General features: G+C 39.5%; 45 protein-coding genes and 2 tRNA genes. 15 read left to right on the forward strand and 32 right to left on the reverse strand.

The features are described from left to right. The 4 genes from BLS33_RS23285 to BLS33_RS23300 form a co-directional block, all read left to right on the forward strand. The coding region (locus BLS33_RS23285) for a T9SS type B sorting domain-containing protein (protein ID WP_143017677.1) at positions 1 to 3,937 on the forward strand (3,937 nt) is incomplete at its 5' end. Between the two features lie 19 nt (positions 3,938 to 3,956). Beyond that, positions 3,957 to 4,913, forward strand: a complete 957-nt coding sequence (locus BLS33_RS23290) for a PorP/SprF family type IX secretion system membrane protein (protein WP_089895597.1) — start codon at positions 3,957 to 3,959, stop codon at positions 4,911 to 4,913. Between the two features lie 97 nt (positions 4,914 to 5,010). After that, entirely contained in the window at positions 5,011 to 5,373 is a 363-nt protein-coding gene (gene folB / locus BLS33_RS23295) for a dihydroneopterin aldolase (RefSeq protein WP_089895523.1), read from the forward strand. Between the two features lie 65 nt (positions 5,374 to 5,438). After that, a tRNA-Cys gene (locus BLS33_RS23300) sits at positions 5,439 to 5,509 on the forward strand. 39 nt (positions 5,510 to 5,548) lie between these two features. Here the strand turns inward: BLS33_RS23300 and BLS33_RS23305 are convergent. Genes BLS33_RS23305 through rnr form a run of 3 tightly spaced genes read right to left on the reverse strand, consistent with a single transcriptional unit; the run spans position 5,549 to position 9,220 of the window. Then, a complete protein-coding gene (locus tag BLS33_RS23305) occupies positions 5,549 to 6,232 on the reverse strand; it encodes a LysE family translocator (protein WP_089895525.1) in 684 nt (227 codons plus the stop codon). 57 nt (positions 6,233 to 6,289) lie between these two features. After that, positions 6,290 to 6,973 carry a head GIN domain-containing protein gene (locus tag BLS33_RS23310; protein ID WP_089895527.1) on the reverse strand — a complete coding sequence of 228 codons (684 nt, stop codon included), beginning with the start codon at positions 6,971 to 6,973 and terminating at the stop codon, positions 6,290 to 6,292. Positions 6,974 to 7,030: 57 nt separating this feature from the next. After that, positions 7,031 to 9,220: a ribonuclease R gene (rnr, locus tag BLS33_RS23315; protein ID WP_089895529.1), complete on the reverse strand. Its 2,190-nt coding sequence runs from the start codon at positions 9,218 to 9,220 to the stop codon at positions 7,031 to 7,033. Positions 9,221 to 9,825: 605 nt separating this feature from the next. Between rnr and rpiB the strand changes: the two genes are divergently transcribed. Both rpiB and BLS33_RS23325 read left to right on the forward strand, forming a co-directional pair. Next, the gene (rpiB, locus tag BLS33_RS23320; protein WP_089895531.1) at positions 9,826 to 10,257 is read left to right on the forward strand and encodes a ribose 5-phosphate isomerase B; all 432 of its coding nucleotides are present in this window, start codon (positions 9,826 to 9,828) and stop codon (positions 10,255 to 10,257) included. Between the two features lie 374 nt (positions 10,258 to 10,631). After that, complete coding sequence (locus BLS33_RS23325; protein WP_089895599.1) at positions 10,632 to 11,084, forward strand: GNAT family N-acetyltransferase; 453 nt, start codon at positions 10,632 to 10,634, stop codon at positions 11,082 to 11,084. Between the two features lie 28 nt (positions 11,085 to 11,112). Here the strand turns inward: BLS33_RS23325 and BLS33_RS23330 are convergent, their stop codons facing one another. The 3 genes from BLS33_RS23330 to dcm all read right to left on the reverse strand — a co-directional run bounded on the left by BLS33_RS23330 (position 11,113) and on the right by dcm (position 14,855). Next, positions 11,113 to 11,487, reverse strand: a complete 375-nt coding sequence (locus tag BLS33_RS23330) for a hypothetical protein (RefSeq protein WP_089895533.1) — start codon at positions 11,485 to 11,487, stop codon at positions 11,113 to 11,115. 133 nt (positions 11,488 to 11,620) lie between these two features. Continuing rightward, a complete protein-coding gene (locus BLS33_RS23335; RefSeq protein WP_089895534.1) occupies positions 11,621 to 13,255 on the reverse strand; it encodes a M28 family metallopeptidase in 1,635 nt (544 codons plus the stop codon). Positions 13,256 to 13,622: 367 nt separating this feature from the next. Then, entirely contained in the window at positions 13,623 to 14,855 is a 1,233-nt protein-coding gene (gene dcm / locus BLS33_RS23340) for a DNA (cytosine-5-)-methyltransferase (protein WP_089895536.1), read from the reverse strand. A gap of 103 nt (positions 14,856 to 14,958) precedes the next feature. On the opposite strand from dcm, the gene BLS33_RS23345 reads away from it, so the two are divergent. Beyond that, the gene (locus BLS33_RS23345) at positions 14,959 to 16,152 is read left to right on the forward strand and encodes a C40 family peptidase (RefSeq protein ID WP_089895538.1); all 1,194 of its coding nucleotides are present in this window, start codon (positions 14,959 to 14,961) and stop codon (positions 16,150 to 16,152) included. A gap of 2 nt (positions 16,153 to 16,154) precedes the next feature. Here BLS33_RS23345 and BLS33_RS23350 read toward each other — a convergent pair whose 3' ends face one another. The 4 genes from BLS33_RS23350 to BLS33_RS23365 all read right to left on the reverse strand — a co-directional run bounded on the left by BLS33_RS23350 (position 16,155) and on the right by BLS33_RS23365 (position 22,801). Continuing rightward, a complete protein-coding gene (locus BLS33_RS23350; RefSeq protein ID WP_089895540.1) occupies positions 16,155 to 17,216 on the reverse strand; it encodes a Gfo/Idh/MocA family protein in 1,062 nt (353 codons plus the stop codon). Between the two features lie 12 nt (positions 17,217 to 17,228). Continuing rightward, entirely contained in the window at positions 17,229 to 19,370 is a 2,142-nt protein-coding gene (locus tag BLS33_RS23355; protein ID WP_089895542.1) for an outer membrane protein assembly factor BamB family protein, read from the reverse strand. Between the two features lie 89 nt (positions 19,371 to 19,459). Continuing rightward, positions 19,460 to 20,320, reverse strand: a complete 861-nt coding sequence (locus BLS33_RS23360; protein WP_089895543.1) for a fructosamine kinase family protein — start codon at positions 20,318 to 20,320, stop codon at positions 19,460 to 19,462. Between the two features lie 378 nt (positions 20,321 to 20,698). Continuing rightward, entirely contained in the window at positions 20,699 to 22,801 is a 2,103-nt protein-coding gene (locus tag BLS33_RS23365) for a glycoside hydrolase family 20 zincin-like fold domain-containing protein (protein WP_089895546.1), read from the reverse strand. A gap of 116 nt (positions 22,802 to 22,917) precedes the next feature. On the opposite strand from BLS33_RS23365, the gene BLS33_RS23370 reads away from it, so the two are divergent. Next, positions 22,918 to 23,808 carry a 3-keto-disaccharide hydrolase gene (locus tag BLS33_RS23370; protein WP_089895548.1) on the forward strand — a complete coding sequence of 297 codons (891 nt, stop codon included), beginning with the start codon at positions 22,918 to 22,920 and terminating at the stop codon, positions 23,806 to 23,808. An 85-nt stretch (positions 23,809 to 23,893) separates the two neighbouring features. Then, a complete protein-coding gene (locus tag BLS33_RS23375) occupies positions 23,894 to 25,141 on the forward strand; it encodes an alginate lyase family protein (RefSeq protein ID WP_089895550.1) in 1,248 nt (415 codons plus the stop codon). 57 nt (positions 25,142 to 25,198) lie between these two features. Here the strand turns inward: BLS33_RS23375 and gloA2 are convergent, their stop codons facing one another. From gloA2 to BLS33_RS23440, 14 genes are all read right to left on the reverse strand, one after another. Further along, positions 25,199 to 25,585 carry an SMU1112c/YaeR family gloxylase I-like metalloprotein gene (gloA2, locus tag BLS33_RS23380; protein ID WP_089895552.1) on the reverse strand — a complete coding sequence of 129 codons (387 nt, stop codon included), beginning with the start codon at positions 25,583 to 25,585 and terminating at the stop codon, positions 25,199 to 25,201. A gap of 14 nt (positions 25,586 to 25,599) precedes the next feature. After that, positions 25,600 to 26,382, reverse strand: coding sequence for an SDR family NAD(P)-dependent oxidoreductase (locus BLS33_RS23385; protein ID WP_089895555.1), 783 nt, complete (start codon positions 26,380 to 26,382; stop codon positions 25,600 to 25,602). Then, positions 26,382 to 27,269, reverse strand: a complete 888-nt coding sequence (locus tag BLS33_RS23390) for an SMP-30/gluconolactonase/LRE family protein (protein ID WP_089895557.1) — start codon at positions 27,267 to 27,269, stop codon at positions 26,382 to 26,384. The genes BLS33_RS23385 and BLS33_RS23390 overlap by 1 nt, the downstream gene beginning before the upstream one ends. Before the next feature lie 32 nt (positions 27,270 to 27,301). Continuing rightward, the gene (locus BLS33_RS23395) at positions 27,302 to 29,155 is read right to left on the reverse strand and encodes a right-handed parallel beta-helix repeat-containing protein (protein WP_089895559.1); all 1,854 of its coding nucleotides are present in this window, start codon (positions 29,153 to 29,155) and stop codon (positions 27,302 to 27,304) included. 91 nt (positions 29,156 to 29,246) lie between these two features. Then, complete coding sequence (locus tag BLS33_RS23400) at positions 29,247 to 30,500, reverse strand: purple acid phosphatase family protein (protein WP_245731626.1); 1,254 nt, start codon at positions 30,498 to 30,500, stop codon at positions 29,247 to 29,249. 3 nt (positions 30,501 to 30,503) lie between these two features. Next, positions 30,504 to 30,644 carry a hypothetical protein gene (locus BLS33_RS25250; RefSeq protein ID WP_245731628.1) on the reverse strand — a complete coding sequence of 47 codons (141 nt, stop codon included), beginning with the start codon at positions 30,642 to 30,644 and terminating at the stop codon, positions 30,504 to 30,506. Positions 30,645 to 31,045: 401 nt separating this feature from the next. Beyond that, complete coding sequence (locus BLS33_RS23405) at positions 31,046 to 32,674, reverse strand: S41 family peptidase (protein ID WP_089895561.1); 1,629 nt, start codon at positions 32,672 to 32,674, stop codon at positions 31,046 to 31,048. Then, entirely contained in the window at positions 32,667 to 33,056 is a 390-nt protein-coding gene (rnpA, locus tag BLS33_RS23410) for a ribonuclease P protein component (protein ID WP_089895564.1), read from the reverse strand. Before rnpA ends, BLS33_RS23405 begins: the two co-directional genes overlap by 8 nt. Positions 33,057 to 33,294: 238 nt before the next feature. Next, positions 33,295 to 35,097, reverse strand: coding sequence for a M1 family metallopeptidase (locus BLS33_RS23415; RefSeq protein WP_245731630.1), 1,803 nt, complete (start codon positions 35,095 to 35,097; stop codon positions 33,295 to 33,297). A 71-nt stretch (positions 35,098 to 35,168) separates the two neighbouring features. Next, the gene (locus BLS33_RS23420; RefSeq protein WP_089895566.1) at positions 35,169 to 36,800 is read right to left on the reverse strand and encodes a S8 family peptidase; all 1,632 of its coding nucleotides are present in this window, start codon (positions 36,798 to 36,800) and stop codon (positions 35,169 to 35,171) included. Positions 36,801 to 36,815: 15 nt separating this feature from the next. Further along, a complete protein-coding gene (locus BLS33_RS23425) occupies positions 36,816 to 37,469 on the reverse strand; it encodes a hypothetical protein (RefSeq protein ID WP_089895568.1) in 654 nt (217 codons plus the stop codon). Continuing rightward, a complete protein-coding gene (locus tag BLS33_RS23430; protein WP_089895570.1) occupies positions 37,453 to 38,313 on the reverse strand; it encodes an MBL fold metallo-hydrolase in 861 nt (286 codons plus the stop codon). Before BLS33_RS23430 ends, BLS33_RS23425 begins: the two co-directional genes overlap by 17 nt. A gap of 119 nt (positions 38,314 to 38,432) precedes the next feature. After that, positions 38,433 to 40,640 (reverse strand): SulP family inorganic anion transporter, encoded by a 2,208-nt coding sequence (locus BLS33_RS23435; protein ID WP_089895571.1) that lies wholly within the window; start codon positions 40,638 to 40,640, stop codon positions 38,433 to 38,435. A 1-nt stretch (position 40,641) separates the two neighbouring features. Next, on the reverse strand, positions 40,642 to 41,499 hold the full coding sequence (locus BLS33_RS23440; RefSeq protein WP_089895573.1) for a universal stress protein: 858 nt from the start codon (positions 41,497 to 41,499) through the stop codon (positions 40,642 to 40,644). Between the two features lie 129 nt (positions 41,500 to 41,628). Between BLS33_RS23440 and BLS33_RS23445 the strand changes: the two genes are divergently transcribed. Next, positions 41,629 to 43,497: a cation:proton antiporter gene (locus BLS33_RS23445; protein WP_089895574.1), complete on the forward strand. Its 1,869-nt coding sequence runs from the start codon at positions 41,629 to 41,631 to the stop codon at positions 43,495 to 43,497. 4 nt (positions 43,498 to 43,501) lie between these two features. Here the strand turns inward: BLS33_RS23445 and BLS33_RS23450 are convergent, their stop codons facing one another. The 4 genes from BLS33_RS23450 to lepA all read right to left on the reverse strand — a co-directional run bounded on the left by BLS33_RS23450 (position 43,502) and on the right by lepA (position 48,511). Continuing rightward, entirely contained in the window at positions 43,502 to 45,142 is a 1,641-nt protein-coding gene (locus BLS33_RS23450; RefSeq protein ID WP_089895576.1) for a glycoside hydrolase family 140 protein, read from the reverse strand. A gap of 9 nt (positions 45,143 to 45,151) precedes the next feature. Next, positions 45,152 to 46,222 (reverse strand): sugar phosphate isomerase/epimerase family protein, encoded by a 1,071-nt coding sequence (locus BLS33_RS23455; protein WP_218129635.1) that lies wholly within the window; start codon positions 46,220 to 46,222, stop codon positions 45,152 to 45,154. Between the two features lie 120 nt (positions 46,223 to 46,342). Continuing rightward, a complete protein-coding gene (locus BLS33_RS23460; RefSeq protein WP_089895580.1) occupies positions 46,343 to 46,576 on the reverse strand; it encodes a GTP-binding protein LepA in 234 nt (77 codons plus the stop codon). Between the two features lie 138 nt (positions 46,577 to 46,714). Then, complete coding sequence (gene lepA / locus BLS33_RS23465; protein WP_089895603.1) at positions 46,715 to 48,511, reverse strand: translation elongation factor 4; 1,797 nt, start codon at positions 48,509 to 48,511, stop codon at positions 46,715 to 46,717. Positions 48,512 to 48,691: 180 nt separating this feature from the next. Between lepA and BLS33_RS23470 the strand changes: the two genes are divergently transcribed. Continuing rightward, positions 48,692 to 51,100, forward strand: coding sequence for an outer membrane beta-barrel family protein (locus tag BLS33_RS23470; protein WP_089895582.1), 2,409 nt, complete (start codon positions 48,692 to 48,694; stop codon positions 51,098 to 51,100). 118 nt (positions 51,101 to 51,218) lie between these two features. Beyond that, a complete protein-coding gene (gene dusB / locus BLS33_RS23475) occupies positions 51,219 to 52,217 on the forward strand; it encodes a tRNA dihydrouridine synthase DusB (protein ID WP_089895584.1) in 999 nt (332 codons plus the stop codon). Here the strand turns inward: dusB and BLS33_RS23480 are convergent. Continuing rightward, on the reverse strand, positions 52,214 to 53,407 hold the full coding sequence (locus BLS33_RS23480; protein ID WP_089895586.1) for an ABC transporter permease: 1,194 nt from the start codon (positions 53,405 to 53,407) through the stop codon (positions 52,214 to 52,216). The genes dusB and BLS33_RS23480 overlap by 4 nt on opposite strands. Positions 53,408 to 53,409: 2 nt before the next feature. Continuing rightward, on the reverse strand, positions 53,410 to 53,802 hold the full coding sequence (gene rbfA, locus BLS33_RS23485; protein ID WP_089895588.1) for a 30S ribosome-binding factor RbfA: 393 nt from the start codon (positions 53,800 to 53,802) through the stop codon (positions 53,410 to 53,412). Positions 53,803 to 53,866: 64 nt separating this feature from the next. Here rbfA and mce point away from each other — a divergent pair, with 64 nt between their 5' ends. Together mce and BLS33_RS23495 are read left to right on the forward strand one after the other, a co-directional pair. Next, positions 53,867 to 54,301: a methylmalonyl-CoA epimerase gene (gene mce / locus BLS33_RS23490; protein WP_089895590.1), complete on the forward strand. Its 435-nt coding sequence runs from the start codon at positions 53,867 to 53,869 to the stop codon at positions 54,299 to 54,301. A 63-nt stretch (positions 54,302 to 54,364) separates the two neighbouring features. Next, positions 54,365 to 54,438: transfer RNA gene (locus BLS33_RS23495), tRNA-Ile, on the forward strand. A 322-nt stretch (positions 54,439 to 54,760) separates the two neighbouring features. On the opposite strand, the gene BLS33_RS23500 is transcribed toward BLS33_RS23495, so the two are convergent. Next, positions 54,761 to 55,366, reverse strand: a complete 606-nt coding sequence (locus tag BLS33_RS23500) for a hypothetical protein (RefSeq protein WP_143017679.1) — start codon at positions 55,364 to 55,366, stop codon at positions 54,761 to 54,763. A 5-nt stretch (positions 55,367 to 55,371) separates the two neighbouring features. Continuing rightward, positions 55,372 to 55,956, reverse strand: coding sequence for a hypothetical protein (locus tag BLS33_RS23505; RefSeq protein WP_089895595.1), 585 nt, complete (start codon positions 55,954 to 55,956; stop codon positions 55,372 to 55,374). A gap of 747 nt (positions 55,957 to 56,703) precedes the next feature. Between BLS33_RS23505 and BLS33_RS23510 the strand changes: the two genes are divergently transcribed. Then, positions 56,704 to 56,997, forward strand: coding sequence for a helix-turn-helix transcriptional regulator (locus tag BLS33_RS23510; RefSeq protein WP_176801492.1), 294 nt, complete (start codon positions 56,704 to 56,706; stop codon positions 56,995 to 56,997). The last annotated feature ends 88 nt before the right edge of the window (positions 56,998 to 57,085 follow it).

The raw sequence follows: 57,085 nt of genomic DNA on the forward strand, positions 1-57,085 counted from the left end.
GACATACCATGCTTGGGTACGCGATGCTCAAGGCTGTGAGAGATTAATTCGGGACAACATTGTCCTTGATGTTCCAGAAGCCATAGTGGCCGCCATTCAAGTGACCCGGGACAACTGTACGAACCTACAGGGTGAAATCACCGTAGATTTACCAATGGGCGGACAGGGAAGCAACTATACCTATCAATTGATCAAGGACGGTGTTAATCTGCGTGCGCCACAGAACACCCGCGTATTCTCGGGACTTGGCGCCGGTGAGTATGAAGTGTTGATTACGGACCAGTGGGGCTGTAGCCTAAATACCCCTTCAGAATTCTTGTACGAGCAATTGGATGTTTCTACTTCAGTTGTAAAATCTATTGATTGTACAGTTACACCAGAGGGTGAGATTACGGTAAATGTAAACGGAGGTTCAACCAACCTAGAATTTATAATGACTACTCCTTTAGGAAATGTCATTACACAAATAACAGGTGTATTTACAAACTTAACAGAGGCAGGAACATATTCTATCATTGTTAGAGATAATGATACGACCAATCCTGTTTGTGAAAGAACGGTAACACAGGAACTGGACGCACCGATAGACCCAGTTCTAATAGATGCTACTATTAATAACGTAAGCTGCTTCAGCGGCAACAACGGCAGTATTAGGGTAAATATAGACCCAGCAACCGATACAAATCCTCTTTACCAATATGAACTCTATGACATTGTCAATTTAGTAACACCAATCGCAGGACCGCAAACTGACCCTTTATTTACAAATTTGAATGCTGGAGATTATCAAATAAAAGTAATTTCTGGTAGGGGTTGTGTTGGATTTAGAAACGAAACAATAACGGAACCCACAGAATTATTGATAGACGCCACTGCTACAACTTTCGCTTGTGATGGAGACAATGGTGTAACCACATCTACCATTACCATAGCTATTTTGGACGGTGTTACAACTCCGGGAAATCCTTCCGGAACACCACAATACTTATACAGTATTAATAATGTGAATTTTCAAAGTTCCAATACGTTCGAAATACTTGACAACGGCCTGACGAGAAATATTATCGTATACGTTACGGATGGACAAAGTTGTCCCGCAACAACCTCAGTTACAATTGAACCCCTAAATAAGTTTAGTGCAACTGTTAGTCAGATATCGGCCATTTCTTGTACAAATGAAGAAGTCGTAACAGTAGCTGTAACGGATGATGGAAATCCTCATAACTATTCATTTGAGTTGTTGCCACTTGGGAATCCAAATGGTGCTCAAACGGCCTTTACGTCGACAACAGCGACCTTCGACCTATCGTCAGTAGGAAACTATACCTTTAGAGTAACGGATATGGACACAGGATGCTATGTTGATACAACTTCCTATGAAATAGCACCTTATAATTTCATTGATGTTATGGCCGTAGCAATAACCCCAGTTACTTGTTTTGGAGACGGAAATGGGGCTTTGGAAATATCTATTACAGGATACGCCGGGAACTATGACTATCAATTGTTTGATGGATTAGGAAATACAGTAGGTGGATTAGTAAGCACAGATACAAGTGTAAACCCAAGACCTATAACCGGTCTTGCAGGAGGGAATTATTATGTGCGAGTTACAGAAACAGGAGTGCCTTCTTGTATTGAAGATTCCAATATTGTAAATATAATATCTCCTGATACGGCACTAACGGCAATAGTCGACGCTTTAGCGGTTCCCACATGTACAAATGATCAAGGTGAGATTCTAATAGATCCAAGTGGTGGATATGCCCCTTACGATATTGTTTTGACCAATACAACAACTTCACAGGTATATTCTGTAATGGATGTCCATGCCATAACGTTTGCGGGGCTTTCTGCAGGTAGTTTCACTATATCGGTCACAGATGATTTGGGTTGTGTTTATACGGATACCGAGATGTTAAATGCCGCTATTCCTATAGTAGCTAATGCTACTCCGTTGATAACTGATTTGGCTTGCTCTGGAGATACTGGTGTAACAATTTCAGCAAACGTGACCAGCGGCGGAAGTGGAACATATGAATATCAATTGAACCGTTATAACTCGGCAGGAACCGCCATCATCTATACCACAGGAGAACAATTAAGTCCTGATTTTAATGATATGGGAGCGGGCATTTATAGTATTACCGTAACGGATGGATGGAACTGTGATATTGAGACAAACAGAGTCGAAATTAGACAGCCAACCTTGGTTGAGGCCTTGCTAATAAGAACAGATCCCTTAACCTGCGCCACTGGTGTTGAATTTGAGTTATCAGCCGCGGGCGGTAGCGGTTCATATGAGTATAGTGTTGACAACCTCACATTCGTGCCAATGAGCAGTAATCCAATGGCTTTGCCGTCGATAGGAACTTTCGCTTCGGGAACCTATCAATATTATGTTAGGGATGCAGTCAATGTTTGTGAGGCAATTTTGTCGAATGCAATAACTGAAGACGCGATAGACCCGTTGATTCTTTTAGTGGACGAAACTGCTGCCACAATTAACTGTAATGGGGAAAGTACGGCAATTATTTTCGCAGACGCCTACGGTGGTTTGGGTAACTACCAATATGAATTGTTCACAGACGCCTCTTTATCTATTGCCTCACGAATTGCAGGGCCACAGGCCAGAGGAGAATTCAGAGATTTACCAGCTGGGAATTATTATGTATCGGTGACCAGTTTCGACTGTACAACGGCCCCGGAAGAAGTAACGATAACTGACCCCGAGCCATTAAGTTATAGTGAGGTGGTATCGGATGCCTCTTGTTTCGGTGAAGAAAATGGAAGCATTACGGTTACCCTTTCTGGAGGATCTGGAGACTATCTATATTCCATATCACCAAACCTGGCCCAGTTCGATTCCATAAATACATTTACAAATCTTGCTCCAGGTGATTATGTAGTGATAGCACAGGATCGAAATGGATGTTTCGAATATATCGAATATACCATATCCCAGCCCACGATGATCAATGTAAGCGCTACTACCTCCCCTGAGATTTGTGCTGGTAGTAATGACGGTTCAATATCATTGGCCATTTCTGGAGGAACTGCACCATACAGCACTGCCGTAAATTCTAATGTTGACGCCGATTTTGTACAAGGAAGAACAGAACTTACAGATTTAGCTGAAGGAAATTATATTCTTTTTGTTAGAGATAACAATGGCTGTGAAACCAATTTGACGGTAACCATTGACCCGGGAGTAAATTTAAACGCGGAGGTGATTCCAGTATATGAATGTACCGGCAACATGCCGACAAATTATATAGATGTCGTTTTGGAAGATTCCGAAAACAGCAGTGAAGTACTATATGCATTGGATTCTAGTAATACAAATGACATGTTGCTAAACCCTGATTTCAGGAATTTAGCCCCCGGCCCGCATTACATAACTATAGCCCATGCAAACGGATGCGTAAACATCATTGATTTTGAAATTGAAAACTTTGAACCATTGAACCTGACGCTTCAACAAAACAATATCAATGAAATTACTGCTGTAGCGACAGGAGGAAGAAAAGATTATACCTTTTATTTTGATGATACGAATAATGGTACCGACAATACTTTTTACATTACTAGAACCGATAATTATACAGTAACGGTCGTAGATGAAAACGGTTGTGAATCAACGGCCAGTATTTTTGTTGAATTTATAGACATCGAAATCACTAATTTCTTTACTCCTGACGGGGATGGTCAGAACGATCGTTGGAAGCCAAAAAATATTGATCAATTTCCAGAGATACTAATCAAAATATTTGACCGTTATGGTAGAGAGGTTTCGCGTGTGTCGGTAGATGTTCAGGGATGGGACGGAACCTACAAAAAAGCAGAGTTGCCAACGGGCGATTACTGGTATGTTATACAACTTAACGGTGAAGATGATGACCGTGAATTTGTTGGACATTTTACCCTATATCGATAAAAACTTAACCTACAGAACCATGCGTAAAATATTATTGGCTTTACTTCTGCTTTTCGCAGTCTTGAACTCCAATGGTCAAGAACTTAATTCGCCCCAGCTATCACAATACCTAGCAGATAATCCCTTTGTTTTGTCACCTACCTATGCGGGTATTGGAGACCATATAAAAATAAGGTTGAACGGTCTGGCCCAATGGGTAGGTATCAAAGATGCTCCCAGAACCCAATCATTGGCAGCCGATATGCGGTTGGGAGAAAAATCAGGAGTCGGATTATTTTTATACAATGACAAAAATGGATATACCAAACAACAGGGAGCAAGGGTTTCCTTTGCACATCATTTGACACTCGACAGATATGATGATGAATTCCTTTCTTTTGGTCTGTCGTATAACTTTAATCAGTTTCGAATAGATACCGAACAATTCAATCTTTTAGATTTTCCCGATAATGGAGTGGTGAATAACCGTCAGACTGCCAATCATAATTTTGATGTTGGTGTACTATACCGTTTTGATAAATTTTATTTTAACCTGAATGCCTCAAACCTTATCAATAAAGATCCAAGAAACTTGACCTTTAACATTGATGAGCCCAACGAACTACGGAATTATTATGCGTATACAGGATATCGCTATACCAAGAACAAGAATAGCCGACTAGAGATAGAACCTTCTATACTATTCAAACTTTTTGAAAGTGATGGACGCTCTGAGACGGATTTGAACCTGAAATTCAGATGGTATGATTTTGAAGATTATTACTACGCTGGACTTAATTATCGTTTCTTAAATGATCAAATTGGTAAACCTCTATACGTGGCCCCTTTCGTAGGATTGAAGAAAAGCAATTTCTATTTCGGATATTCCTATCAGATAATACTCAACGAAATTTTAGGATATAGTACAGGTACCCATGTTATTACCATTGGTGTAGATTTATTTCAGGGCATCAGCAACTGTCGATGTACTTATTAAAATTGTACATTATTTCCCCATTTAATAATTTTCAACGGCTTTTTGTGGTTGTTCTTTATCACATATCATATAATTTTGTAAAAAATTAAGCTAAGCTGTGGGGAAAATAAAAATTAAAAATATCAGGGTTTTCGCCCATCACGGATGTTTGAAAGAAGAAACTGCCATCGGTAGCGAATATTCGGTAGATGTTGGTATTCGATCTAATTTGTCAAAGGCTTCTTTTTCGGATAAACTTGCTGATACGGTAGATTACGTACATATCAACAGAATTGTTAAAGAAGAAATGAAGCTTCCTTCTAAGCTTTTAGAACACGTAGCCCGCAGAATACTGGAAAGAATGCTGTCAGAACTTACAAATATAATCGAAGCCGAAGTTTCAGTATCAAAGCTAAATCCGCCTATAAACGGTGATGTGGAGATGGTATCGGTAATTTTAAATACAAAAGATTTGGAATAAAAAACCAAACTTTTGCATATCTTTTTGATAGCTAAGAATAACATCTTACATTTGCAGCTTGAAATGGCATCGTGGCCGAGTGGCTAGGCGCAGCTCTGCAAAAGCTTGTACAGCGGTTCGAATCCGCTCGATGCCTCTCTTATCCAAAATCCCTTCCTTTAACGGAGGGGATTTTTTATTCTCCCATATGTTCAATGTGTTGGATGCCTTTTTCTATATTGAATTGATCTTTAGGCAAAAATCCCTTGACAATTAAAACGATACCGCAGATTACTAAAATAATCCCTAGACTTTTCTTGATCAGACGTATTCGAGTTTTTGTAAGCTTTTTTTTCAACCGTTTTGCTAATAATATTTTGAAAATATCGGTTACGACATAAGCCCCGATCATTGCTGAAAAGAAAATCGTAATACGATTGGAATCATTGTTCAGACTAGGTCCTACAACAATGATGACCCCGAGCCAAAAAACCAATACCCCTATATTAATGAAATTGAGTAAAAACCCTTTCATCAATAATCCGACATATCCCTTGCTGGAGGTTAGACCCGCATCCTCCTTCTTTGTAACTTTTTTTGTTTCTTTTTTAAAAAAAGTAATTACTCCGTAAATTAAGAGAATAAAACCTCCAAAAACATATAATCCAGGTTGATTGCTTAAATTTTCGAGAAGCTGAAAACTACTAAAATAGGCCAAGATTATAAAAAGAATATCGGCAAGTACTACACCTAAATCAAAAACAATAGCCGCCCTGAAACCCTTTATTGCACTGGTTTCTAAAAGCACAAAAAAAACAGGCCCGATCATAAAGCTTAAAAAAAAGCCTAATGGTATCGCCGCCTGAACATCTTCCCACATACTGTAATTCTGATTTCTAAATTATCGAACGGATAAAAATAGCGTGGAAATTAAAAATCACATTTTAGTAATTCTTCCACCAAATACCGTTTTTTCCTCCATTTTTACCGGATTACCATAAACAAGCACTTCACCCCCTGCTTTTACAGAAGCATTGACATAGTTGGTGGCATTTATTTCGGCTTTGGAACCGGCGTTCACATTAATCGTTGAAAATTTGGTTTTTAGGTTTTTACCTTCGTATATACCTCCGGTGTTTATGGCAACATCTTGTAAATCTGAAGATCCGCTGGCAATAACAACGCCCCCAGTGACCGCTTTAATCAATATTTGCTCAACTTCTGCTTTCACCGATAGCTCACCTCCTTCTTGCGCTTTTAATTCAAGAATATCTTGACTTATAACATCTTCAGAAGATATTCGCGCATCTTCATTCACATCAATAATTACAATCTTTTCACTGTAGTACAAATCTACAAAAGTTCTATAACCACTAAAAATCTTACCGATCTGCATTCGAAGTTTTAAAACGCCATCGTTATTGATAATGGTTACTCGAGAAGTATTGGCACCGGAAATCACCGCCCTATTTACGTCAGATTTAATAAGGTTTACAGAAAGTCCGTCAAAGGCCTTTACTTCTGTAAAACTATCAAGTTCTTGAGTTACTTTTTCGTCTTGACCACTGCTTGACTGAAGTCCTATAAGCAACACTATAAAAAATAGAATCTTTTGCTTCATATCAGTTTCTAAGAAGGTTTCTTACTTACAGAACAACTTTCATTCCAAAAAATTGCTTCATTTATGCTTTCCGATTAATGAGAAATCTAAATGACGTTTTACCAAATCGGTATTTTTTACCATCACCACAACCTCATCACCCAATTGGTAGGTTTGTTTTGTACGTTCGCCCACCAAAGCGTATTGTTTTTCATCAAAGATATAATAATCACCTTTTATGTCTCGAATACGAACCATTCCTTCACATTTATTTTCAATGATTTCGACATAGATACCCCATTCGGTAACACCACTGATAACCCCAATAAACTCTTGATCCTGGTGGTCTTGCATAAACTTTATTTGCATATATTTTACAGAATCCCTTTCAGCATTCGCCGATAAGATTTCCATATCTGTAGAATGTTTGCATTTTTCTTCATAAACTTCCGATTTTGGTGATTTTCCGCCATCTAGATAGTGTTGGAGTAAACGATGGACCATAATATCGGGATAACGTCTTATCGGCGAGGTAAAATGGGTATAATAATCGAAGGCCAAGCCATAATGGCCAATATTATTTGTTGTGTAAATCGCCTTGCTCATACTTCGAATAGCCAAGGTATCTACCAAATTCTGTTCCTTTTTACCCTTTACATCCTCCAAAAGCTTATTTAAAGAAGCGCTAATAGACTTTTTATCTTTAAAGTTAAGACTATGACCAAAACGTGAAATTATCCCGTTAAGTGCAATTAATTTATCTTCATCAGGATTGTCATGAATTCGATAAACAAATGTTTTTTCCGGCTTTTGTTTTCCTATAAACTCAGCTACTTTTCGGTTGGCCAAAAGCATAAATTCCTCGATCAACTTATTGGCATCCTTTGCTTCCTTAAAATAAACACTTACGGGTTCACTTTTTTCATTCAAATTAAAACGTACTTCGACCTTATCAAAAGATATTGCTCCTTTTTTCATACGGCCTTCCCGCATAATTTTAGCTAATCTATCCATTGTTAAAGTCGCCTCTACTACGTCGTTAGAAACTGCATAGGCTTTATCACGTATAGAAATATCCGAAGGAATATTTCCATTTTTATTTTCAATAATATATTGGGCTTCTTCATAAGCAAAACGCTCATTCGAATCGATGACCGTTCTACCGAACCATTGATTTTTAACATTCGCCTTATCGTCTAGCTCAAAAATCGCAGAAAACGTATATTTTTCTTCGTTAGGTCGCAGTGAACAAGCATTGTTAGATAATACCTCTGGCAACATAGGTACCACACGATCAACCAAATACACCGAAGTAGCCCGATCATAGGCCTCATCATCAAGAATGGTATCGGTTTGCAAATAGTGCGACACATCGGCAATATGAATACCTATTTCATAATTACCATTTTCTAAAATTTCGAAAGAAAGTGCGTCATCAAAATCCTTGGCATCTTTTGGATCAATAGTAAAGGTCAGCGTATTTCGCATATCTCTTCGCTTATCAATTTCCTCCTTTTTAATGGTCGTATCCAATTGATCTGCAAAGCGTTCTATTTCTGCCGGAAATTCATATGGTAGCCCATATTCCGCTAAAATGGAATGAATTTCAGTATTATGCTCACCTGGCATACCAAGTACTTCGATAATTTTTCCAAAAGGTGAATCTGCATTTTCAGGCCATTCGGTAATTTCGACAATCACTTTTTCACCATCTTTTGCTTTCCCAATTTTGTCTAAGGACACAAAAACATCGGTATACATTCTAAAATCGGTTGGTCTTACAAAAGCAAATGTCTTTTGCATATCTACTATACCCACAAAAGAATTCTTTTTTCGTTCTAGTATCTTTACAATTTCACCTTCCAGCTTTTTTCCTTTCCTTCTTGGGTATATATATACTTCAACTGTATCTTTATGAAAAGCTTTTTTTAATTTATTAAAAGGCACGAATACGTCATCATCCATACCCTCTATTATAATATACGCATTGCCTCGACCAGTAATATCTACCGTACCGGTATGATAGGTTTTGGTCGATGCCGCCACTTTAAAATTTCCGCGACCCTCTTCCAAGATGCGTTTTTTCTCCTTTAATTCTGTCAAACGCTGAATCAACTGATTGCGTTCGTGAGCATCGATTACCCCAATTTTAGCAGCTATTTGTTTATAATTGAAACTTTTGTTAGGTTCCTGTTCGAGAACAGTAAAAATACCTTTGGTAATTTCGTTTCTTCTATGGTTTTTTGATTTTTTATTTCTCTTGGACATTAAAAATTTTATTTTGTGGGAAATTACGAATTATAATCCATTGAACATTTCTTTCAAGTTTATGTTACACCCATTTCAATGTTATCAACAATTACTATATACATCATATTTCTTTTTTAAAATTTAAATAAAAATGATGGTTATTATAGATCGTTAATAGCAGGGATAAAAAAAAGATGGAAAGCTTGCTTTGAACGGAAAATAAAAGTTGTTGACATTTTATAAAATGCTATTCCCCTTGCAAATCAATAGTTTAAAAAAATTATCAATATAGGTTGATAATTAAAGTCAACATGTTTTTTGTGATAAGTTAAGGTTAATTTAATGTTAACTACTTCAGATTTATCGGTGATATGTGAAAGTAATTTTATTGGAAGTTAATTACGTTTTGAGAGAAGTTTTTTGTAGAGCGATATTATGGGGTAAAAACAAAATTTTAAATCCAATTTTTATTGGAAGCTTATCAACGATCTAAACAGTAATTAACAACCACTAATTAACAATGTTTTTTGGGACTATCATAAAAATTGTTGTGAAATGAACTCTTTTTGTGGTTAAACCCTAAGTATTGTATTTTTGCGATACAAACCATTATTAAATTGACCATGAAAATAGCTATAGGGAACGATCATGCGGGTACCGAATATAAGCTTGCTATATTAGGCTTATTGAAATCAAAAGGTATTGAGGTACTGAATTATGGTACCGATGGTACCGATAGTGTTGATTACCCTGATTTTATTCATCCCGTAGCCAGTGATATCGAAAATGATGAAGTAAGTTTCGGTATTATCGTATGTGGTAGTGGAAATGGTGCTTCTATGACGGCCAATAAACATCAAAAAGTGCGCTGTGCGCTTTGCTGGAATAAAGAGATCGTAGAGCTTGCCCGTCAACATAATGATGCTAATATTCTAAGTCTACCTGCACGTTATATTTCATTACCGCAAGCATTGAATATGGTTGATGTTTTTTTAGATACGAGTTTCGAAGGAGGTAGACATGAAAGAAGAATAGAAAAAATACCATGCGTATAGTCATTACTATATGGTTATTTGACTAGCAGTAATATCTTATTTTTTATTAAAGTAATTTTAGGCATAGGTTTTATTTCAATAGACAAATTTTCATAACTTATACTATAAATACTTTGAAGATTTTCACGGTCTAGTGAAAATTATGTTTTGATTATCCGTTCAGTTATTTTGGATAGTTTTTTTACAGGTAACCATCACACGTAATTGTTTTAGCGTACGACAATGCAACGTCTATAATCGTTTTCATTACGTACATATTTGACTGCTTCATAAACATGAAGTTTAGCTGGAAGATCAATTTTATTTTACTATACGGATTTTTTTACTTCCACATTTTGGTGAATACAATAGTAATAGATAACTGTACAAAATCAATGCTTAGTGTAATCGCAAAGAAGTTCGAAGAGTTAACAACACAAGAATTATATACTATTCTGCAGTTGCGAAGTGAGGTTTTTGTAGTGGAACAGAATTGTGCTTATCAAGACTTAGACGGCAAAGATGATAGGGCACTTCACATTTTAGGAACCAAAAACAACAAGATTATTGCCTATACTCGAATTTTTAGACCCAATGACTACGCCAAGGTAGCAAGTATCGGCCGGGTAGTGGTTCAAAAAGACCAAAGAAAGTATGGCTATGGAAAAGTTATTCTGAATGAGTCTATTAGAGCGATCGAGAAATACTTTAATGAAACTACCATTCACGTTTCAGCTCAGTTATATCTTGAACGATTTTATGAAGAACTAGGATTTATACAAATTGGAGATGGTTACCTTGAAGATGGCATTCCACATATAGGCATGATACGCAGATCAGATAGATAATCCGCGTATGGGCTTTCAATATTTGAGACTAAATTTTAATAGGAGTTTTATTTGTCAGATTAATGTCTTCCAACATCATATCTGTAAACTTGTAATGCCCTTTAGTAGTAATAATTCTAAATCTATTGGAGTTCATTCGGCTCAATGCATCTAGAAATAACCATTTGGATTTAAGTAGTCGTGGCTTTTCTGATTTTAAACTGATATCAAAAAAGTATTTTCTACCATTTTTAAGGGCGACGATATCGGGTGTGATTCTTGAATCGCTTCCTTTTCTCAAATATGATTTTGGAGTTTCGTAACCCTCCAAATCCGCTTTTATTCCTTCAAAGCCCGTGGCCTCTAAATGATTGATTGACTTCTCTAAAAACGCCTGATTTTCTGACTTATCTACTTTTACCATAACCAACAAGATAGTAAAAATTATGTAAGAACCAAATATTATTATCTGATTAACAGTTATTTAAGATAAAAATAAAAGCAGTTTAAACCAAGAAAATTAGTATTGTCCAAAAATATTATTGAAGAACTAAAAGTTATAATTTTTCATTTCTCACTGCCTTAAATTCACTTCTGTCGTACCACTTTGGAAAATAATCTTCATTGGCCAATTTCAAACCTACCTGAAATAATAGTTGTGCATCGAACTGTATACCACTTAATTCAGTGGTTAGCGGGTCATATTCATCGGAGGGTTGATGATATTTATTGCTATGATAATCATCATTCATTTTTTTAACAAATGCCTTCCCATGTTCGAAATCTTCAAAAGTACCGCTGGCGTAGAGTGCTGGAATACCAATTTTTGCGAAGTTAAAATGATCTGATCTAAAGAAATAACCTTTTTCAGCTTCTGGATCAGGTATAACATAGCGACTTTGTTTTTCGGCTGCATCTTTGGCATATTCATCCATTTCTGATTGGCCATAACCTGTTATAGTTAAATCTTTCATAGGGCCAGGGCTTGATAAAGCATCCATATTTATATCGGCTACCGTTTTTTGAGGGTCATAAATAGGATGTTCCGCATAATATGCAGAGCCCAAAAGACCTTGTTCTTCGGCAGTAACAGCTAGAAAAACTATGGAACGTTTGGTTTCTCCTAATTTTTTAAAAGCTTCGGCTATAGCCAAAAGACAGGCTGTTCCTGAAGCATTGTCGACTGCACCATTATAAATGGAATCATTATCTACAGGTCTTCCGATACCAAGGTGATCCCAATGTGCCGAATAAATAATATATTCATCTTTTCTTTCTGTACCGGGCAATAAGGCAACAACGTTTTTTGAAATATCTCTCTTAATCGTATTTGTAATCTTTACCGATGCTGTTAAACCCAATGAAATTGGTCTAAAGTCTTTTGTTTTTGCCAATTCTTTAAAATTTTTATTTTTGACCGAAGATGCTTGGAATAACTTTTTGGCACTTTCATTGGAAATCCATCCTTGTACATCTGCAACGGGTTTCGAACTTTCCAGACTTAATTGAGCACCACTCCAGCTAGACTGAACTACGTTCCAACCATATGAAGCAGGTTCCGTTTCGTGAATTATCAATACGCCAGCTGCACCTTGTCTTGCCGCTTCCTCATATTTGTAGGTCCAGCGACCGTAATAGGTCATTTCGTTGCCTTTGAACAAGGTAGAATCTCCCGATTGAAATCCTGGGTCATTCACTAAGACAACCGCTGTCTTTCCTTTCCAATCTATACCCTCATAATCGTTCCATCCATATTCCGGTGCGACAATACCATAGCCGGCATATACAAGTTCAGAATTTTCAAGACTTACTTCAGAATCTGTTTTAGAAGAAAGGGCTACAAAATCTTCAAAATAATTCAAATCAAAAGATTTTTCGTCCCCAGAAATTTTCATTATTTCTGACGGTACCCCCGTAATTTCAACTAAGGGTACCTCTTGAAAATAACTTGTGCCGTTACCGGGTAAAAGGCCAAGTTCTGAGAATTGATTTTTTAGATAATTTACGGTTTTCACCTCTCCTTCCGTAAAGGGCATTCGGCCCATAAAATCATCTGAAGCCAACTGTTCGATGTGCTTGCCAATCGTTGAAATATCAACTTCCACCGGTTCAATACTTCCAGAAGTATTTGGTTTACAACCAATAAATAGTATTAAAAGCGCAATTTTGAAATATATTGAATAGTTGTTCATGGTTTGAATAAAAAAGTGTCGAGTATGCCTTTATAACTTGCCAGCCAATTATTGAAATAGATAAGTATGTCTAACTACCCCTAATATTCGAATTACCAACTACTAGGTCGGTTATAAGATACCCGAAGAAATACCTGCCAACAAAATCATCTATTAAAGTGCCTGCCTGGTCGATAAAATACAAAAAATATAATCTTTGATTCAAAAGAACAATAAAAACAAACCCATTGGTCTTGTGTTCTGTTAGTCAAATCGTTTTGTCGGGCTCTTTTCATTTATAAAATAAGGACTTAAAACTAAATTTATTGATTTTCAGTTTTGTTCTTAGGTGCTTTTCCAAGACCTGATTTAAATGTGTTTGTTTATCTCACCTCAAAGATTTAATGTTTTGCAGTAGCGCTCGCCCAATCTTTTCAACAACACCTACAACGAGGGCATTGCCCATAAAAAAGGCTCTTTTTGCATCGGAAACGCCTTCAAGCATTGTGTGATCATCAGGAAACATATTCAATCGTTCCAACTCAACCGGAGTTAGGCGACGTAGCCCTTTTTTAGTTTGTACTACATGCTTGAATCGAGAGGGGCTTCTTCCTCCTTCCCCAGTAATAATGGTTCTGGAGGCATTGTCTTGGGCATCGGGAAAAACCATTGCGCCTTCAGCGTAATTATAGGAAAACCCATTTTTAGCCGTGCGAATTTCCTTTTTTGCACCTTTTAGATATTCCCATTTGGGATAATCCTCTAACGGAATAAAGAACGACTCGGTCACTTCACCATTTTGTAGCACATCTCCGAGTACGGTTCGCTTTCCATTAAAGCTTGAGGTAGTCTTAACAGTGTTAACCTTCCCATCCATAAAGATGCCGGTATTTTCAAAGGGTGATAATTTTTGGTCCTTATTGAAATTTTCTGAGAGCATTACTAGGTTTTCAGTAATCGGAAAAGATGATGAAATAGCCATTGTATTTCCTACGGGAAATGCTTTTGCAAGAGTTCCAGATTTAATCATCCAATCCGGTTTGTCGGCTTTTAACAGCTTTTTATAAATGGGAGTTGATTTATGATACCCCAAGAAAAAGATTCTCCTTCGTCGTTGTGGCATTCCATAATCTGCCGCGTTGATAACCCGCCACTCTACGGCATAGCCTAGTTCATCAAGACTTTTGAGCATAATGGCAAAATCTCTTCCTCTTTGTGAAGAAGGCGATTTAAGCAAACGATCTACATTTTCGAGGAATAAATATTTCGGCGGAACTGATTTTTCGGATAGTATTCTATGTATGCTCCACCACAACACCCCTTTTTTCCCAATAAGGCCTTTAGAGTTCTGTAAGGTCGTTGCCACAGAATAATCTTGGCAAGGAAATCCTCCTACTAAAATATCTGCATCAGGAATTTCGGATGTTGATACCTGTGAAATATCGGTATTGCTATGATCTTTGGAGCCAAATCGAGCTTCATAGACCTTTGATGCGTGCTGTACTTTGGTTGATGGCTCCCATTGGTTGCTCCATACCACTTCAAAACCACCACTTCGTTGCAATCCTAAGCGGAAACCACCAACACCGGCAAAAAGCTCAATGACCCTTAATTTATTCATTGGGGATAAAATTAGACAAAAACAATAAAAGAGAATTGCCTTTTTACAAGTACTTGGTACGCTCAAGGGAATATGTTTATTTTTACAAAAACAATATTGCGCTATGAAATTTACACATAGAATTTATATCTTATTCTTTTGCTCAGGCTTTCTTATCTCCTGCGAAGCCGAAAAGAAGTCTGAACCCCCCCTTGAGGAAGAGATTGTAAAGGTTAAGTCTGAATTTGCTCCTGACAAGAGAGTAGCGTTGTTCGATATATCGGCCATAAAAAACAACGATAAGTTTATTTTAAAGGGTGAAAGCAATCTATCTCAGGCGGTTACAACGCTCAAAGAAAATCTTGAGTTTCAAAAAATTAGGTTTGTTGATAGTATTCAAATATTACCTTCTGCCGAGCTTAAAGGAAAAACCCAAGGGGTTATTAAAATATCGGTAGCCAACTTACGCAGCAATCCGGCGCATTCTTCAGAATTGGCAACGCAGGCCACTTTAGGAACTCCAGTGAAAGTTTATAAACAAGACGATAATTGGTATTTTATTCAAACCCCGGATAATTATATGGCGTGGGTAGATGGGGGAGGTCTCGAATTGATGAACGAGCAACAGGCGACTAAGTGGAAATCTGCTGATAAGATTATTTATACCCATACTGTGGGACAGTCTTATTCGAGTGCCAATATCAATTCGCAAGTGGTCTCCGATTTGGTAGCCGGTGCTATTTTGGAAAAGACCGGACAGCAAAAGGGCTTTTTTGAAGTACACTACCCTGATGGGCGGCTTGCATTCATTTCTGAAAACGAAGCTCAAGACTATAATTTTTGGTTGGAAAGCTTAGAACCGACTACGGAGACCTTGGTCGCTACTTCAAAAAAACTAATGGGGCTTCCCTATCTTTGGGGAGGAACCTCTACAAAAGGGGTGGATTGCAGTGGATTTACCAAAACAATTTACTTCTTGAACGGTATGGTTATTCCGCGAGACGCCTCTCAACAGGTGCACTCAGGTAAAGAAGTTGATTCGGTTAAAAATTTTGAAAACCTACAAAAGGGAGATTTACTCTTCTTTGGGCGTCAGGCAACGGATTCCACAAGAGAAAAAGTCGTTCATGTGGGAATGTGGATAGGAAATAACGAATTTATCCACTCTTCCGGGCGGGTTCATATTAGCAGTATGGATGCTAACGCTGAAAATTACGATGATTACAATCGCAATCGGTACTTAAGATCGAATCGTTATCTGGCCGATCACAAGGAAGGTGTTATCGAACTCGCGAAAACACCTCTTTTCAAAGATTAAAATTAAAGCTCAATTGTTTTTCCTGTACGGAACGATTCATCGGCGGCTAAAACAATCCGTAGACTATTTACAGCGTCTCTCAAATGGTCGTTCAGGTCTAGGTTTTCGGTAATGGCTTTTAAAAAATATTCTTGTTCCAATAAGCATAGCCCATCATGATCGGGCTCGTCGGAAGTATCTATAATTTCGTCGCTTTTGACAAAATTGCCATCGGTATCGGTGGTACTGTGATGCAATTTTAAAGATCCGGTTTTAGAATGGCTATCAACGTCATCAGAATCGCCTTTGGCGTCATCGGTTATAGAGACACAGCCCTTTGGTCCGATAACATCTTTGATAAAGAAGGCAGTCTCGCTCATCATAGGCCCCCAACCGGCTTCGTACCAACCTACGGAGCCATCTTCGAACCGAACTTGTAACTGTCCGTAATTGTACATTTTTGCATCTATTTCGTCGGTAAGCCGTGCTCCGATGGCGCTTACACTTTTAGGAATTGAACGGGTCATCAGACACATCACATCAACATAGTGAACACCACAATCTACAATAGGAGACATTGAGTGCATTAGTTGTTTATGGGTATACCAATGGGCTCCCGAACTTTGCTGGTTGAGGTTCATCCGCATAACTAACGGTTTGCCCAAGGTCTGTGCGACTTCTACGAATTTGGTCCATGCGGGGTGAACCCTGAGAATATATCCAACGACCATTTTCTTATTCTTCTCATGCGCAAGTCGGACTAATTTCTCGGCTTCTTCCACTGTCAGTGCCAACGGCTTTTCTACAAAGATATGGGCATTGGCATTTAAAGCGGCCTCAATATAGGGGGCATGAGTATCGGGGTAGGTGTTAATGGAAACCGCATCGGGCTCGGTGTCTGAAAGCGCTTGGGTATAATCACCAAAAGTGGGTAAACCACCCAGTTCGGCCGATAATTTTTCGCGACTCTCTGGTTTTCGGCTGACCAAGCCAACGATTTCAAAACCGTCTAATTGATGATAGGCACGGGCGTGTGAGGTTCCCATATTTCCACAACCAACTACTAAAATGCGAATTTTTTTCATAAAATATTTTTATTATTCAAGGGCAAAAGCCACGATTTGATTTCCTTTTTTTGTTCCTAACTTTTCGCCTCCACATGCAATGGCAATAAATTGCTTACCGTCGACTTCATACATTGCGGGAGTGGCAAAGGCAGGGGCAGGCAATTCATATTCCCAAAGCAGTTTGCCCGTATGTTTGTCGAATGCCCGAAAATAACCATCTTTTGTTGCTCCAATAAATAGGAGACCATTTTTGGTGATAACAGGTCCGCCATAACTTTCAGATCCCGTAGTGGGATGGCCTTTCTCTTTTAGAGACAGGGTTTCCCCAAAAGGAATTGACCAAATATACTCACCGGTATTTAAGTCAATGGCGTGCAAGGTCCCCCACGGTGGAGAAATGGCCGGTAACCCATTTTTGTCTAAAAATTTATGATAGCCACCATGTTTATATGGCAAGGGATATGGTTTTGACAAGGGTACACCATCTGTCACTTCGAACTTGTCTTGTTGATCTAAAAGAAAGGCCATAAGGCCTTTCTTTTCATCGTCTGAAATTTGCGGAAAACCGGTCATCATTCCCTTTCCGTTAGTGATAATCGATTCGATAGCCTCTTTTGTTAGTCGTTTTTGAATACCCAGAAGCGAAGGAAATCCACTTACTTCAATTCCCTTGCGATCCTTTTGGTGGCAATTGACACAATATTTGTGATAGACGGCTTCCCCGAAGGGTAGTCTAGGGGCGGTGCTGTCATTGGATTTCATTTGAAGAATCCAAGCCATTTCATTCGAATTGACATAGAGTATACCATTTTCGGGATCTGCTCCGGCGCCGCCCCATTCGGCGGCGCCATCGTATCCTGGTAATAGTAGAACAGGGTCTAAACTTGGCGGTGCATACATGCGCATATCTGCCTTGGCTATAATTTGACGCAAAGAATCTATGTTTTCTGCATACGGACTAACATCATCTTCTGTTAAGTTTGTTGAGTATCGGGCAAAGGCTTTGGGTTTTACAGGAATGGGTTGTGTTGGCCACACTTCTTCGCCATCAAGCGTAGATGTGCCGGGTACCGGAACCTCTTCAATATCAAACAAGGGCTCACCTGTTTTGCGGTCAAAAACGTAGACATAGCCTTGTTTGGTCACCTGTGCTACGGCCGCAATCTTTTTGCCTGCTCTTTTAACATATATCAAATTAGGTGGGGCAGGGGGGTCACGATCCCAAACGTCATGGTGGGTAAATTGAAAGTGCCAAATTCGCTCTCCCGTTCGGGCATTGAGGGCTAAAAGACAATTGGCGTAAAGATTACTCCCCTTTCGTTTGCCTCCATAGAAATCAGGTGCGGCCGAACCAGTAGGCACATATAGAACGCCTTCTTCTTCATCTATGGCCATACCGGCCCAGTTATTGGCGGCACCAACAAGTTCACTTTCGTAGCTATTCGGGTCTTCCCAAGTATCGTGACCTTCCTCTTCAGGGTGTGGAATGGTATGAAAAACCCATTCAACAGCTCCAGTTATAACATTGAATGCCATAATATTACCAGGGGCAGAGCCAATATCTTCTGAGAGGCGCAAGGGCATAATAATCAAATTCTCAAAAATAGTACCCGGCGTATTGGAGATTACAAATTTCTCCTTTGCGCTTTCCGGCATGCCAGAGCGAAGATCTATTTTTCCTTGGTTTCCAAAAGTTGTGATGGGTTTTCCTGTTAAGGCATTTAAAGCGTATAGATCGGGACCTTTTGAGAATAAAATTCGTTTATCTTCATCTTTCTCCCAAAACGATACGCCCCGACTAGTAGAAAGTTGAAGTGGTAAGGAATCGCCGAAACGCCAAATTTCTTTGCCCGTCGAAGCATTGAGGGCGACGACTCTTAGTGCCGCCGTAACTCCATAGAGTATGCTATCAACGACAATGGGGTTCATTTGCATTTGTCCGGTATCCGGGGCACTGTAAGACCAAGCCAATTTAAGTTCGGCTACATTTTCAGGGGTAATTTGTGAGAGGGTGGAAAAATGGTTGCGATCAGGGCCGCCCAAATAGGAAGACCATGTAGAATAATCATCTTTAGCACCGTCAATTTTTTCTTGCGGATTACAGCTTGATAATAATAAGAGTATGTAGAAGAAGGAAAAAAAGCGATAGCAGATACTAAAATTGAATTTCATAAGGCCCCGATTGAACTTTTTTAAAAGTAAGGAAAATGAAGCAAAAAGACGCTGTATGCCACTGACATGATTATAAAGAAGATTAGGAATTAAAAATAGCGTTCCACAATTTTTTTAACTGTTGGATAATAGGAGCGACCGAATAAATTAAGATGTACCAAAAGATAATAAAGCTGGTATAGGTCATCATACCCTTGTTCCCATTTATTAGTTGGGATATGGGCCTCGTATGCCCTATAAAATTCAGGAGAAAAACCGCCGAAGAGGCGAGTCATTGCCATATCCACTTTAGCGTCACCAAAATAAACGGCTGGATCGATGAGGTAAGGAGTTCCATTTGATGAAATCAGGTAGTTTCCGCTCCAAAGGTCGCCATGCAGAAGTGACGGGTTTATGTCTTGCAGTAATAGTGCACAGATGTGCAACATTGCATTTAAAGAGGGAACCTCTGAATGGGTTAGTAGCCTATTTTCCTGAGCTCGTATGAATTGAGGCCATAGCCGCTCTTTAACAAAAAAATTGGACCATGCAGTGTTTTTAGTATTTGACTGGGGAAGGCTTCCTATAAAATTATCGTTTTCCCAACCGAAATAATCTGCCGAGACCTTATGCAATTGGGCCAATTCATCTCCCAAACGTTCAAAATCTTGATGATTCGGTCGTTGGGCTTCGATGAATTCCAATAATAAAAAGCCGGTAGCATCTATTTTTCCATTTCCGTAAACCCGAGGAACCTTAATCGTGCTTGTAGCACGAATGGTTTCCAGCCCAGTTTTTTCAGTAGCGAACATTGTCGCGGCATTACCGGCATTGTTTGTTTTACAAAAAAATCGTTCGGTGTCCGTCTGAAGGCAATACGCCTGTGAAATGTCCCCTCCCGATAAAGGAAAAACGTTTTTTATAGGAGCACCTAGTAATGCAGAGAGATGTGCTATTAGAATATCAGTCATGTCTATTTGCTGCTTAATTTTAATAATCTTGGATATTATGTAAGACCGTATTAAATATTAAAATAGGCTTTGTAAATAAATCATTTCCAGGGCACACTTTTTATTTTCCCCCTTAATTTGGGCGGAATAACCTCTTAAAAAAATGATGTCTTAGTTAGCAGCAAACGTATTAAACCTTTGTTTCCTTAGATGCTTTTGTATATTGACTATGTTTCTTCTAATAGTGGAGGCCACCGGATTTCGTTATAATTTTATTCGGTTGATGTAAGGAAGCGCCTATTCCGGACTAGCGTATCAATTCCATTACCACCCTTGGAAATAACTTCGATTTTGGACGTGGTTCGGCCCTATACATTCGTTTTCCCGTTTTCTTCCTATTTATTTTTTCAGGGCATCCGAGCTTTCTAAATATATGGCATCGTCTAGTTGTTTTGATAATTTTTCAAAGAAGAGCATTTCAGCGTAGAACTGCCAATCGAAATTGATTGATTGGTTCGCCAGATGTACATGATGATCCTGATCGAGAATATAATTGTCTGGCTTATTCAGAATACGAGTCTTCCCATATACGTCTTCCAATTCTCTTCTGTGTGACACAAAATCCTTTCTCAATTCTTCCAGGTTCTTGAGTGCATTGGTCTTCTCGTCAGGACTTTGGGCGGCATCATAAGCCTGTAGCCCCAAAAGTAATTTAGCGGGCACGGCGGTCATATTGTTTACTTGCTCGTAAACTTCTAAAGTGTAGGAGTTGCGAATCGCCTTTGATTTGGCTTCCTCTATTATGGCCGCAATACTGTCGGTCTGTTTTATAATCAGGGATGCTTGATGTAACCGTGGCGCGTATTTTTCGCTCCACCTCCCTTGTTGGTTTCCCACGGGGAGATCGATAACCCCTTCTTCCAAAGCATTGTCCATACTAGCCAAGAAATTACGTTTATTACCTTTTAAGAGCGCATTTTTCCAAAAAATCACGGGTTTTTCCAAACTATCGATAAAGGCATTTGACCCATCTGCCATGGTATGTGAAAATTCGCGTTGTCGGTAGGCAGTTTTTAAAGCATCGTTGCTCCTCTTTTCTCCCGACCAGGTATATTCGGAAAAGAAGATAATTCCTCTATTGTATAGTTCAAAATGTGGTGAATCATCATCCCAAAGGGTCAATAAGAGACCGTGAGACCCACTTTCAATAGAACTTAATGCGAAAGACTTGATATTTTCGATATTGCTCTCTTCCTGCGGCATTAACACCCATCTGGTTTGTCCTGCCGTGGCTCCCATGACCTGCAATCCGTTTTCGCGGAACCAGTCCATTGTCTTGGTATTGCCTAAAGCTTCTGGCGAACTATAGTTCCACCGCATATAAATACAGTTTTTCGGGAATTGGTCTAAAAATGCCGCCAATCTATGTCCGTTTTTGTCCCAAACGCTGTCCACCTGCTGTTGCGTCATTTCCGGCTGAAACATGGGCGCATATACTTCGGCCTGTTTTAGAGGCATGTCATCCCAAAAAATCGGAATTCGATTATGTTCCTCTGCAAACTTACTGACTTTATCAAGCCACATTAATTGAAGCTCTAAAGCCGATTTTCCACTGTTGCGGCCCGTTGTATGTACTTCATCACCGCCTACATGAAGGTATTTACCATGTGGGGTAGCCTCTATTGCGTCTAAATACAAATCAAACTGAACATCATAGGTTTTTGGGTTCAGCGGATCAAAGGCCCAGTCACTGCTAGGGTCATCCCTCAATTCTTTATATTTGGGGTGCTTTAAAATGAAGGAAGCATGCCCCAACCCTTGTACCAATGGGCTGATTTCTATATTTCGGGCGGCGGCATAATCGCTTAACTTGGCCCATTCATCAAGGCTAAGCGCATCGGCAGAGCCTATGATCGGTTGGCGTTTGAATTTCATTTTGTCTTCGGCCTCTAGAATGATGGCATTCACTTTATAGCTGGCCAATTTGTCCATCAACTCATAGTAATAATCCGTTTTTTGAAGATGGTGTTTAACATCTAAATGTATGGCGCGGTAGGCCAATAATGGATAATCTATTATTGTACACAAGGGCAGATTTACCTGCTGCTCAGAGGCATCTTCAAGTAATTGTTCCAAGGTTATCAATCCGTAAAAGAGTCCCGCTTGATCCTTTCCCGTAATCGATATCTGTCCGTTTGAAATAGTCAGGGAATATCCTTCGGCGGAAATATCCAAAGCCTTATTTAAGGTGAGCACCAATTGAGCAGCTGTTACGTCTTCGACGGGTTTGATCTGTTTTAGGTTGGTGCCAAGTATAGATGGATCAATTTGGGAATCGGAATAGTAATTTTCTATGGCACCTGTACTTAATTCGCTTACCCCAGAAACCACGAATTCCTGTGGTTCTGGTAGTACTTTGAAATCACCAAGTTTTTTGTCTTGTTCTTTACATGATACTAAAATTGAAATACAAAATAAAAGGGAAAAGAATTTTTGACTCATAAGTACGGATGTTGTTTTTATTTTAAACGAGTTCTTAGCTGTGAAGCTGCCAAAAATACATAAATGAAAAAAACTATGAGTATATTCGGGAGCAATAAAACTTATCGGTAAATATTATGGTTTCAAAATTTAAATCGCTGTTTTCACTTATTTCGGGTGCTACCTTTTTGCTAATACTCTGCACGCAATGCTCGGTAAAAAAATCGATTACCTCGGAAGTGGAGGAAGAGTGGCAGCAAATGTTCAATGGAAAAGATACTAAAGATTGGACCACCAAGATTCATCACTACGAAGTAGGGGATAACTACGGAGACACGTTTCGGGTAGAAGACGGTATTTTAAAAGTGAGGTACGACAATTATGAGGGAGACTTCAACGATCGTTATGGCCACTTGTACTATAATACACCGTATTCTTATTACCATTTTTCCGTTGAATACCGTTTTGTGGGCGATTTACATCCGGGAGCACCAAGTTTCACACTTAAGAACAGCGGTGTTATGTTCCATTCGCAGGATCCCAGAACCATGCCTAAAGAACAAGATTGGCCTATATCTGTAGAGATGCAGTTTTTAGCAGGAATCAAGGAAGGTGAAGCCCGACCAACCGGAAATATGTGTTCGCCCGGTACTGATGTGGTCTATGAAGGAAAAATTGACCCTAGGCATTGTATAAACTCAACCTCAGATACGTACTATGGCGACCAATGGGTCAAAGCCGAAATGATTATTCGTGGCGACTCGCTAGTTACCCACATCATCAATGGTAAGAAAGTATTGGAATATACCAAGCCTCAGATGGGCGGGGGAGTAGCCAATGGGTACGATCCCAAAATAAAACAAGATGGTAAATTACTTAGCGAGGGTTTTATCGCCTTGCAAAGTGAAGGCCAGCCTATTGATTTTAGAAACGTGAAGATTAAGAACTTAAAGGGATGTATGGATCCCAAGGCTAAGAACTACAAAAAGTACTTTATAAAATCTGACCCAGAATCTTGCACGTATTAATTTTGTTGTCTTTCTCAGAGAATAAGAATTGGACAACAGCTATCGCTTCCGATGGTATTTTTGATAGGAATAAAAACTTTAAACTATGTTAAAAGTAGGGAAGTATAGATGTGCCTTCGCCCTATTGGTTTTCTCTGTTATAGCGTGTTTTTCTGCACCTTCGGTGCAATTAGATACGGTTCAGCTGGCCATGGTCAAACAAAAGATTCATGAGGGCGTTGCTTCAGAACGAACACTTGCGGCTTATAAAGACCTACTCGGGAACGCGGAGCAATTGCTTACCATGGAAAACCCAACGGTAATGGATAAATCTATAATTCCCCCTTCAGGAAACCAGCACGATTACTTGAGTATTGGTCGCTATTGGTGGCCAAATCCCGAAACTAAAGACGGATTGCCATGGATCAGAAAAGATGGCAAGACAAATCCCGAGACTCAAACGGATGCCGTAGACAGAAATAGGTTAAGCGATATGACCAATGGAATTAAAAACCTAAGTCTTGCCTATTACTTTTCAGAAGATGAGCGATACGCCCAAAAAACGATAAGTATAATAAAGACTTGGTTTCTTGATGAGGATACGTTGATGAATCCAAACCTCGAATTTGCACAAAGTGTTCCGGGTAACCCAGAAGGCAGACCTTTTGGGATTTTGGATGGCCGAGCTATAGCTTCAATAATACCAGATGCTATTGACATGCTATCCACTTCTCCGAATTGGACAGCAGACTATGATTTAAAAATGACCCGATGGTTATCTGATTATTTGAAATGGCTGACCGAAAGTGATTTGGGCAAAGAGGAGGGTGAACAAGAAAATAATCATGGTTCCTGGTACCGGTTTCAGGTGGCCTCCCTAGCACATTATTTGGGGGATAAGCCCTTGGTAAAAAAAACGGTTGAACTAACGCAGCAAAGTCTCGATCGACAGTTGAACAGTAATGGGGGGCAAATTCATGAACTTGCGCGTACCAGATCTTTTTTTTATAGTTGCTTTAATCTGGAAGCATTGACAAATATTGCCGTTTTTGGTGATGAGGCCGGGATGGATATGTGGGACTTTGAGTCGGAGGAAGGGAAAAGTTTGGCTTTGGCGATTAATTACTTGACTCCTGTAATCGGCGGGCAAGACTGGGCACATGCTAGTCTTCATGGTGCAGACGTGTCGTATATAGTACCAATACTTGCCCGAATGTCTGCCCATACCGATGCAAACGAATATTCCAAGGTATTAACGAAAGCCATTGCCATACTTGTCAAAAAGGAGCGAGAGACGGGTTCTATGAACAAAGTGCTTCAAGAGTTAAGTTTAAAAACCACTATCGGCTATTGAAACTTTAAAGGGGAACGAGAAAAATAATAAGCCATAAAAACAAGTTTTTGGCTCGGGTTATTTTTCATAGATTTCTATGGGTAGACCATCGGGATCCGAAAAGAAAGTGAACTTTTTATTGGTCAATTCGTCGATACGCACCGTTTCTGTCACCACCTCCTTGTTTTTTAGTGCTAAAATTGATTCTTCAATATCATCGACTTCAAAAGCCAGATGGCGCAACCCTAAGGCCTCGGGCCGAGAGGGACGTTGTGGCGGGTCAGGAAACGAAAAGAGCTCGATAATGTATTCGCCATTTAGGGCAAGGTCTAGCTTGTATGACAGCCGTTCTTTCCGAAAGCTTTCTTTTACTATTTCCAACCCTAAAATCTCAACATAGAATTGCTTTGATTTTTGATAGTCTGAGCAAATAATGGCAATATGATGGATTTTATTAAAACGCACGTTATTTTTTGGTTTTAGGATAAATCCTCCGGATAGATTCCTGCCGTTGTCCAACCCCCATCTACCGGTATGGTTTGCCCGTTAATATGGGCAGCTTCTTCGGAAAGTAGAAATACGCAGGTTTTGGCAATATCTTCGGGTTTGCCGACAACCCCTCTTGGGATTAGTTTCCCCCAGATTCCTTCATAGTCTGGCTGCTCTTTTTTGGTGCGCTCGGTCAAAGTGGCTCCCGGGGCAATGGCATTTATGGTTATTCCATATTCGCCCAGTTCGTAGGCGAGGTTACGGGCCATTAACTGAAGTGCTGCTTTGGTCATACCGTAGGCAGTAAGATTACGGTAGGCCTGAATGCCCACTTGGGAAGACATTAGAACAATACGCCCTCCGTTACCGTTCTTTATCATTTCTTTGGCCGCCCGTTGCACCAAAAAGAAAGCTCCGTGAAGATTGAGCTGTAGTACTTTTTGAAAGGATTCCGGAGTGAACGAAAGAAAGTCGCCAAAAAGGGTAATGCCGGCATTGGGTATAATAAAGTCAATTTTACCAAAGTTTTCCAAGGTGAAGTCCGCCATTGCATTGATGATTGCAATATCTCCGGCATCACCCGAAAAAGCTAAACAATTTCCTGGATGTTTATTGTGTAATTCTCCCGCCGCTTTTTGACTCCGAGTTTCATCCAAATCGTTTAAGACCACGTTAGCACCAGCCTTTAGAAGCAACTCGGCGATAGCATACCCAATTCCTTCCCCTGCTCCTGTAACTATGGCCGCCTTATTTTTGATTCCCGAGTAATTCATTACGTATTCTTAAAAAGGGTTATTGGTGTTCCTTTGACTTTGGGGCGGTATACGAAGAGGCCACCACTTTTCGGGAACTCTTGAAGTTGTTTTTCGTTCAGATCGCTACGTGCTGAGGTTATATACAACGAATTTAAATCTTTACCTCCGAAACAGCAAGAAGTCACATGTGGCGCATCAACCGCTACCTTTTCCAATACTTCGGCGGTATCGGGATTCCAACGACGCACACAATTACCGCCCCAATGAGCGATCCAAAGCATGCCTTCGACGTCTATGCTCATACCATCGGGACTGCCGTACCCTTCTGGAACCGAAATAACTATTCTTTTGTTGGCTATAGTGTTGGCAGCACTATCAAAATCATAACCGTAAACTATACGGTCATCCGAATCGATATAGTAGAAGGTTTTTTTATCCGCTGTCCAAGCCATACCATTTGAAATGGTAGTTTCTGAGATTTGAATATTGGCATTATAATTACGGTCAACCCGATATAGATTACCGCTTTTCGGAACGAATTTTTTATGCATACTACCTATCCAAAAATTGCCGTTAGGCCCTACTTTGCCATCATTAAAGCGCATATCGGAATTGCTATTTTCAAGTACGTTGAGTGGCAGAAGTTCTTCGGTTTCCTTGTTAAAAGAGGTGAGACCCGACTCAAGCGCCAAGATGAGGTTTCCGTTTTCGGCTGGTACGGTCGCTCCTATCATACCATCAAAACTCCATTGACGGTTTTCAGTGTTTGTGGGATTATGTTGATGCAACTTTTTACCTTCGATATCCACCCAAAAAAGTAGCTGTTTCTGGGGGTCCCATACAGGTCCTTCACCCAAAATTGCTTTGGCATCGTAAACTAATTGTGCGCTATTGGCCTTGGTCATATTCGTGGTATATCAATATTATTGAAAATTATTTAATTTGGATTAATTCCAGCAGGGCGAGCCTTTTTTTCAAATGCTATCAGCGTCTTATTTAATAGGGTTGTATACTCGGGGTTATTGGTGTTTTCTAAAAGATTGCCTTCCTTGGAAATAAGGTCGGGTTCTGTTCTATTATAGGCGATAGCAGGTGTATCTCCTTTTGAAAATAAATAGTTGCCCCTCACGGTATTGGACGATGCCTTGTGAAAACGAAGTGGAGATTTGGCAATGTTATAAATTAGGTTTTTTTCGACCAGCACATTCGTGGTACCCTCGTCAAGAAACATTCCGTTGCTTTCTGCCCTTCCGGCGTTTACTGAAATATCGTGAATATGATTTTCTGTTAAACGGCTGCCCGGTTGTAAACCCAGCATATAAATACCACCACCATCACTTAACTTTCGCATGACGTGGTGTATGTGATTTTTGGTAACGATATTGTCGCGACAAGGAGTTACCTCGGGGTTCCACATCCAACCGATTGAGATACCTGTGTACGGAAGGTTGTATATTTTATTGTTGCTCAAAACCGTTTCCGCCGTCAATCCGCACCAGATGCCCACAGCTCCATAGAATTGGACTCCGCACTCTGAAATATCGCAAGATTCAACGGTATTGGCGAGAGCCACTTGTTCTGGGGCAATCTTCCACCAGGGAGTATCACCAATATGGCGATCTTGACCTTCCCCGATCATAACACCATTACCCGAAATATCATAAATACGGCATTTTTTCAAGGCACAATTGGCACTACCCGTACCGAACCAAACAGCGCTGCCTCCCATCGAAAGAAATTCGCAATTTTCAAACCGGATATTTTCCACCCATTGGGTTTGTATTGCTGCCGGCACAACATTCCATTCTTCCATTTGGCTTCTTGGATCAAAATGGCAGGCTTGAATACCAGCATAGGTTTCCTCGGGAAGGTTCCATTTGCAGTGTTTAAAGATAATCCCTTCAAAGGCAACATTTGATATAGGCTCCTTTTCGGTGCCCTGTACCTGTATAAGACGCTCTGCTACGGGTATTTCGATAGTTAAAGTATTCGGGTCAATGTTGGATGATAATTTCAGTAAGACCTCCTCTTTGGCCGGATTGAAAAACCATTCGCCGTCGGCATCTAAAAATTCTGGCGCATTTTCAAGGTAATACCGCGGATTAGGTTCCCAGTGGTCAAGAGTAAAAAAATCGAGGTTTTTAGTCCCGATTGAATCCACGGCATAGAGCACATTGTTTTTAGCATCAATATTTTTAATCGGAATTCGGGTTATAGACCAATCGTGCAGTAAGACCAGCTCGGGCTTGACCGTACTTTCTGGAATAGGAAAATCTCCTGAAGTAAAAGAGAAATTGGTGCGTTTATCGGCACCCACTTTGTTTACCCTCAGATAGCCACTATTTGGATGCCTAGCCCGAGTTGCCCTATTGCCATTGATAAAAAGTTCTCGAAAAGTTCCTATTTCGTCAGCTATTGAACAGGCCCAGAGGCCATTCCCTATTTTTCGCCATCCAGTTAATTGAAGGGCGCCTGAGACTACGGGTTTAGCACCGTCCATCGCCTTTATTGAAAGAGATATGCTGCTTTTTTTCAACAAAGAATCAATAACTAAGGGCTTTTTTATGCGATAAGTGCCGTCATTCATCCATAAGATCACGCTCTGATTTTTGGTGTTGTCCAGCGAGGCGATTTCATCATATGCTCTGTGCAGTGTTTCAAAAGGCGCCCTGGGGGTTCCTTGACCATTATCTGAACCGTTCGGAGAAACATAAATTTCCTTTATTTGCTGCGCATTCGAAAACTGTACTAGCAACAGGGATAAGAATAAACTGATGGAACGAGCAGCCATTTACTTTTTTATTTATTGATAATAACCGAAAATAACTCCTAAACAGCAATCTGCAAAATTCTGAGAACATTGAAATTTGCAGCGATAGGGTTTATTTTTCTTTAACAAAGTCTCTTTTTAGGCGAACCGGACTGTTTGGAATTTTATTGATCAACTCCTTTTTTCCATTCTTTTTAATGATTTCAAAGGCATCGTAAAGATTACCTGTTGGGGTATATGCACCATAGGTGATCGTATCTTTTGATACCGTAACAATTTGAAATAATTGAGTGAACTCACCGCGTCGAGCCATCCATTCTTGCTCTTGCGATTCGTACATTTTTGGACCGCTTACCGATACGGCATAAACGGTTCCTATATCATTGACGACAGTAAGCCCTCTTCCTTGGTTCTCTACATACCCACGGGCATAAGTGTGGTCATGCCCCTGTAGCACCAGATCTACGCCGTACTTATCGATCAAAGGTTTGAATGCTTTACGCAGTTTTTTATTATCCCTTCCTTTAGCAGTTGAATAAATAGGGTAATGCGTGGTAATCGTTGTCCATTTCTTGGTGTTTGTCCTAAGAACGGAATCGAGCCATTTAGTCTGGGCGATTCTAGCTTCTTTATGCTCGTCAAAAGCCTCCCCATCTATTGAAATAAGTTTCATGTTTTCATAGTCAATGGCATAGCAAGTCTCTTTTAGGGCTTTTGTGGGACCGTTTTCGGGAAGTGTAAATTGAGGTCGCCATAAAGAGGATAGAACACCATCACGGTACTCGTGATTGCCAGGAGTCATTATGCTTGGTACTGTAGCATGGATAAAACTGCCAGCATGAAACCATTCACCCCATTCAAAATTGGCATCACGATCATTTATTAAGTCACCGGCATGCAACATAAAATCGACCTGAGGGTATTGCTTATACGAATTTCGAATGACCCGCGACCAAAGTGATTTTACATTATTTTGCGCATCACCGAAATAAATAAAACTAAAGGGTTTATCGGCGTTGTCGCTTGCCGTAGTAAATTGAAACCATTCGCTCCAGTAAGCATTGTTTTCGGCGCCGTTTCCTACGCGATAAATATATAGCGTATTGGGCTCAAGTTGCGATACAACTGCTGAATGAAAACTTGCTTTCACCAAAGGTTCGCTTCTATTTTGATTTTCGAAACTTTGTGTAATGGCAGAAACTTTTCGAACATTACCAAGCAAAAATTCAGGACCGTCGGTCGCTTTTGTTATTTCAACCACACCAGATTCGATTTGCTGGTTCGTACGCCAATTGACAGCAAAACTATGAGCTGGGTCTTCCGTGAGGTTAGTGATGATGCGATCAGGTGTTTTAGAAGGGAACATGAGCTAATGATTCAAAACCGCATCGTATTCCTCATAATGGGTATGCCCGTTTCCGTGTTCGTGGAGGTGCTCTTGACTATAGCCATTAAATACTAAAAAGAATATAAACAGAGCAAATGGTAGTATCGAAATGACTTTTTTCATGGATGGCAAAGAATGTTAATAGGTCAAGCTTTAGAACTAAAAAGCACATAGCTATTCAACAAAACTACAATTGTTTCACAGGAATCAGTTCATGGTTATTGATGATTTTTTATGGAAAATTGACTGATTAAATCTTATTTATGGATGTAGATTGATGAGAACCTTGGGAAGGTTTATTAGAAATACAATTTTATAATTAAGATTGAGAAGTCAAATAAGAATTGAAAACTGGTTAAACAAAGATTATTTAGGCTTTGAAGCAATAGAATTAATCTATCTCTCCGATTTTAAAGACATTCTGTTTTTATTAGAGCATGTGTTCAGTATGTCATTAAGCATCGATTTCTTGGTCTAAACCAATACAAAAGTTTTCAGTAAAAGGAAAAATGATAGAAGGACGGCTATTTCAAGATTTCACTGTACTTCACTGTATTTCCTAATAGCTCGGCAGCTGCCATGATAGCATCGTCATGGGTAAGGTAGTATTCATAGAGCCCCTCTCTGTAGAAATAACGTTTTACGATTTCATCTTCCAATTTGCTTTGAATTTCTTTTTGGTAATTCTCCAAAGCGGAAAGTTTGCTTTTGTCGATATCTACCAACAAAGTTTTAAAATCGTTTTCAATCGCATCGTTAAAAATAACTTCTTCACGATTGGTCATGGCTTGTTTTAGCACTCTTTCGGTTTTGGTCTCGAAAGAAAAGTCACTTTTGGAAACATAATTTTTGAACTGTTGAAAATCGCCTTCCGTAAATTTGAAATCATTGAGATTCCGTAATTGATTGCTATAATAATAGTCCGTTGCAAAGTCAAATACAACATGATTTTGCAATAAGGCGGTGGTCAGTTCATTAGCCTTTGTAGCGCTAATTTCAATATCGGGAAGAACCCCGCCACCGTCTTGTACCTTACGTCCATTTCTGGTCGTAAAATCATTGAAGGTAGATGTTTTTACGGCATTCCCGTTCGCATCACGATTCCAATAATCCAACGATTGAATACAGCGTCCAGAAGGTGTATAGTAACGACTAATGGTTACTTTTAATTGGGTGCCATAAGTTAGTTTTAATGGGCGTTGTACCAATCCCTTTCCAAAACTACGAGCTCCCATAACTACCGCGCGGTCTAGGTCTTGTAGGCTTCCAGATACAATTTCGCTAGCAGAGGCACTGCCCCCGTCGACCAAAACGACCAGAGGAATTTCTGCATCGACCGCCTTGTTTTTGGTATGGTACTCTCTGTTGAATTTTTTTACTTTCGATTTTGTGGTCACGATCAATTCCCCTTTGGGAACAAAAAGATTTGTGACATTGATGGCCTCTGACAGTAAACCGCCAGGATTGCCTCGCAGGTCCAAAACTATTTTTTCGGCCCCTTTTCCCTTTAGGTCGATAAGTGCTTCTTTTGTCTGCCCTGAGGCTTTTGCATTAAATTTTGCCAACACAATATAGCCGGTTTTGGCATCGATCATTTTATAAAATGGTACGGCGTCAACTTCTACGGCCGATCGCGTAATTTCTGCTGATTTTGTCTCCCCCTGTCTGTTGAAGGTAACCGTTACCGATGTTCCGTTGGCTCCTTTAAGAAGCTCACTGGCGTTATCTTCAAAATCCATGACCGAAATATCTCCGATTTTTACAATTTCATCACCCGCTTTGAGTCCTGCTTTATCGGCAGGATATCCTTTATAAGGCTCGACAATCAACAATTTGTCTTGGTAAGATCGTACGACTGCCCCAATACCGGAATATTCCCCTGCATTATTGATTTTATAGGTTTCTACATCTTGTTCGTTCAGAAACTTGGTATAAGGGTCGAGTTCGTCCAACATGTTCTTTATTGCCGTATCCATCAGTTCGGCAGGGTTAGTCTCGTCAACATAGTTCATGTTCAGTTCTTTGAAAAGCGTAGTAAAGATTTCAATCTGCTTTGCTATCTCAAAAAAATCACTTTTAAAACTACTTCCCGCAATCATCAATGTAATTGCAAAAAGGGGTATTAGAATCCGTTTTTTCATGAATCTATTCATCACCTATTTTCTTTAGAAATTTTTGAAGTATCGCTTGCATGTTTCTTTCTACGTCATGGTAGTCGGGCATTTCTTTTCCAAGGTATAAAAATAGAAACGCAAAAGAGGGGTCACTATTGTTAAAAACAAGGTGTTTGTTCAGTCGATAGGCTTCACGTAGCAATCTTTTTATGCGATTGCGCTTTACGGCACTTTTGAATTTTTTTTTAGGTACCGCGACGGTACTTTGAATTTTTACGTCTTCGTTAAGTTCGGTTTGTAGATATATTAGTTTTAAAGGATAGCTAGAAACGGATTTACCTTCTAGAAACAATTTTTCAATGAGCGGTTGGCTCTTTAATTTTTCTCGTCTAGGGTAACCGAAGTTTAAGGGTTTTTTCAAAAGTTTTCCTGTTCATTTATCCATTTATAGGAACATCGCTTATTTGGGCGGTGGCACTGTAAAGATACTATTTCGTTTTATTATTCGGTAAGCTATGATGCCCTGAACCATGACATGATTGTCTAGTCATAGTTGCTTAGCGTTATGAGTTGTGTGTATGAATGGTTTGACCTTTTCAAAACGCCTCTTGCACTTGAAACAACCTCTTCAATAGCTACGATGGAAATCAAAACACTTTTTATTGGGCCTGCCAAATATTATTTTGCGCATTAATGTCGGCCATCAATTGGGATGGGTCGATTACCACGGCCTTAATATTTGCTTTCGGCTTATCCAGCGAAAAACTATAAGTCGGAAAAGCCCATGGCCAATCTTCGAGTGTGGTTCTTTTCAAACTCGGATATGGGTTTTCCTTTTCTCCGCGCATCATTCGTAAAGGCGCATAAAGTGTCTCTTGGCTACCATCGGCATAAACTACCAAAATATCAATAGGCATTGGCATAGATCCAATACGCTCCAATGTTACTTTTGTTTTTTCACCATCGGCAACGACCTCTTTGATGCCGTAATCGATGGTGTTTGTAGTTTGCGTCCAGTCGGTCAAGTACCAATCAAGCTCCATGCCTGAAACTTTTTCCGCCGTTCGCTTGATATCGTTGGGCACAGGATGTTTAAACTTGAAATCTTCATAATACTTTTGAATGGTTTCCATCAATTTATCTTGGCCGATGATATAGCCCAATTGTGCCAAGAAAACCGCTCCTTTACTGTAAGCAGCTTGGCCATACGCAAAATTAAGGTCATATCGATCGGCATGTGTTGTCTGCGGTTGTTCTTTGCCCGAGGTAGCTAGATTGTAATATCCCCTGTAAGAATTTTCAAAGGGATTATCTTTGTTCTCGTCCATGATTTCATTCATGCAGAGCGACGAAATAAAGGTGGTAAAGCCTTCGTCCATCCATTCATGCTTTGATTCGTTGGTCGCCAATATGTGCTGAAACCAAGAATGTGCCATTTCATGCGCTGTTACCCCGACCAGGCTTCCAAATTTTCTTTCTCCCGTAATTAAAGTGCTCATGGCATATTCCATACCACCATCACCCCCCTGTATAACGGAGTACTGCTTATAAGGATAGCTGCCAATATTTTTACTAAAAAACTGCATCATTTCAGCTGTTTTCGGCTGTAGTTTTTTCCAGTTTTCGATTATCTCCGGATTGTTCTTGTACAGAAAATGAAGTGTAGGGCCATTTTCGACCTGCAACGTATCGTGCAGATAATCAGGGTCTGCGGCCCACATGAAATCATGTACCATTGGCGCCTTGAAATGCCAGGTCATGGTTTTCCCCTTTTGTTTTTTTACCTTGGTACCTGGAGTTTCGTAACCGTGACCTATTTCCTGCGGATTTTGAAGATATCCGCTGCCGCCTACAACATATTTTTTATCCAAAGTCAACTTTACATCAAAATCGCCCCACACGCCATGAAATTCACGGGCAATATAAGGGTCTGCGTGCCACCCCTCAAAATCATATTCTGCTAGTTTAGGATACCATTGGCTCATAGAAAGTGCTACGCCTTCCGAACTATTTCGACCTGCACGGCGCACTTGCAAAGGAACTTGCCCTTTGAAATCCATATCGAGGGTGGTCTTTCCTCCAGGGGGAATCGGGTTGACCAAATCGACGACCAAAACAGTTTCCTCTTCTAAAAATGAAACGGTTTGCCCATCTTGTTTTAATGAAACAGGGTGTAAGTACCCCATCTCGCTCTCATTCAAAGCCGCAATACGGCTTGTTTGGTTTGCGGTCATCATTCTACTATCGGGATCCGTTATGTTCTGAAGGCGGATGTCCATTTCACTTCCGGGCTGAAACGCATTGAAAAAGAGATGATAGTAAATTCTGTTAAGCGTATCAGGAGAATTATTGGTATACACCAATTTTTGGGTTCCCGAGTATTGAAATGATTTTACGTCAATAGAGACATCCATCGTATAATCAACATGCTGTTGCCAATAGCAATCGGTGGTTTGTGCCATTAGAGAAGTTGCAGAGGCAAACAAAACAAGCAAAAGCGCTAAAGACCTTATCTTTTTATACTGCATGGTATTTATATTTTTATTTTCCCTTTAGATACATTATCGGCCATAATAAGTGCATTATAGGCATTGACGATTTTACCTGATGTTGATACGTTGTTTAAAGTTTTAGTAATCGATGCATCACCTGCTAAGATGACTTTTGCCATAGGGGCCAGGCCAGATTCCATTAAAATGTGCTTAACCTCAGAAGCCGATAATTTTGGATATTGTGAACGAATCAAAGCTGCAACACCGGCTACGGCAGGTGCCGCCATAGATGTTCCGCCCTGATATTCATAATCATTGTCCGGCATGGTGGAATAAATGTTGTCACCGGGAGCAAAAACATCGACATTAATTTTTCCATAATTGGAGAAAGTGGCCACCATCTCTGATCCGTATTTGCTACTGAGCGCACCTACGGTAATTACATTATCAGAAATTTCAGGACCGTTATTTACCTGGTCGTTGGGAAAATTAGGATTATTAGGGTCGTCTAGGTCAGCACCTTCATTACCGGCCGCATGAACAAAGAGTACGTCGTTCTCAGCGGCATATTTTAAGGCGTCATATACCCATTCTGCGTTGGGGGAAAATGATTTCCCGAAACTGGCATTAATTATTTTAGCCCCATTATCGACGGCATAGCGAATTCCCAAAGCAATATCCTTGTCGTATTCGTCTCCGTTGGGAACTGCGCGAATACTCATAATCGCCACATTATTGGCAACTCCGTTTACGCCTTTGCCATTATTACGCTCCGCTGCAATAATACCGGCAACGTGTGTACCGTGGCTTTCATCTTCCACAAGGTTTTGTGGGTTTCCGTTTCCGTAACCCAAATCTTTAATGTCGTAGGGATTGTCACCGACCACTTCACGCCCATTAAAGTCTTTGTTATAATTATAATTTAATTGATCGGTAAAATGTTTGAGGCCTGCGTTCAAATCTTCATATACTTCAGCAATGCTTTCGGCAAAGGTGAACATTTGGGTGATTACCCCCACATGTTGTTGCATTGCCTGATCTGTCGGCTTGATGGTCGCCACATCTTTTTTGGTATATGTTTCTTTACCTAATTCTTTCTTTATCGCTTCATCCGCTGTCTTAACCGCTTGTAAGATTTGTTCGTATTGTTGTTTATTCTGTAGGGCCTTTTGGTAGTTCTCATCCAGTTGTTTCTTTGCCTTCGACTGAAGTGTGGCATCACCTATATTCAATCGTACTATTCTGGCATATTCCAATTGTTCGTTGTAGGATTCACCTAAAAAATTGTAGCCATGAATGTCATCGATATAACCATTGCCGTCATCGTCAATGCCATTTCCAGGCTTTTCACCTTTATTGGTCCACAACACACCATCAAGGTCTTCATGTTTAAGATCCATACCCGAATCGAGTACAGCTACGATAACTTTTTGTCCCTTTTTATTACCGATAATATCGGTATAGGCTTTGTCAACACTCATTCCAGGGATAGTATCTGCGACAAGATCTAAATGGCCCCAATGTTTTTTCTCACTATCGCTAAGATCAGCTATTTTTAACGGTGTAGTATCAATATTTTCAATGGGGGTGGATACCAAGGAAGTGGCTCCACAGCTCATTAATAATAGAGATGCTGAAAAACCAATGCATAATTTCGGAAAATTAAATGTCATGTTATATATATTAAGTTAGTGTTTTTTATGAGTAAAGTACCTGAATTCAGGGCTAGTAATGTTGCAAAACAACCTCGTTTGACCATGGTAAAAAAAACTGGATTTGCCATTTGCGCCCGCAAAGATAATATTTAAGGGCTTTACCCCCATTAATTGAACCTCTTTTATAATTTTCCCAATCTTCGAAGCGATGACGACTGTATCGTTAATGCCTAAAATACCTTTTACCGATTCGTTTACATTTAAATCATTGCCATATGGTGCAATTGCCAAATTGTTGGGTTGACCCATTTCAGATTCGCGTACCCAGATCTCATCTTGCTTCTTTCCTTTTTTCATACGGAAAATGCTATACCTTACAGAATCTATAAGAAACCTGTTTCCACCCTGTTTGAATCTAATATAATTATCGAAAATCCCTTTTAAAATCCTTTTAAAAACGGGGGTTTTGCATTTTTCGTATACGATTTTTACAAGTACTTCTTCCTCTAAATTTTCGGTAAATGTATTTCCATCATTCTCGACAGCTGGTCCTTTTATGTCATTTCCCAATGAAAGTACAGGATTCACGTCGACATTTTGGATATGATCTTCCTGCCCAAAGGTGCTAAATATTCCAATAAAAATACTATTCGGTATTTTTGTTGGAAATTTACTGAAAGATGTCATTGAAATTATGTAATTCATCAAGTCGAATTCCTTTTTCTGTTGATTGTAAGGTGCAGATTTCATTATGTGCATCATGTTCAAAAAACAAATAATAATCTTGCTCCACTGCTCTATTCAAAAAGATTTCTTTTTCAGCGAGTGTTAGCAGGGGTCTGGTGTCATAGCCGATGACATAAGGCAACGGAATATGACCAACCGTGGGGATTAGGTCTGCCATAAAAACAAGAGTTTTCTCTTGATAGTGAATATGCGGTAACATTTGCTTTTCGGTATGACCATCAACAAAAAGGATACCAAAACCCAAATCTGATGTTTCTAAAAAAGTATCGCTTCCTTTCTTAACAAATTTTAGTTGTCCGCTCTCCTGCATGGGCATGAGATTTTCCTTCAAAAAAGAGGCCTTCTCCCTAGCATTAGGTTTTATTGCCCATTGCCAATGGTCTTCATTCGTCCAGAACACAGCATTTTTAAAAGCAGGTTCGTAGCCTGTTCTATCTTTATTCCACTGAATACATCCGCCACAATGATCAAAATGCAAATGCGTCAAAAAAACATCGGTAATATCATCCCTATGAAACCCTAATTTCTTCAATGAATCATCAATCGAATAATCACCCCAGCGGTAGTAATAGCCGAAGAATTTGTCCGATTGCTTGTTGCCCATGCCCGTATCGATAAGAATCAATCGGTCACCATCTTCTATCAAAAGGCTTCGAGCGGCAATATCGATTAGGTTGTTGTCATCTGAAGGATTTGTTCTATTCCATATTGTTTTGGGCACCACACCGAACATCGCGCCACCATCTAACTTAAAATTTCCAGTCTCAACGGGATATAGTTTCATTTAGGAAAAATAAAAGGTTGCAAATTATGAAAAGGAAAAGGGTTACCCGAATAACTAAGAATTTTTTAACACACTTTACTGTTCAAGTTCCTCAAATTTTGGAGGGCAACTTGAGCAGGCTATCGTATTAATTGATGTAGTTGCTGACCAAAATAAATCATGGCTTTTATTTCCTGAACGCTGAGAAGACGTTCCTTTTTAAGAATAAGTAGCGAAGTACCGTTCGATTCTACATGATAATAGGGATTGCTTTCGAAAAAGAGAATCAGTTTATCGTTGAACAACTTCTGAATCTCAAGCTTGTTCTCACCACTGAGAAAAAATCTTTTGTTAAAATCAGGATGGTCTAGAAGATCGATATCTTTAAAACCGGCCAGATTATAGATGAAATCGAGTAGGCCTTCCCTATCTAGTACAAAAATTGGAATTTTTGTGCCCATTTCAATATGCATCACCGTCGTCTTTACCTCTTCATGGGCAATACCTGCACCTTCTGTAAAATCAACATCGAACAATCTGAATTTACAATCTTCGCTCGATAGCGTATTGTACAAGTATGGTATTTGTCGAGTTGTGAAAAAAATAAAACCGCACAGAAATTGCGTTTTGGTGTTTTTTTTCGGGGCATAGTGCCATTTGAATTCTTTGGCTGTAGCTTTTAGCAGTACCTGCCTTTTGGTAAAGTAGCGCTCTATGGTACTAAGCTTCGCAAAGGGTATGATTTTTCGAATTGCAAAAGGATGTTTTGAGTGGGTACCATGCTTGTCAAGACCGATAATTTCAATGCTTCCACCCTTTTTGGCAAAAGCCTCTGTATAGTTCTCAAGACCTTCCATTACCGTGTGATCAACGAAAGTACACATTGAGAAATCTAACACCACATCTTGGTTCTCAGGAACCATGTCAAGCTTATTTTTTAGTTTATAAAAATTCAAAAAGCTACAAAAATACTTGACGCTGAGATAAAAGTTGCCACCATCGCGTTCTTTAAACAATAGCACGTTGGGTTTTGTAAGATGGCTGACAAAAAGTGAAAAACTTTTGTTGAGAATGATATGTATGATGAAAGTCGCGAATATACCAATACTTATACCGGTTATTAGATTGGTAAATAAGGTGGTAAACAAAGTTATTAGAAAGATGGCAATCTGTTCCCGGCCTATTTTAGCAATTTTTCGAAATGTTTTTGGGGTTGCCAATTTATAACCGGTATAAACCAGAATTGCTGCCAATGCGGCCATCGGAATTTTTCTTAGCTGATCTTGGAACAATAGTACGAGGGCGGCGAGAAAAAAAGCATGAAAGAAATTCGCCGATCGGTTGGTTGCCCCGTTATTGACGTTCACCGAGCTTCTGGCGATAACGGTTACCACATTGATACCGCCCAACATTCCACTTATTGCCGTCGCAAAGCCTAGGGCCTTAAGATCTTTATTAACATTGGATCGTCTATTCAAAGAATCTAACTTGTCTACAGCTTTAATACTGAGAAGAGATTCTATGCTGGCGATAAGTGTTATGGCAAAAACCGTGACTATGAAATCACCCTCTAAAACTTTAGAAAAATTAGGAAAAGCCAAACTACCTAAGACATCATCGGGAATGTTTACCAAAAAAGTCGCGTCTAGAGGATAGGGTATCTGTAGTGCCGATAGAGTAAAGCTTAGTCCTACGGAAATGATAATGATCCACATGGGAGCGGGAATCAAATGAAAGTACGGGTTTCTTATTTTTGAATAGAACACCATTATTAAAAACCCAGTGATACCTATGGCTGCGGCAACCAAAGACATGAGTTCGAGCTGTTGAAAAAGAGAATAAATACCATTTGGTATATTTCCTAATAGTGTGACTATGCTACCGGAAGCATCGTTATTACCGATCATGATATGAAACTGTTTTGACAGTATACCAAGGCCTATAGCGGCCAACATACCTTCAATGGCGGAAGCCGGAAAAAAGTCTGCCAATTTCCCCATTTTTAAAAAACCCAACAAAATTTGCAGTACGCCTGAAACAACTACCGCCGCAAGTGTATACAAATAACCTTGGTACATGTCTCCGCCACCTAAGGTCGTTATTGCATTGAGAAGTACAATCACCATTCCATTTCCCGGTCCTGTTATGGTTACGTTGGAACCCCCAAGCAATGAAACTACAATGCCACCAACAATCGCCGCTATTATACCAGATATGGGAGGGGCTTCACTGGCGAGAGCTAAACCTAGGCCCAAAGGAAGTGCGATGAGGGAAACCACAAATCCCGAAAAAATATTCTTGGGTAAGGTCTTTACAAAATTTTGGGTATGGTTGGTTTTTGGAGACAAATCAGTTTCTTACGATTAGTAGATCTGTGGGCAAATCTGAAAGAATATATTCGATATCGTGGGTAAATATGCGATCCAGTAGCCCGGTTTTTATAGGAGCGTTCATCACCAAAAGGTCGGCCCGTACCACCTCTGCATAATGGCCAATAGAATAACCATGTTTGCCGAATATACTTTGCATTTTTATCACGACATCCTTGGTCATTACTTCAGGGAGTTCCGAAATTATCTTGCGTACCCTCGATTCTTCACGGTGTTTAAGTCGTTCTTTCATAATATTGGCTTTTTTGAGAGATCTATCATCTTCTACGGTCACGTGAAGCTCTTTTTGTAAAATTTCTTCCACTATGGTAAGTTGTTGTGAACCGAGAATCTTTGCTACATAAAAGGCCATTTCAATTGCTAATGGTGTGTCGGGAGCATCAACTCCATTGACAACAATATGTTTACAAGGTATGCGTACTGCTGAAGGTTTTATAAGTAATAGTACAGAACAACATACTTTTCGCGTCAGCTTTCTAGCGATGGAACCTACATAAAACCGAAAGAGATTTTCATGTTGTACTGCACCCAAAATCAGCAAATCGATATTCGAAGTCTTACAAGTTTCTAATATTACTTGGAATGGGTTTCCATTTTTCCATTGTATTTCGACCGAAAGTTCTGGGTGTTCCGTTTCTGTTAGTAGCGTTTCGATGCCATTTGACTTTTCTATAGTTTTCTCACCAACATGTAACAAAATTAGTTTTGCACCAAAAAAATAGGCTATGCGGGTGGCTTCGAGAACATTTACCTTCAAGGATGGCGAAAATGCAAATCCGAACAAGATGGTTTTAAAAGGTTTAACCTTGGTATACATTAAAAAGATTGTGGGCCCAAGATAATACAATAAATAAGAACCGAAATCTGGGTGGATTATGGTAGGGTTTTAAAATAAAATGTTATTTTTCGTGTGTAGTATTTACCTTGCACATTTAAACCATCACGAATGATAGAGCTTGCCGGAATCATTATATTAGGAATAATTGCTCAGTGGGTAGCCTGGCGTTTAAAATTACCAGCCATTTTGCCTCTAATTCTTATTGGTTTGTTGGTCGGACCGATTGCAACCATGTTCACCGAAGACGGCACTAAAATTATAGAACCCATTTGGAATGGGGAAAAAGGGCTTTTCCCTGGGGAAGGACTCTACTATTTTGTTTCGTTGGCCATTAGTATCATTCTGTTTGAAGGAGGATTGACCTTAAAACGCTCAGAAATACGAAATGTAGGACCGGTTATCACTAAACTAATAACTTTAGGAAGCTTGGTCACCTTTTTTACTGCCGGAATTGCCGCCCATTACATTTTCGGTCTTAGCTGGCAGATTTCGTTTTTATTCTCTGCTTTGATAATCGTTACCGGCCCAACAGTGATTACCCCTATTTTAAGAAATATTCCTTTAAAAAAAGATATTTCCACTGTTTTGAAGTGGGAGGGTATTCTAATTGACCCGATTGGGGCATTGGCAGCCGTTCTGGTCTTCGAATTCATAAGTGTTGGCGAAGGCCAGGCCTACACGATGACGGCCCTTATTGAGTTTGGTAAAATTTTGTTGTTCGGCTTCACATTTGGTTTCACATTTGCCCATGCGCTAACGTTCGTCATCAAAAAAAACTTTGTACCCCATTACTTACTAAATGTTGTCTCCCTTTCCGTAGTATTATTAGTTTTCGTTATGTCAGATGTATTTGCCCATGAATCTGGGTTGTTGGCTGTCGTTGTTATGGGGATGGTCATGGGAAATACAGACCTGCCAAATATTAAAGAATTGCTGTACTTCAAGGAATCACTTAGTGTACTGTTGATTTCCATACTTTTCATTCTATTGGCCGCCAATATCAATTTGGCCGACTTAGAATTAATATACAATTGGAAAACGGTTATGTTATTTGCAATAATTGTCTTCTTAATTCGGCCATTGGGAGTTTTTCTTAGCGCCTGGGGCTCGAATCTGAAATTAAATGAAAAGATTTTTATTGGATGGGTCGGGCCAAGGGGTATCGTCGCGGCAGGTATAGCTTCGCTTTTTGGATCTAAACTATTATTAAAGGGAGAACCAGGTGCGGAATATATTACCCCGCTTGTCTTTATGATTGTATTAGGTACTGTTTTACTAAATGCGACCACCGCTAGGTTCTTCGCAAAGGTTATTGGGGTATTCTTGAGAAAATCAGAGGGCATATTAATTATCGGGGCTTCGAAGGTCTCGCGATTAATCGGAGATTATTTGAATAAGAACGACCGTCATGTGGTGTTGATAGATAATAACCAAACCAATATCAATAAGGCTAAAAAACTGGGACTTGAAGCATTTGTGGCCAACATCTATTCTGACACACTTACCGATAATATCGAACTCAACGATGTTGGCTATTTAATGGCACTTACCGGAAACTCTGATATAAACAAGTACGCCATTGATAAATTTAGAAAGCAGTTTGGCGAATATGGTTCATTTCGACTGGTCGATGCAGATGAGATGAACGATCCAGAGAACACCCCTAAGGAAGGATTGTTCTCTCACACTGATGACTTCATCAAAATTACGGAGACGGCACGCCAATACCCGGTCATGCACGAAATAGAAATAAAAAGCCAAGAACATTATGAGGGCCTTATTGAAATTTCGAAGGGTGAAAAATATACAGTACCTGTTTTTTTGAAAACACCGGAAAACGATTTAAAGATAATTTCATCTTTCAGTACTGAGTTTGATGATATTAAAGAAGGTTTCCGATTGGTTTATTTAGGAAAAATGTTCGATGTCGACGAGACCAGCGATAACGATAACGAGGATTTAGAGGCAGTCGATTGATATGTTATTCACTAATTAAAAGTACCCACGCGTTTTCATCGGGAGCTTTAAAAGTTTTTTCTCTGCCAATACCGCTTAGTTTTGTCTCTCCTGTTTTAGGATTTATCCAACGGTAATTTAAATTTTTAGGAAGATTTTCGATGGTTATCGCACCACCGTTTGGTAAAAATGAGAGATAAAGGCTGCCCTCTTTTGCCAATAATGGCTCGCCATTGGCAAGGTCCCAGCGTTTTTCGATATCGGTGATATCGATTTCACCTAAAATCTTTCCTACCAAGCCGACATATTTCGATCCCTCTAGCCTCATGGCCTCCCTCCATGATAAAGGTTGATCCGCCCATTCTCCCCAACCTTCTTCATTGGCTGAAATTTTCCATTGCCATAAGGCTGCAGCGCCATAGACAACACCCATTGTGCCACCATGCATCAATTGCATCCAGGCCTCTTCGCCCTGCCACCAACCTAGGCCATTTTCTCCGTTATTCATACCTTCGTAGGTAGATTCCCCATTGGCAACGGCCTTTGTGGGAAGGTTGTCGTACATACGCTCTACTTTGTGGTATTGATGATCACCCCCATGCCCTGTCTGTGCCCATTGAAAATCTAGCCATTGCTCTTTTTGATAGGTTTTGTTATGATGCATACAATGTTTAGAGGGGTCGTTTGTCGCCCACTCGGCAACGAAATCATCACAAGGGTTATAATGAAGGCCGGTAGGCTGCTGATAACAATCCCAATCCTGTAGCATGATACCACTTTCCTTGACTCCGGGATCATTGCCATCATGGTCGGCAGCAATAAGCCAAAAAGCAGGGTTGCTGCCATATCGTGCCAGAAGATATTTGGTGTAGCGCACATATTCTTGTGGTTCTATTTTTGAACCCAATACTTGTAATCCTTTCCAACCAAAACCATGAAACACGGGCTGATATACCGGAACAATTTCATGGTCGATCAAAATAGCCACTATTTTATCTAAATAGTCAAAATATTCTGGATTCACTTCATTAATATGTCCGTCTGAGAGGTCTTTAAAGGCACGGTTAAACCCTTGCTCGACATTTCTGACGTTGGGGCCTTTAGCGTTAATATCGGGTTGCAGTGTCATCAGGAGCGCTGTGTTGAAGCCTTTTTCATGACGGTCTTTGGCATAAGCTTCGGCTTGCTCTTTGGTTGCCCTAAATGGAAGGGCCCACGGTGTATCGCCCACTATCAGAAAAGACCTCCCTGATTGATGGACCACATTTCTATGCCCCGCTGACATTTTCAACAAACCATTTTTTATAAGTCGGTTATTCCCTTTATAAGGGATAGACTCGAAAGTGCCTTTTTTTCCGTTTAAACCTGTATCGTTTCGATTAGAAGAAAAAGTTTTCCATGACCAGGATATGTTTGCATCCGGTGGGGAGAAACGTAGTTTCCAATTGTTTTCACCACTCCAAAAAGCAGGTCTCTTTAGCGAGTCTCCATTTTGATTGGTATATACGGCCCAAACATCGACATCGGCATACGGATTCTCGTATTTGTCCGTGGCGGTCAAGTTGATTTCATGGGTGGTCCATTGTGCTACTTTTTTTATTTCCTTTTGGGAAAAAAGGATTAACGGCAGCATTAAAAAAGTAAATAACTTCTTATTAGTGTTCATATAGCTAACCTATTCAACTTGAGCCATTGCTCTTTTCACTTCTTTTAATAAGCCTTCAACCTTTTGAAAAGGGTCGCCTTCACCGAGTGTTTCTAGCGGTAGGTAACCCCGATAACCCGCCTTTTTTATGATTGTAAACAGTTTTAGGAAATCGGTATGCTTTTCCTGTCCATCCATCCATACATTTTCTTTGATTTGCCAGGTAACGGCGTGGTGAATGTTCTTGGCCACTTCTTCATAAGGGTCTTTTTGTCGATAGCTTCCGATATCAAGATTAAGTCCCAACCACTCTGAATTGACCTTTTCGAACAGTATATTGACATCGTCGGCAGTCTTTAAAAACCCATTGTGGTTTTGTAAAGCGACGATAACCCCATGCTTTTTTCCGTAATTGCAACATTCACGAATGTCTTTGGCCATCCATTCGAAAACTTGATCTTTTGAATAGCCTTTGTGGTTATGTTCTCCCGCAAAAATACGAAGATGGGGGCTTCCCATTTTAGCAGAAACTTCGATCCATTGCTTAATGTGTTCAATATCGGCATTACGCTTATTGGCGTCTGGATCGGCGAAATTATTACGAACCCCGGTACCACTGATATCAAGGCCCAAAATAAAAGCCCTTCGCTTAAAATTATTTATAAAATCATCTGTTGGCACTGCAGGGTAGCCCGGAAAGTAGTATCCAGTGGGATCGATGGCATCGAAGTTATGTTGCGCGCAGAAATCTAACATGTCGAACAAATCGACTTTTTTTTCTTTTAAAAAAGCATTGAAAGAATAGAGGTTTAGGCTCAACTTAAATTTATGAGAGTACGATTGCTGATTTTCTTCCCATTTTGAAAAAGCGAAAGAATCGCTTAAGGTGGCAAGAGCCGGTATAGTTAATAAGGCTCTAACAAAATTTCTCCGGGTGCGCATAAGTCGTAATAAAGGCTCGATGAGATTTATTAAAGATACTAAAAAAACAAGATGCTTTTTAAGGGGAATCAGATTGAGTATAGGCTTGTTCACCAAACGATACTTATCTACCCGACAAGAAGAAAGGTTTTTCGCTTTTCTTGATGTAAAATAGTCCACTGGGAACAACTTGAAATCAAGGAATGCCTGAGAATGAAATCGCTCTTCTTGCCTTTAAATGGCATAAAATCGATGTGCATCCCAGAATCTTAATAAAATTGAAAAGACAAATTAGTCGCCTTAGCCTGAAAAGGCTTGGGTTTTTTCTATGGTCACCAAAATATCTTCTTGGTTAATATCATAATCTTCACCAGCAACCAGTTCATAAAAGTGTAGGGCAGATTCCCGTTTGATTTTATCTTCCAACAATGAAGTATCAATCGCGCCACTTTCTTGTCTCCATATAAAGATGGAGTTCTGTTCTACTTGAAGAATTTGGTGTTTAGCAGTAAACTGTGCAATATATGTTGTCATCTTTTTTAAGACTTAGCAATGGTATTGGGTATAACTATTGCTTTGCAACGAATATTGTACATGTTGATAAGTTTTGTGGGAAAATACGCATGAGTATATTTTGCAGAACTGATTTGCTCAACTATTTGTTTCAGGTTTTCAGTCGTTTAACTTTAGTACGGCCATAAATGCTTGCTGTGGAATTTCAACATTACCCACTTGGCGCATTCTTTTTTTACCTTTTTTCTGTTTCTCCAGCAACTTTCGCTTACGGGAGATATCACCTCCGTAACATTTCGCGGTTACATCTTTACGAAGCGCTTTTATGGTTTCCCGTGAAATTATTTTGGCCCCGATTGCTGCTTGAATGGGAATATCGAACTGCTGTCTGGGAATAAGTTCCTTTAGTTTTTCGCACATTTTCTTGCCGATGTTTTGTGCATTGTCGGCATGGATCAGTGCAGATAAGGCATCAACGGGTTGGGCGTTTAACAGAATGTCTACACGAACCAACTTAGAAACCCGCATTCCAATAGGTGCATAATCAAAAGAAGCATAGCCTTTTGAGACGGTTTTCAATCGGTCATAGAAATCAAACACAATTTCTGCCAAAGGCATATCAAAATTGAGCTCGACCCTTTCGGTAGTTAAATAAGTTTGATTGGTAATCTGTCCCCTTTTTTCGATACAAAGGGACATTACATTACCAACAAAATCAGACTTTGTGATAATCGTTGCTTTTATATAGGGTTCTTCAACACGGTCGACCGTGGAAGGATCCGGTAGGTCGGAGGGATTGTTAACAATTAACGGGGTTTCCGGATTTTTACGTGTAAAAGCATGATAGCTAACGTTGGGAACCGTCGTAATTACGGTCATGTCAAATTCACGCTCTAGCCGTTCTTGAATAATCTCCATATGGAGCATTCCCAAAAATCCGCAACGGAAGCCGAAACCTAAGGCGGCACTACTTTCTGGAGCAAAAACTAATGAGGCGTCGTTTAGTTGTAATTTCTCCATAGAAGAGCGCAGCTCTTCAAAGTCTTCGGTGTCAACAGGATATATTCCTGCAAAAACCATCGGTTTTACATCTTCGAAACCGGCAATGGGGTTTTTTGTGGGGCTGGCGGCATCGGTGATAGTATCGCCCACCTTTACTTCGCGGGCATCCTTTATTCCCGTAATCAGATATCCTACATCCCCTGTTTTAATTGATTTTTGGGGATGCTGTGTTAATTTCAAGGTGCCAACTTCATCGGCAAAATAATTCTTGTCCGTAGCTACAAATTTTATTTTTTGTCCCTTTTTTATCTCTCCGTTTATCACCCTAAAATACGTCTCCACCCCTCTGAAAGGATTATAGACCGAATCAAAGACCAATGCTTGTAAAGACTCATCTGGGTTGCCTTTGGGAGGCGGTATGCGTTCTATAATAGCGGTTAAAATTTCTTGAATGCCAATTCCTGTTTTTGCGCTTGCCGGAATCACTTCTTCGGGCTTACAGCCCAAAAGATCAACAATGTCATCGGTCACCTCTTCAGGGTTTGCACTCGGTAGGTCGACCTTGTTCAGCACCGGAATAATTTCTAGATCATTTTCTAAGGCTAAATAAAGGTTGCTGATAGTCTGCGCTTGTATACTTTGAGCGGCATCGACCACCAATAAAGCCCCTTCACAGGCCGCTATAGAACGTGAAACTTCGTATGAAAAATCGACGTGGCCAGGGGTGTCGATTAAATTTAATATATAGTCGGTGCCTTCATGGGTGTAATCCATCTGAATGGCATGGCTCTTAATGGTAATACCGCGCTCGCGCTCCAAGTCCATACTGTCAAGCAACTGTTCTTTTTTCTCTCGCTCGGTTACAGATCCGGTAAAGTCCAATAGCCTATCGGCCAAAGTACTTTTACCATGGTCTATATGGGCAATGATGCAAAAATTTCGAATATGCTTCACAAAAGGGTTTTTTAGCGTTTTTAGCAACTGCAAATATAACGCAAAATAAACAGTCGTTAACTTTGCTTCAATAATTATATAACAAGAGCTTCGAACCTTGGGTTTTTCTGACCAACGAATGTTAATTATAAGGTATTTCCGACAAAAATTGTTAGATTTGGCATAAAACCTACTAGTCTTGTGAAGAATCTTGTTTTTCTTTCACTTTTTTGGATAGCAACTAACTCTTTTCTCTTTTCACAGGAATATAAGGTTTCCGGAGTGGTCAAGGATTCGGAGGACTTGGCTTTGGCCCATGCCAACGTATTTTTACTTGCGATAGGGGATTCTACAATGATTAAAGGGACTTCTGCAGACAATCAAGGATATTTTGAAATAGCAGGTGTATCACGCGGAAACTATTTTATTAAGGCAAGCTATATTGAGAATGAGTCGGAACTGCGTTGGGTCGAAGTAAATTCAGATATTGACGTTGCCTCAATAAATGTGGGAAGTAATGCCCAATCACTAGAAGAGGTCGTGGTTACCCTACAAAAACCTCGTTTGGAACGCCAGGTAGATCGGATGGTTTTTAGAATAGAGAATACCGCTTTATCCGACGATGATATTTGGTCCGTATTAAAACGTACACCAAGCATAGTGGTCATTGATAATATATTGACCATAAAAGGAACCAATTCCGTCGGTTTATTGATAAATGACCGCATCGTAAACCTCCCTGACGAAGATATTATCAATCTTTTATCGGGCACTTCTGCCAGTAATGTCGAGTCCATAGAAATTATCACCAACCCCCCCTCGAAATATACCGCTGAAGGTGACATGCTCATCAACATAAAGATGAAGAAAAACCTGATTGCTGGTTACAACGGAGCTATTTATAATAGATATGTACAGGGAGTTTTTCCCAAACATACATTTGGAATGGACCATTATTTCAAAGGAAAAAAAACGCGAGCTTCTATAAACTATAATTTTGGTGACAGTAAAGAGCTTGCAAAATTTACCGATGTCACCAATTTTTTTGAGGCTGATGAAATTGCCTCAGTTTGGACGGCCGAACAGGAGTATACAAAACGGATAAAACGGCACAATGCAACTTCCTTTTTTGATTACGACATCGATGACAAAACCACTATTAGCTTTTCTACAATACATGAATGGTCGCCGAAAGTAGATAGAATTTATGATACGGAAACTTCTATAAATGACCCTGAAGGACCTTTGAATTCAAAGTTTAATACAATTAATAACTCCCATGAAGAACAGTTGAACACCTCATATTATCTTGATTATGTACATAAAATGAATAAGAAGGGGAGTGAAATCGCCATCAATTCGCATTATACCTATTATGATTATGAGAGAGGTCAGATGCTGGAAACCGATTTTTACGATGTGGCGGGCAACAGGACCGACGAAAACGATTTTACCACAAACTCAGAGCAAAAACTTAACTTGTTCAGCCTTCAGGCAGATTATTCACAGCCTTTAGGCTCATCTGCACAGATTGAATCAGGTATTCGATATGCATCAATAGCCTCTAAAAGCATAATTTCGCAACAAGGATTTGACCAAAGTCAAACGGGAATCGACCCTACATTGGCAGGAAGATTTACCTATGACGAATCAATTTATGCCGCGTATGCTAGCTTTAATGCAAAATGGGATAAATGGAACATTAAGTCAGGTTTGCGTGCAGAATATACCGAAACTTTGGGTCATCTCGATGTAAGGCCCGAGGTCAATAAAAGAACATACCTCGAGCTGTTTCCTTCCTTATCGGTAAAATATGCCTTGAACAAAAATCACGAATTCAGTCTTCAGTATTACCGCCGCATAAATAGGCCCCGTTATGGCAGTGTGAATCCCTTTCAAGTTTTTCAGAGCAATAATTCAGTTGTTGAAGGAAACCCGGATCTCTTGCCTGCTATACGCGATTATATTGCCATAGAGTATACTTTCGATCGAAGTTATACCGCTGAAATTTTTTATAGAAACCAGAGAGATCAGTTGAGGCAACAAGTATTTCAAGATAATGATGCCAATTTATTGCGTTTTATAAGTACTAATTTAGATAGGGATGTCACCTATGGCACTTATTTTTCTTTGAATAAGGATATTACCCGTTTTTGGTACAGCTATTTATCATTCTCCTATTATTATAAAGAAAATCGATTTACCGATATATACTCTCAACAATTGCTCGATAATGGACTTTGGACATGGTATGTGCGGGCAAACAACGGCTTTACACTATTAAACGACAAAAGCCTATTGTTAGATATAGATTTTACCTATTTTTCACGTCTGGCCGTAGGTAATTCAAGACAAGATCCCTATAGTAAATTGGGAATTGCCCTGCGCAAGACGTTGTGGAATAAAAAAGCAAGCATTTCCATTGGCGTAGACGACATCTTTAATCAGGGCAATCTCTTTAACGTCCGGCAGTTCAATAATCAATACAATACTTCCTTATCACGTCGGGAAAATCGATTATTTACCTTAGGCTTCAGGTACAAATTCGGAAATGTGGCCATTAAGAACAACAAGAAGTCAAAAAGTATCGACGAAAGAGATCGAATTTAGGATCAGAATAGGGTAATCCGAACGATTTTATTCTGAAAGATTTGTACAGTTAAACCCAAATTATGAGGTATTTGCGGTCGAATTTCAACAACTTCGAGATTAGTTGTAAATTTGCGGCATGCCAAAAATTGGAGACATATTACTGCCTGAGTTCCCGCTATTGCTTGCTCCCATGGAAGATGTTAGCGACCCCCCTTTTCGTGCATTGTGCAAAGAGCAGGGTGCAGATGTGGTTTACACCGAATTTATTTCTTCCGAAGGCCTGATACGCGATGCCGCCAAAAGCGTAATGAAACTCGATATTTATGAAAAGGAACGCCCTGTCGGAATCCAGATTTTCGGGGCCAATTTAGATTCTATGCTACAGTCGGTGGAGATTGTAGAAAAATCAAATCCTGATATTATCGATATTAATTTTGGTTGTCCGGTTAAGAAAGTCGTTTGCAAAGGAGCGGGAGCCGGTATTTTGAAAGATATTCCGCTGATGGTCAAATTGACCGAAGAAATGGTAAAACGAACCCATTTGCCGATAACAGTTAAGACACGTTTGGGCTGGGACCATGATTCGATAAAAATAGTAGAAGTAGCAGAACGTCTGCAAGATGTAGGCTGCCAAGCCATTGCCATTCATGGTCGCACGCGAGTACAAATGTATAAAGGTGATGCGAATTGGGCGCCTATTGCAGCGGTGAAAAACAACTCGCGTATGCACATTCCTGTTTTTGGAAATGGAGATATCAGTTCACCCGAAGCAGCTAAAAGAATGCGTGACGATTATGGTCTTGATGGTGCTATGATCGGCCGTGCAACCATTGGAAATCCTTGGTTTTTCGCAGAGGTAAAGCACTTTCTGAAAAACGGGGATTACCTAGCGCCCCCTACGTTGACAGCACGCGTAGAGGCAGCTCGACGCCACTTGCAGATGGCCATAGACTGGAAAGGTGAAAAACTCGGCGTGTTCGAGACTCGTCGGCACTACACCAACTATTTTAAAGGAATTCCCAACTTTAAGGAATACCGAATGAAGATGGTTACCAGCGACGATGCCGTAGATGTATTTGCCGCTTTCGATGAGGTTTCAGAAAAGTTTGCAGATTATGAATTTGCTTCTCTTTAAGAGGCAATCAATTTCTTGCCAATCCGCGTACTTGCAATTTTTGAAGCAATTATGCCCAGTACGGTTATTGTCGCCAGAACCACAATAACATTGACAATATTGTATTCTACAGGGTAGGGAAGTGAGGGGGTAATCTTTAACCATCCGAAAGAGAGTTGTGAAACAATAAGCAATGATCCCAGTAATACGCCTATGATTCCGCCCGAAGTGGTAACTATCATCCCTTGAACAAAATAGATGCGTCGAAGTTGCTTAATTGTAACGCCTAGGTTATAAAGGGTTTTTGAGTTTTGTTGTTTGTCCAATATCATCATAATAATAGCCCCGACCACATTAAAAAGAGCAATTATAAGCACCAAGGTGAAAATGAGGTAAGTGGCTAAATTCTCTGTATTTAGCATACGGTGCAGGGTACTATTTTGCTCCCTTCTATTCTTTAAAATAACGGTATTGCCAAAAATTTTGTTTATTTCTTTTTTGACCTCAGAAGGTTCGGCCCCTTGTACAAGCTTGAAATTGATTCCCGATATTTGGTCACTGTTCTTTTCCAACAGCTCTTGTGCCAATGCCAGGTCGGTAAAAACATATTTCTTATCCAGGTTTTCCTCGATGGCATAAATTCCACTAAGAACTAATGGCTTTGTCTTAAGTGATTTTAGAGATATTGAACCTTTGCCCGGTTTTGGAACCATTACGACCAATGGATTTCTGTATTGATTAACTGCTAGACCCAATAATCTGGTAATTTCAATACCGGCCACGCCAAAGCCGTTGCCTATATCCCATTTGCCAAAATATACGATGCTATCGACACCGGTTGTTTTGTTGTACTGGTCATCTACACCCTTAATTTCCGCAATGCAATATTTTTCATTATAGACAAGGGAAACCTTCTCTTCTATTTCTTTGGAAAAAGATGCAATACCCCCAATTTTATCTAAATCATTTTCCTGAGCTGCCGAAATGGAAAAAAACTTTCCTGTGGTAGGGGTAGCTTTTAAATCGGGATCGAAAATGTCAGTAAATGAGAGGCTAAAGGTTTTTAATCCTGCAAACCCTGATAAGACAATAAATAGGGCTGCCGAACCAATAATGATTACAAGGAAAGTAATGAAATTAATAATATTTACCGCATTTTGGCTGCTTTTAGAGCGCACGTAGCGCTGGGCGATATATAGCGGAAAATTCAATCCTATATTTTTTTTCTCTTATCAAGCAAGTCCCTATTCTCAATGGGGTTTTCTCCCTCTTTTAATGATTTGTCGATACCTTCTATGTAATCTAACGAATCATCTAAAAAAAATAACAATTCAGGCACTCTTCGTAATTGATTTCTGGTACGTTGTGACAAATCATGCTTGATCAATGGCTGATTTGATTTGATACCCTCCATTAATTCGGCAGCGCTTTTATTGGGAAAAATGCTGAGGTATACTTTGGCTATGGATAAATCCGTAGTTACCGATACCTTGGTGACTGAAATTAGTATGCCTTTTAATCCTCCATCAATTGCCGCCTTTTGAAGAATATCGACAATATCTTTCTGAATGACCCCGGCTATTTTTTTCTGTCGTTGCGTTTCCATTGGGCAAAAATACGAAGGAATACTGTATCTTAGAGAAGTAATAGTAAGTTTCTAAAGTCTATTTATGGAGAAAATAGAACATATTGGTATTGCTGTAAAGAATTTGAAGACCTCGAACGCATTATTTGAAAAACTTTTAGGAACCCCAAGCTATAAAACCGAGGCGGTAGAATCGGAAGGTGTACGGACTTCCTTTTTCAAAATCGGTTCGAACAAAATAGAATTATTGGAGGCGATGGGTAAAGAAAGTGCCATCGGCAAGTTTGTTGAAAAAAGGGGTGAGGGCATTCACCATATCGCCTTTGAAGTAAGGGATATATGGGCCGAAATCAAGCGTCTTAAAAAAGAGGGATTCACGGTACTGAACGATGCTCCCAAGAAAGGTGCCGACAATAAGTGGGTAGTGTTTTTACACCCGAAAACAGTAAATGGCGTATTGGTAGAGTTGTGTCAAGATGTCGCTGTAAACCCCTATAAAGGCGATGAAAATGGTATTTAGAACAAAAGGTGCGTTAATAATTTTGTGTAATTGGGCTTAATGGTTAAATTTGCCCTCATTTTTGGTCCTATAGCTCAGTTGGTTAGAGCACCTGACTCATAATCAGGTGGTCCCTGGTTCGAGCCCAGGTGGGACCACGTCAATAAAGACGGGGCTTCCGAGAAATCGGAAGCTTTTCTTTTTTGGAGCGGGTACAACATAGGTACAACATTTTCATATTTTTTCTTCACGGATTTTATTTTAGGGATTAGACCCCCTTTTGCGATTCTGCCGTTTGAAATTTTCCCATAAAAGATGAAAAATAAACGAAACTATTAAAAAGACCAAATGAGAGACTGAATGATATCTGCTGAAAATTTCTTTTTTTGCTTCTTAAAACAATAATTCCTTCTTGGTTAAACCATTACCTTTTTTTGATTTCTTCTTTTGCCTATCTCATTTACGTCAACTAAAAAATAATTAAATTTCTTTTTCAAATTCGATGAATAACAAATCTAATTTACTTTTGTCATACTGACTGGCAAGGATATTTGTGGCCAGATCTTTATCTTTTTTGTGCAAATAGTCCTTAATAATAAGTAATGTTGGGAGGTCTACTTTGTTATTGGTTCTATAATCGTTAATTATTTTTTGCTTCAAATCCTTAATTAATAATTGGTATTTTAACCTTGATTCTGCAAAATCATTTTTTATTGCAGACTCAAATTTCAACCTGTCTCTTTTTGATCTTAAAAGGAATTTGTAATAAAAACTAATTAAAACAATTAGTCCTATAAGCATTACTACAAAGCTGAGATAGGTAAGTAAACCTTTTTGTCTTTTTTTATTATAAACTTCGTTAGTTTCACTTAATAAACTATAAACTTCTTCTTGTGTAAAGCCAGAGAAGGTCGAGTCAATTGCCATTTTGGACATTCTACTTGACAACAAATGCTCATAAAATTCAACAGAATCATTCTTCGTTAAATAAGGACTTTCGTAATAAAATATGAAATAGGATACCGACATGGCTAATAAAGACCAAAAAGTAAAAATCCTAATAGAAAATTTATGTTTTGTTGGCACCTGAGCTATTTTTTGATTATCCTTTTTTTGATTGAATTATAAAATCCTTCAACTCCCCCTATGATGTCTCCTCTTGTATTATATACATAGTTTGCGAATAAGCCTATTATTATTGGAATCACTATAATGGAGAACAAAAATTTTAAGGAAAATATACTTGAATCTGTATTTTCAGCAATAGAAATCAAATCATCGTTTATAAGTTTAAACTCTGCGCGAACGAGTTTGTTATTAAACTTTAATTCATTTGACAGATTAATTATCATCGTATCTTGTCTAAGCAAATGATGTTCTATATAGTCAAAGGAATTTATAATCGAGATTGAGTCATTTTTGTTTTTATATCCAGTTTTGAGGTATTTACGCAAATGTGCAGTGGAGAATGCCATACCCTGAAAAATGGAATCGGGATGTTCAGATATACCTTCTGTTAGTTTGCCAGACCATAATAATGGCCAGTATTTGCCATTGCCAGTCAAATCCGATGTAATTTTCCATAGGGTTGATTTGTTAGAAATATAAATTGTATCCTGATTAATAGGGTAAAAACTTAAAAAAACTATCAGGTACTGTGTAATAACTAACTTCATAAATATTTAATAATTCGATCTTCCTCGCTTTCACAATAGATATTAAGAAGTATCCATCAGAGAAATATTGTTCATTAATGACAAATGGAGAACGTTATAATGAAAATCGTTTTAACGATTTTGAAATTAAATAAAAATAAGGTACAAAATATTTAATACTTGATTAAGAATTACTAAGGTTTTTATCTGGTAAGGTTTGTGCCGACACACGTCACAGTTCCTATAAATGTTCGAGTCTTGATTTGTGAACTATACCGTTAAACTAGCTTTTTTTTAGACTAAATCATACTGACCAAAAAATCAATAGTTCATTTATTTTCAATAAAGTACTTAGACCTCCTTCTATGATATAAAACTTAACATTTATCAACGTTAAAATTCTCTTCTGTTTCCCCCTTTGTTTCTTTTGGCTTTATTTAAAAGTAAGAACAAATGATTCCTATGGATTTATCCTAAAGAGGGGGCAAGCAACTTGCCAAGGCAAGGATAAAGACCGACCGGTATATAAAGGAATGGGTGGGTGGCAGCCGAACGAACCTAATCCTTTTTATCCTTGGGCTGATTTTTTAATTCAATTGTTGCCCGACTTCCCATTTCACAATTCAACATTTGCACAATCCTAGATGATTTTAGTGTATTGCTGAAAATTCTTCAAAAAACATTCTTTTTTTTAGTTAAAGACTTCCTTGGATTTCTTTTGACGGTAGGCGCTCCTCTAATTTGGGCAAAACCCTAAAAAGAAATACCATGAAAGAAAAGGAAAACGTAGTAGGGCTGCTCTCCGAGATTAAGGGACTGCTCGGCCACAACAAAAAAGTAATGAACGTTGAAGACCTTGTCGCTTACACCGGGCTGTCCAAGAGCAAGATCTACAAACTGACGCATTTAAAACTCATCCCGATGGGGAACAATCCCCATATCCGCCAGAAATTCTTTGACAAGGATACCATCGATGCCTGGCTGTTGGGGGAACCCGACCTCTCGGACGAAACCCTGGAACAGCGGTTCAACGAGCTGTTGATGAAAAATAGAAAGCACTAAACTGGAGGCTCCCTTCATTCAAAAAATAGAATCATGAAAGACACTCCCTATATCCGTGTGGGCACCGCCTACTATAAAATGGTGAAGG

This window comes from Kriegella aquimaris (genome assembly GCF_900103215.1).
In the GTDB taxonomy this organism is placed as follows: Bacteria; Bacteroidota; Bacteroidia; order Flavobacteriales; family Flavobacteriaceae; genus Kriegella; species Kriegella aquimaris.

Excerpts from the sequence above, each read along its gene's own strand:
- BLS33_RS23290 (WP_089895597.1), top strand. The coding sequence starts at position 3,957 with ATGCGTAAAATATTATTGGCTTTACTTCTGCTTTTCGCAGTCTTGAAC.
- BLS33_RS23305 (WP_089895525.1), bottom strand. The coding sequence starts at position 6,232 with ATGTGGGAAGATGTTCAGGCGGCGATACCATTAGGCTTTTTTTTAAGC.
- BLS33_RS23310 (WP_089895527.1), bottom strand. The coding sequence starts at position 6,973 with ATGAAGCAAAAGATTCTATTTTTTATAGTGTTGCTTATAGGACTTCAG.
- rnr (WP_089895529.1), bottom strand. The coding sequence starts at position 9,220 with ATGTCCAAGAGAAATAAAAAATCAAAAAACCATAGAAGAAACGAAATT.
- rpiB (WP_089895531.1), top strand. The coding sequence starts at position 9,826 with ATGAAAATAGCTATAGGGAACGATCATGCGGGTACCGAATATAAGCTT.
- BLS33_RS23325 (WP_089895599.1), top strand. The coding sequence starts at position 10,632 with ATGCTTAGTGTAATCGCAAAGAAGTTCGAAGAGTTAACAACACAAGAA.
- BLS33_RS23330 (WP_089895533.1), bottom strand. The coding sequence starts at position 11,487 with ATGGTAAAAGTAGATAAGTCAGAAAATCAGGCGTTTTTAGAGAAGTCA.
- BLS33_RS23335 (WP_089895534.1), bottom strand. The coding sequence starts at position 13,255 with ATGAACAACTATTCAATATATTTCAAAATTGCGCTTTTAATACTATTT.
- dcm (WP_089895536.1), bottom strand. The coding sequence starts at position 14,855 with ATGAATAAATTAAGGGTCATTGAGCTTTTTGCCGGTGTTGGTGGTTTC.
- BLS33_RS23345 (WP_089895538.1), top strand. The coding sequence starts at position 14,959 with ATGAAATTTACACATAGAATTTATATCTTATTCTTTTGCTCAGGCTTT.
- BLS33_RS23350 (WP_089895540.1), bottom strand. The coding sequence starts at position 17,216 with ATGAAAAAAATTCGCATTTTAGTAGTTGGTTGTGGAAATATGGGAACC.
- BLS33_RS23355 (WP_089895542.1), bottom strand. The coding sequence starts at position 19,370 with ATGAAATTCAATTTTAGTATCTGCTATCGCTTTTTTTCCTTCTTCTAC.
- BLS33_RS23360 (WP_089895543.1), bottom strand. The coding sequence starts at position 20,320 with ATGACTGATATTCTAATAGCACATCTCTCTGCATTACTAGGTGCTCCT.
- BLS33_RS23365 (WP_089895546.1), bottom strand. The coding sequence starts at position 22,801 with ATGAGTCAAAAATTCTTTTCCCTTTTATTTTGTATTTCAATTTTAGTA.
- BLS33_RS23370 (WP_089895548.1), top strand. The coding sequence starts at position 22,918 with ATGGTTTCAAAATTTAAATCGCTGTTTTCACTTATTTCGGGTGCTACC.
- BLS33_RS23375 (WP_089895550.1), top strand. The coding sequence starts at position 23,894 with ATGTTAAAAGTAGGGAAGTATAGATGTGCCTTCGCCCTATTGGTTTTC.
- BLS33_RS23385 (WP_089895555.1), bottom strand. The coding sequence starts at position 26,382 with ATGAATTACTCGGGAATCAAAAATAAGGCGGCCATAGTTACAGGAGCA.
- BLS33_RS23390 (WP_089895557.1), bottom strand. The coding sequence starts at position 27,269 with ATGACCAAGGCCAATAGCGCACAATTAGTTTACGATGCCAAAGCAATT.
- BLS33_RS23395 (WP_089895559.1), bottom strand. The coding sequence starts at position 29,155 with ATGGCTGCTCGTTCCATCAGTTTATTCTTATCCCTGTTGCTAGTACAG.
- BLS33_RS23400 (WP_245731626.1), bottom strand. The coding sequence starts at position 30,500 with ATGTTCCCTTCTAAAACACCTGATCGCATCATCACTAACCTCACGGAA.
- BLS33_RS25250 (WP_245731628.1), bottom strand. The coding sequence starts at position 30,644 with ATGAAAAAAGTCATTTCGATACTACCATTTGCTCTGTTTATATTCTTT.
- BLS33_RS23405 (WP_089895561.1), bottom strand. The coding sequence starts at position 32,674 with ATGAATAGATTCATGAAAAAACGGATTCTAATACCCCTTTTTGCAATT.
- BLS33_RS23415 (WP_245731630.1), bottom strand. The coding sequence starts at position 35,097 with ATGGCACAAACCACCGATTGCTATTGGCAACAGCATGTTGATTATACG.
- BLS33_RS23420 (WP_089895566.1), bottom strand. The coding sequence starts at position 36,800 with ATGACATTTAATTTTCCGAAATTATGCATTGGTTTTTCAGCATCTCTA.
- BLS33_RS23425 (WP_089895568.1), bottom strand. The coding sequence starts at position 37,469 with ATGACATCTTTCAGTAAATTTCCAACAAAAATACCGAATAGTATTTTT.
- BLS33_RS23430 (WP_089895570.1), bottom strand. The coding sequence starts at position 38,313 with ATGAAACTATATCCCGTTGAGACTGGAAATTTTAAGTTAGATGGTGGC.
- BLS33_RS23440 (WP_089895573.1), bottom strand. The coding sequence starts at position 41,499 with ATGTATACCAAGGTTAAACCTTTTAAAACCATCTTGTTCGGATTTGCA.
- BLS33_RS23445 (WP_089895574.1), top strand. The coding sequence starts at position 41,629 with ATGATAGAGCTTGCCGGAATCATTATATTAGGAATAATTGCTCAGTGG.
- BLS33_RS23450 (WP_089895576.1), bottom strand. The coding sequence starts at position 45,142 with ATGAACACTAATAAGAAGTTATTTACTTTTTTAATGCTGCCGTTAATC.
- BLS33_RS23460 (WP_089895580.1), bottom strand. The coding sequence starts at position 46,576 with ATGACAACATATATTGCACAGTTTACTGCTAAACACCAAATTCTTCAA.
- dusB (WP_089895584.1), top strand. The coding sequence starts at position 51,219 with ATGCCAAAAATTGGAGACATATTACTGCCTGAGTTCCCGCTATTGCTT.
- rbfA (WP_089895588.1), bottom strand. The coding sequence starts at position 53,802 with ATGGAAACGCAACGACAGAAAAAAATAGCCGGGGTCATTCAGAAAGAT.
- mce (WP_089895590.1), top strand. The coding sequence starts at position 53,867 with ATGGAGAAAATAGAACATATTGGTATTGCTGTAAAGAATTTGAAGACC.
- BLS33_RS23505 (WP_089895595.1), bottom strand. The coding sequence starts at position 55,956 with ATGAAGTTAGTTATTACACAGTACCTGATAGTTTTTTTAAGTTTTTAC.
- BLS33_RS23510 (WP_176801492.1), top strand. The coding sequence starts at position 56,704 with ATGAAAGAAAAGGAAAACGTAGTAGGGCTGCTCTCCGAGATTAAGGGA.